Here is a 57671-nt window from a genome sequence, read left to right as displayed (position 1 = left end):
GGGTGTAATCGCTGTAGCTGCTTTCCACGCCCAGCGTGTCACGTGCCCAGTTGATTTCTTCTTCCAGCGGGCTGCATACGGCTGCCAATCTCGCACGCGGGACGTTGCGCGCCAGGTTTTCCGCGTAGCGCCGGCCCAGCCGCCCTAGCCCAGCCAGGCCAATGGTAAGAATTTTCTGATTCATGCGGGAACTCGATGAGATATGTCAATGAAGAGCAGGCAAGCGCGCCCGCGATTTTTGATCGTCATGCAAAGGCACCCGTCGTGGGAACGCTCGATGCGCAACCGCGAGGAATCACCCTCCGGGATTCCTCGCTTCCTGATACCCGCTCACACGCTTATATGGAGCAGTCCAGCGCCTTGCCTTCCTTCCATGAGCGCGTGGCCAGCTCGGCCAATTCCAGCGACTTGATGCCATCGGCAATCGTGGTGCGCACCGGTGTGCCGTTGCTCAGGGCGTCGAAGAAATGCGCGATCTCCAGCGCATATGCATCGCGGTAGCGCTCGAGAAAAAAGTGCTCGGGTTTGTCGGTGCTGATCGACTGCTCACCCCATGCCACCACCTGGGTCGGACGCACGTTGCCGGCCTGCAGCAAGCCCTTGCTGCCCAGTACTTCGAAGCGCTGGTCGTAGCCGTAGGCGGCCCGGCGTGACGTGTTGATCTGGCACAGACCGCCGCTTCTGGTGCGGATGGTGACGGTGGCCTGCGTGATATCGCCGGCCGCAGCTACTTCGGGAAAGCCCAGGCTTCCACCAGTGGCATACACGCTTACCGCCTCACCACCGAGAATCCAGCGGAAGATGTCGAAGTCGTGGATCAGCATGTCCTTGAACACGCCACCGGAGCGCTCGATGTAGGACACCGGCGGTGGTGCCGGATCGCGGCTGGTGATCACCAACATCTCGGCATCACCGATTTCGCCGGCTTCCAGGCGCGCTTTCAGCGCAGCAAACGTCGGATCGAAGCGGCGCTGGAAACCGACCATGCAGACTACGCCGGCTTTCTTTACCGCAGTTTCGCACTCACGCGCGCGCTGCACATCGAGATCGACCGGCTTCTCGCAGAAGATCGCCTTGCCGGCGGCCGCAGAGCGCAGGATCAAGTCGGCATGCGTGTCGGTGCTGGAACCGATCACCACGGCGCCGATGGCTGGATCACTCAACGCCTCTTCCACCGACACCACCTTGGCGCCTAGTTCGGCGGCCAGCGCGTCGGCCGATGGCGCATGCGTGTCGACCACGTATTTCAGTTTTGCCTGCGGGTGACGCTTCACGTTGGCGGCATGGATCTTGCCGATACGGCCGGCACCAAAAACGGCTACTTCAATCATCGTATTCTCCAGGGGGTGTGGTTTCTTCAACAGTCAGTTCAAGCTTGTAAGCCAGCGCGACAAACAGCGCCTGGCACAGGCAAATGGTGCTCGTCAGCGCGCGAAAGGCGAAGGCACTCCCCTCGCGAACTTTGAGCAATACGCTGGCGTGGCGGGCCAGTGGCCCCATGCCGCTTTCGGTAATCGCCAGCACCTTCGCCTTGTGCTGGCTGGCTATGCGCGCGCAGTAGAGCGTTTCTTTTCCATAGGGAGGAAAGCTGATGGCGATCAGCACATCGTTCTTGCCAATGCTGCGCATCTGCTCGCGATACATGCCTCCCAGACCGTTCACCAGCAACACGCGCTTGTGCGTGTGCTGCAAGGCATAAGCGATATAGCTGGCGATGGAAAAAGCACGGCGCACGGCGACCACGTAAATGGTATCGGCCTTGACCAGCAGATCCACCGCGTCCTCGAAGCTTTTCGCGTCAAACTCGCCGGCCAGATCGTCGAGCCCTGCCCGGCTGGCATCGATGAAACGCAGTGCCATCTGCGCCGGCTCCATCTGTTCGGGCCCATCCTCGATCACCCGGCGAATGCGCTGCTGGTAGCTGCGTGCCGGTGCGACTTGCGCCGTGTGTTCGCTGCGGAACACGGCCTGCATCTCGCTGTAACCGGAAAAATCGAAGCGCTGCGCAAAGCGCACCACCGCCGACGCATGCACACCGGCCCCTTCGGCGACCTCGTTGACACGCTGAAGCATGATGTTGGCGCGCTGTTCCTCGACATAACGCGCCACGTTCTGCTGCTGCCGCGGCAAGGCATCGAACTGCTCGGCAATTCGTTGCATCAGCTGTTCGACACCGCTGCTCTTGGTCATGCGTTCGGGTCCATTCGTTACGGCGGTTTGGTCACTGCAAATGTGACGGAGAGGCGCATGTTATGCATCGAATGGAATATTTATTCCAGTTTTTTTTATTGTGCAATGCAAATTGCAAATTGAAAAAAGTGGGTCCATCCTCGTCCCAGCTTCGAAACGCCCAGCCTGTCAACAGGCATGGCCCGATCTGAACCGAGCCGGCAAAACCCGGCCCAAGCGACTGGAGAGTGGCATGCAACTTCGGAAAATTTCCCTCTGCCTGGCAACCCTGCTGGCCGGTATGACCTTGACGCCAGCACTGCTGGCCGCCGACGGTCCACACGCAAATGAACGCTATGTCATGGTCAGCCACGGCGCCGATTCCGATTCCTGGTGGAACACCATCAAGAACTCGGTGAAACAGGCTGGTGAAGACTTCGGTGTACAGGTCGACTACCGCAATCCGCCCAACGGCGACCTGGCGGATATGGCGCGTCTGCTGGAACAGGCAGCCGCACGCAATTACGACGGCGTCGCGTATGACATTGCCGACTATGACGTGCTGTCCAAGCCCGCTGCAAAAATCACTGCCAAGGGCATCCCGACAGTTACCTTCAACTCCGGCACCATCGAAGAAAGCAAAAAGCTCGGTGCGATCATGCATATCGGTCAGCCGGAATACGCGGCAGGCAAAGCCGCCGGCGATCGCGCCAAGGCGCTGGGCATCAAGTCCTTCGTCTGCGTGAACCACTACGCCACCAACCAGGCCTCGTTCCAGCGCTGCAAGGGCTTTGCCGACGCCATCGGTGCCGACTTCAAGAGCTCGATGATCGACAGCGGCATGGACCCCACCGTGGTCAACAGCAAGGTCACGGCCTACCTGCGCAACCATCCGAAGACCCAGGCCATTCTCGCGTTGGGCCCGAACGCTGCCGAGCCAACCGTGCAGGCGCTGAAGCAGATGCATCTGAACGGCAAAATCTATTTTGGCACGTTCGATCTGTCGCCCGGCATCATCAACGCGATCAAGGATGGCACGATCAATTTCGCGATCGATCAGCAGCCGTACCTGCAGGGCTATATGTCGATCGCCGCCGTGGTTATCGCGCATGAAGACAAGACGACGGACAAGGACAAGATCATCGCCACGCTGAAGGCCAATCCGAAGTTCCAGATGCGCCTGAAGGAATATGGCCTGGTGCCGGTCTACAACGCCGACGGCGTCAGCTCAGGCCCGGCCTTTGTGACCAAGGACAACGTGGCCACGGTCGAGAAATACGCCGGCCAGTACCGCTAAAGCGCGTTGACCGACCGATCGTCTTGCAGCGATCGGTCGGTCAACGGCCAACACACCATCCCTCGCGCAAGCGCCGGAGATTTCATGAGTACCACGACTTCCGATATGGCCATGACCCTCGCCAAAACCCTTCCGTCGAACGCCACGCTGAAGCAGCCGAACACCACCCCACCCGGCGCAAACCCCGCTACGCCGAGTGATGAGCGCGTGCGGCGCATCTCACCATGGCGTGCACTGCTGAATCGTCCCGAGCTGGGATCGATCGCAGCCACCATTCTCGTCTTCGTGTTCTTCGGTGTGTTCGCCGGCGACTCGGGCATGTTCAACCTCGACGGCATCATGAACTGGTCGCAGGTGGCCGCTTACCTGGGCATCATCGCTGTCGGTGCCTGCATGCTGATGATTGCCGGCGAGTTCGATCTGTCGCTGGGCTCGATGATCGGCTTTGCCGGCATGATGCTGGCCGTGCCATCGATGTTTTTCGGCTGGCCCATGTGGCTGGCCGTGCTCTTTGCCTTCGGTGGATGCATGGCGCTGGGCTGGTTGAACGGCTACCTGGTGATGCGTACCAAGCTGCCCAGCTTTATTGTCACGCTCGCCTTCATGTTTATTTTGCGCGGACTCACCATCGTGCTGTCGACCCAGTTTGCCGGCAGCACCATTGTCAGCGGCGTAGGCGACAAGATCGCGCAGGACCCGGTGACCCATGCGCTGTTTCAGGGCACCACGCTGCAGGGGCTGTTTGCCTGGCTGGCACAGGTTGGTGTGATCGACAAACTGCCTAGCGGGGAACCCGTCGTCGCGGGCCTACCCAAGGTGCTGCTCTGGTGGGCGCTGGTGGCCTGCTCCGCTGGGTTCATATTGTCCAAGACACGTTTCGGCAACTGGATCTTCACCGTCGGTGGTGATGCCAACGCGGCCAAGAATGTCGGCGTGCCGGTGCGTCGGGTCAAGATCAGCCTGTTCGTGTTCACCGCCTTCTGCGCCTGCCTGTTTGCGGTACTGCAGGTTTCCGATGTCGGTTCCGCCGCGTCGGATCGCGGCCTGCAGAAAGAGTTCGAGGCGATCATCGCCGCAGTCATCGGCGGCGCCCTGCTTACCGGCGGCTACGGTTCGATTCTCGGCGCCTGCTTCGGCGCATTGATCTTCGGCGTGGTGCAGATCGGCATTTCCTACACCAACGTCAACTCTGATTGGTATCGCGTGGTGCTCGGCGCGATGCTTCTGCTCGCGGTGCTGTTCAACCATTACATCCGCTCGCGCGCAACGACCGGCAAGTGAGGATCGACTGATGGACACTCAAGTGAAAACTCCAAACAGCAGCGACGACTACATCCTGCAGATGGAAGGCGTCAGCAAATTCTTCGGCACGGTGATCTCGCTCAAGAACGTAACGCTGCGCCTTCGTCGTGGCGAAGTACATTGCCTGCTCGGCGACAATGGTGCAGGCAAGTCGACGCTGATCAAGACACTGGCCGGGGTACATAAACCCAGCGAAGGCCGCTATCTGGTCGAAGGCAACGAGGTCAGTTTCAAGTCGCCGCGTGAGGCGCTGGATTGCGGCATCGCCACGGTATACCAGGATCTGGCGCTGGTGCCGCTGATGAGCGTGGCACGCAATTTTTTTGCCGGTCGCGAACCGACCAAGAAACTGTTCGGCATGATCCCCGTGCTCGACATGCAGCTCGCCGCCAGTACCGCGGTCGACAAGCTGGCCGAGATGGGCATCCACGTGCGCTCGCCGCATCAGCCGGTGGGCACGATGTCAGGTGGGGAACGGCAATGTCTGGCGATCGCCCGCGCGATCCATTTTGGCGCGAAGGTCTTGATTCTCGATGAGCCGACCGCAGCGCTGGGTGTCAAGCAAAGCTGCAACGTGCTCAAGCTGGTGCACAAGGCGCGCGAGCGCGGCATCTCGGTGATCTTCATCACCCATAACGTGCATCACGCATACCCGATCGGTGACAGCTTCACCCTGCTCAATCGCGGACAGTCGATGGGCACCTTCGCCAAGAGCGACATCAGCAAGGAGGAAGTGCTCGACATGATGGCAGGCGGCACCGAGATCCAGAGCCTGGTCGACGAGCTTGAGGGCCGTCAGGCCGCCTGAGTAGTTCAAGTAGCACCGCCCTTCCCCCATTGCCACGTCGAGTTTTTGCACCATGACTGAACACTGCTACGATTTGATTTGCCTGGGCCGACTCGCTGTCGATCTCTATGCCCAACAGCACGGCGCGCGTCTGGAGGATGCCTCCAGCTTTGCCAAATATCTTGGCGGCTCTTCCGGCAACGCCGCCTTCGGTGCGGCGCGACTCGGGCTTCGCTCGGCGATGCTGACGCGCGTGGGCAATGACCACATGGGGCGGTTTCTCACCGAGACCTTGAGCAAGGAAGGCTGCGACACCAGCCATGTTGTCGTGGACCCGGCCCGACTGACCGGTATGGTGCTGCTCGGTATCAAGGACCGCGAAACCTTCCCGTTGATTTTCTATCGCGAAAACTGCGCCGACATGGCATTGTCGGTGGACGATATCGACGAGAACTTCATTGCCTCGAGCAAGGCGCTGGCAATTACCGGCACGCACCTTTCCACGTCCGGCACGCTGGCTGCCAGCCGCAAGGCGCTGAGCTTCGCGCGCAAGCACAACGTGCGTACCGTGCTGGATATCGACTATCGCCCGGTGTTATGGGGGCTGACCAGTCGCGGCGATGGCGAAACCCGTTTCATTGCAGATGACGGCGTCACTGCGCACCTGCAGGGTGAACTCAGTCAGTTCGACCTGATCGTCGGTACCGAGGAGGAATTCCACATCGCCGGCGGCAGCAAGGATTTGATTACGGCATTGAAAGCTGTACGCGCGGTGAGCAACGCAGCGCTCGTGGTGAAACGCGGTGCGCAGGGCTGCAGCGTGATCGAGGCAGCCATTCCTTCAGCTATTGACGACGCACCGACTTACAACGGAGCGCAGGTCGACGTACTCAACGTACTCGGAGCCGGGGATGCTTTTATCGCCGGTTTTCTTTCGGGCTGGTTGCGCGATGAGTCGATCGAACGCTGCTGCGCCTATGCCAATGCCTGCGGTGCGATCGTTGTGTCCCGTCACGGTTGCGCGCCAGCGATGCCGAGCCGAGCCGAACTCGACTATTTTCTAGCTCACGCCGAACGCCTGCAGCAGCCGGATCGCGATGAACAACTCGCCCACCTGCATCGCGTCAGCGTGGCACGACCGCACTGGGACGATTTGCACATTTTTGCGTTCGATCACCGCAGCCAGCTGTTTGAGCTGGCGAACGAGTCGAGCACCGACGAGTCACGCATCCCCAAACTGAAACAGTTGTTGGTGCAGGCTGTGGCGCGCACCGAGAAAAATCTGGGACTGACCCAGCGCATCGGTTTGCTGTGCGACGGCCGCTATGGCCAGGATGCACTCAATGACGCCACCGGCCGCGGCTGGTGGATTGGCCGCCCGGTTGAACTGCCTGGTTCGCTGCCGCTTGAATTCGAGGCTGGCCGCGCGCTGGGCAGTGAACTGATCCAGTGGCCGGTCGAACAGGTGGTCAAGTGCCTGGTGCCGTTCGATCCCGATGGCACGCCGGAACAGCGGTTGGAGCAGGAAACCCAGCTGCACGCGCTTTATGCGGCCACCCGTGCCAGCGGCCATGAACTGCTGCTGGAAGTGATTCCGCCAGCCAATCCCGCTGTGCAGGTGAGCCAGGGTGAGCGTGTGCTGCGTTCGCTCAAGCGCATCTACAACCTTGGTATCCGCCCCGAGTGGTGGAAGCTGGCGCCACTGCCGGCGCAGGACTGGGCGGCGCTCGATGCGCTGATCGCCGAACGCGATCCACACTGCCGCGGCGTATTGCTGCTTGGCCTCAACGCGCCGTTTGCCGAACTTGCCGCCGGCTTTGCCGCCGCCGCACACAGCCACAGTTGCCGTGGCTTTGCTGTGGGCCGCAGCATTTTTGTGGAGCCGGCACGTGCCTGGCTGCGCGGTGACATTGATGATGCTGCGCTGATCGAACGGGCAAGCAACAACTTTGCCGAACTGGCAGCGTTGTGGCGACAGTCTCGGGGAGAACGTGCGATATCCACATCTTCGGTTGAAAAGGCACATGGGGTGGAGGCCACCGCATGAGTGACACCGTTCGACTGACCATGGCGCAGGCGCTCGTACGCTATCTCGCCGCGCAACAGGTACGCGATGACGATGGCCAGATCGTATCGTTGTTCGGCGGTGTGTTCGCGATCTTTGGCCACGGTAACGTCGCTGGGCTTGGCGAGGCACTCCATCAGCAGCGCGAGATCCTGCCAACGTATCGCGCGCACAACGAACAAGGCATGGCCAATGCCGCCATCGCCTTTGCCAAGGCGCACATGCGCCGCCGCATGATGGCGGTCACCAGCTCGATCGGACCGGGCGCCACCAATCTGGTGACGTCGGCCGCGTTGGCTCACGTCAATCGGCTCCCTGTTTTATTGCTGCCCGGCGACATCTTTGTGTCGCGCGCACCCGACCCGGTTCTGCAGCAGCTGGAAGATTTCTCCGATGGCACGGTCAGCGTCAACGACTGCCTGCGTCCGGTATCGCGCTATTTCGATCGCATCGTGAAGCCCGAGCAACTGCTCACCGCGTTGCCGCGTGCCCTGCGCGTACTGACCGATCCAGCTCTGTGCGGTCCGGTGACGCTGGCGCTGCCGCAGGACGTGCAGACCGAAGCCTACGACTGGCCGGAAAGTTTTTTCGCACCGCGCATCCATGCATTCCGCGCGTTGCCCGCAGCACCCGACGAAATTGCCGCTGCGGCAGCTGCCCTCCGTGCGGCCAAGCGTCCCGTGCTCATCGCCGGCGGAGGTGTGCTCTATAGCAAGGCCAGCGCGTCATTGCTGAGCTTCGCCGAAAGCCACGGCGTCCCGGTCGCCGAGACGCAGGCCGGCAAGGGCGCGCTGGCCTGGGATCATCCGCTGCAGCTGGGGCCGGCAGGCGTATGCGGTTCCACCGCAGCCAATGCTTTGCTGGCCAATGCCGACGTCGTGCTCGCCGTAGGCACGCGGCTGCAGGATTTCACCACCGGCTCCAACGCGCTGTTTGCTGGTGCCCACATCATCACGCTCAACGTCAACGGCTACGACACGCTCAAGGGTGGCGGGTTGGAAATCCTTGCCGATGCGCGGCTTGGCCTAGATGGGCTTTCCAGCGCATTGAATGGCTGGCGTACCGACAGCCAGTGGAACGGCAACGCCAAGCATGAAGCCGACGGCTGGCGCGATATCGTCAGCACCATCACCGAACAGCGCGAGTTGCCGGATGGCACTCTCCCCTACGACGGTGAAATCATCGGTGCCGTGCAGCGCTCGCATCCGCAGTCGATGCAGAACGACATCGTGGTCTGCGCGGCGGGCACGCTGCCGGCGGAGCTTGAAAAACTCTGGCGCACGACAACTCCTGGCGGCTATCACATGGAGTACGGCTACTCCTGCATGGGCTATGAGATTGCCGGCGGTCTGGGCGTAAAGATGGCCAAACCCGACCACGAGGTCATCGTGATGCTGGGCGATGGCAGCTATCTGATGCTGAATGCCGAAATCGCCACCTCGGTGATGCTGGGCATGAAGCTAATCATCGTGGTGCTCGATAACCGTGGCTACGGCTGCATCAATCGTTTGCAGCAGGCCTGTGGCGGAGCACCGTTCAACAATATGTGGGACGACTGCCTGCAAGGCGAAGAAGGTGCACCTGCCATCGACTTTGCCGCCCACGCACGTGCGATGGGTGCCGAGGCCGAGCACGTCGGCAGCATCGCCGAACTTGAGCAGGCGTTGACGCGAGCCCGTGCAGCCAAGCGGACTTATCTGATCTCGATCAATACCGACCACCGCCGCACCACCGAACAAGGTGGCACCTGGTGGGAAGTAGCAGTACCTGAAGTATCAACGCGCACGGCGGTACTCGATGCACGCCACGATTACGAACTAGCCAAACAACAACAGCGGTCTCATGCCGCGCAAGCAAAATTAGAGCAGGTGAAATCCGATGTCTGAGATTCTGGAAGTAAAGATCGGTATCAATCCGATCAGCTGGAGCAACGACGACCTGCCCTCGCTGGGCGGTGAAATACCGCTATCCACGGCCTTGAGCGAAGGCCGCGAGATCGGCTACCAGGGCTTCGAACTGGGCAACAAGTTTCCCAAGGACCCCGCTGCGCTACGCGAGCTGATGGCCGGCTATCAGTTGGACGTAGTCTCCGGCTGGTACTCCGGCCGTCTGGCCACGCGATCGGTGGAGGAAGAAATTGCCGCCGTGGAATCGCATCTCAACCTGCTCGCCGAGAATGGCTGCAAGGTGATGGTCTACGGCGAGGTCGCCAACGCGATCCAGGGCGAGCGCAAGGTGCCGCTATACAAGCGTCCGCATTTTGACGATGACGCGTTCAAGCGCTACGGTGAGCGGCTCACTGCGTTCGGCAAACACTTGCTGACGCGCGGTGTGCGACTGGGCTATCACCATCACATGGGCGCCTATGTTGAATCGCCGGACGATATCGATCGCGTGATGGCTTACACCGGCGAGGACGTTGGCCTGCTGTTCGACTCCGGCCATGCGTATTTCGGCGGTGGTGATCCATTGACCATTCTGGGCAAGCACATCGGCCGCGTCTGTCACGTTCACTGCAAGGACGTGCGCCCGGCGATCATCCGTCATGCGCGTAATCGTCAGTGGAGTTTTCTGGACTCCGTGTTAAACGGCGTATTCACCGTACCGGGTGATGGCGCCATCGATTTCGCCGGCATCATCGAGCTGCTGCGCAAAAATCATTACAAGGGTTGGCTGATCGTCGAGGCCGAGCAAGACCCTGCCGTCGCCCCAAGCTACGCCTACGCCAGTCTGGGTTATCGCACGCTGCGCGGACTGGTTGACGGCGTCCGCACGAAGGAGGCCGCATGAGCCTGCTGGTCAAATCGACCCCGAATGGTCGCGCTATCGTCAAGGTCACACCGGAATCAGCCGGATGGAAGCATGTCGGTTTCGAAGGCGTGCGACTCGCTGCAGGCGAATCGCTGAATCTCGATTTGCCATTCGACCGCGAAGGCTGCCTGGTCGTGCTTACTGGCCGCATCGACGTTTCCGTAGGTGAAGAGAACTGGAAGAATCTGGGCGGCCGCGCCAGCGTATTCGACGATCGCTCGACCGATGCGGTCTACGCGCCGCCCGGTTCGACGTTTGTGATTCATGCGCACGACGCTGCCGAGCTTGCCCTTGCGAGTGCGCCGGCAACGGGAAAGCATCCAGCACGATTGATCCCTGCGGCAAGCATGAAACGCATGGTTCGCGGCCAGGGCAGCAACACCCGCTACGTGTGCGACGTGCTGCCTGAAACCGAACCGGCCGAATCGCTGCTGGTGGTCGAGGTAGTGACACCAGCCGCCAACTCATCCAGCTATCCACCGCACAAGCACGACACCGATAACCTGCCGGTGGAAAGCTCGCTGGAGGAAACCTATTACCACCGGATCGATCCGCCACAAGGTTTTGCCTTTCAGCGCGTCTACACCGATGAACGCGATCTCGATGAATCGATGGCCGTAGGCGATCACGACGTGGTGATGGTGCCACGCGGCTACCACCCGGTGGTGATGCCGCACGGTTACCGCGGCTATTACCTCAATGTAATGGCTGGCCCGCATCGCGAGTGGCATTTCAAGAATGATCCGGCGCACGACTGGCTGATGCCGCGCTGATTGTTTTGCAACAAGCCAGACCGTCTTGATCCAACAACGCTTTTCATGGAACCACCCACTATGTCTGCCCAACTCTCCCCCTCCCCTGCTCCCATCCATATCGGCCACTACATCAGCGGCCGTCATCAGGCTGGCAAAGGTTCGACCGTCCCGAGCTACAACCCGGCCAGCGGTGAAGTGATCGGTGCTGTGGCGCTGGCCGATACCCATGAAGTGGATGTCGCCGTGCAGTCTGCATTGGCCGCCTTTCCCTCGTGGTCGCAGACGCCGCCGCTGAGGCGCGCACGCGTGATGTTCCGCTTCAAGGAGCTGATCGAGCGTGACATGGACAAACTCGCCGCTGCGATCACCCGTGAACACGGCAAGGTGATGTCCGATGCCAAAGGTGAGCTGGTGCGCGGCTTGGAGGTGGTGGAATACGCCTGCGGCATTCCCGAACTGCTCAAGGGCGACTACACCGAGCAGATCGCCAACGGCATCGACGCGTGGACCATGCGCCAGGCGCTCGGCGTATGTGCCGGCATCACACCATTCAACTTCCCTGCCATGGTGCCGATGTGGATGTTCCCGATGGCCATCGCCTGCGGCAACACCTTCGTGCTCAAGCCGTCCGAGCGCGATCCTTCTACGGCACTGTTGCTCGCTGCGCTGCTTACCGAAGCCGGTCTGCCCGATGGCGTATTCAATGTCGTGCAGGGTGACAAGGGCGCCGTCGACGCGCTGCTTGATCACAAGGATATTCGAGCCATCAGTTTCGTTGGCTCGACGCCCATCGCCGAATACATCTATGCGCGTGGCACTTCCAACGGCAAGCGCGTGCAGGCACTCGGCGGCGCCAAGAACCACATGATCGTAATGCCCGATGCGGACATGGATAAAACCGTTGATGCACTGATGGGCGCCGGTTATGGCGCCGCCGGCGAACGCTGCATGGCTATTTCTGTGGCGGTTGCCGTTGGTGAAACGACAGCCAATACGCTGGTTGAAAAATTGGCGCCCAAGGTGCGTGCATTGCGCATCGGCGACGGCATGGACGAGACGATCGAGATGGGTCCCGTCGTGACCAGCCAGCATCGCGACAAGATCACCGGTTATATCGATGACGGTGAAGCGGCTGGTGCGGAATTGGTGGTTGATGGTCGCGGCCATCGCGTCGCTGGCTGCGAGCAGGGTTTCTTTCTCGGCGGAACGCTGTTCGATCACGTCACGTCATCGATGCGCATTTACAAGGAAGAGATATTTGGTCCCGTGCTGTGCGTGGTCCGCGTACCCGATTTCGCCAGCGCGCTGGCGCTGGTCGATCAGCATGAATACGGCAACGGCACAGCGATCTTCACCCGTGATGGCCACGTCGCACGCGAATTTGCGCATCGAGTACAGGTCGGCATGATTGGCATCAACGTACCTATTCCTGTACCGATGGCGTTTCACAGTTTCGGTGGCTGGAAAAAGAGCTTGATGGGCGATCACCATGCGCATGGCCCCGAGGCAGTGCGCTTCTACACGCGTCAGAAGGCGGTGACGCAGCGCTGGTTGGCAGATAAAGAGATTGCTGGCGCCGAATTTGCCATGCCGACGCATTGAGTCGTGATTGCTGCGCATGGTGGCGGTTATTTTTCCTGCAACGCAACATGAAAAAACACAATAGGCATCACGTACTTGCTCATTGAGCGCAGTGATTATTCGTTCGAAAATGCCGGTAACAAAAAAATAATAAACATTAAAAGTGACAGGCGAATTTTCACTTTTGTCTGTTGAAAAATTCACAACGCAACAACGCAACAAATCGCTTCACCATTCGGCATATCACCATTGGGAGAGATGGCATCATGGCTTCAACACTACGCAAAAAACCGCTCGCTTGGGCAGTAGCATTCGCTGGCCTGGGTCTGGCCATGGGTCTCGTCGCTCCGCAGGCGCGCGCGGCTGATGATCTCACCACCAGCCCTTATCTTTTCGGTGACTGGAATGGCGAGCGAACTCGTCTCGCCGATGAAGGCATTACCTTCGATCTCGGCTACGGTGGTGAAGCGGCGCATAACTTTACCGGCGGCGACGCCCACCTGACCCGTTACACGGACCAGTGGAAAGGTGGCGTGGCGCTGGATCTGGACAAGCTGTGGGGCTGGCACGGCGCCACCTTCCGCATGATGATCACCGATCGTAACGGTCGCAACCTCGGCGCCGACGCCGATATCGGCAACAACCAGCTGATCCAGGAAGTCTATGGTCGCGGTCAGACCTGGCACCTGACCGAATTCTCACTGGAACAGAAATTCTTCGACGGCGCGCTGGTAGTGAAGGCCGGTCGTCTGCCAGTCGGTTCAGATTTCGCCGCTTTCTCCTGCGACTTCCAGAACCTTACCTTCTGCGGCGCACAGCCGGGCAATATTGTCGGTAATTACTGGGTCAACTGGCCGACCAGCCAGTGGGCCGTCAACATCAAGCTCAATACCACCAAAGAAACCTACGTAATGTTGGGTGCGTATCAGGTCAATCCGAACTACGTGAATAACCAGTACGCCGAGAGCAAGGGCCTGATTCCGGACTTCCCCGGCGGCACCACCGGCGCCCTGATTCCATTGGAATTCGGCTGGGCACCGACCGCCGACGGCCTGCCGGGCAGTTACAAGTTCGGTGTCTGGTACAACACATCGAAGGGCTCGGACCTCTATTACGACATCAACCACGATCCGGCTGGCGAAACAGGCCTGCCGGCGCTGCAACGTGATGGCGAGTACGGCGCTTACATCAACTTCATCCAGCAGGTCAGCGGTGACGCGGGCGGCACTGGCACGTCGATCTTCCTCAACGTATCGCAGGCGGATCGCAATACGGCAGCTACCGATCGCCAGATTTCGCTGGGCATGGAATACAAGGGTCCGTTTGCACGTGCCAATGACATGATCGGCTTCGCGGTGGGCGCCACGAATGCCAACAGTCGCTATGCCGATTACATCAAAGAGAACAATGCCCGCACGGGAGAGGACGTCATTGTCGGCGACGGCAACGAATACGTCACCGAGTTGTTCTACAGCTGGTCGCCGATTCCATCGGTCTACCTGCGCCCCAACCTGCAGTACATCCTGCATCCGGGTGGCACCAGCGAGAACAGCAACGCGTTCGTGCTCGGCCTGAAGATGGGCTTCACGTTCTGATTTCATCGTTCGACGGTGTTATTGAGTCGGCACCAAAGAAAAAGCATCCCGGCCTGTGCCGGGATGCTTTTTTACGGCCAACCATTTATCGCTGAACTGGCATACGTTTTTGTCGACGACAAGCATGCGCGCCATTTGATATCGTCAATCCAGAATCATCCTGGATTCCTTCGACTTAACACGTCTTTATTTATGCTAATTCTTTTTTTGCTTCGCGGCGGCTACGGTTTCCTATGACACGCATCGTTGTTGTCGGCAGCATCAACATGGATTTGGTCACGCTGGCGCCGCGCTTTCCGGCACCAGGCGAAACCTTGACGGCTGATCACTTTCTCACCGTACACGGCGGCAAAGGTGCCAATCAGGCCGTGGCAGCCGCTCGACTCGGTGCTCAGGTGGCACTCATCGGGGCACTCGGTGATGATGCGTTCGGTGGCCAACTACGGCTAGGGCTCACGGATGAAGGCATCGATCTGGAACACGTCCGTTCGATCGACAACTGCGCCAGTGGCACCGCGTCCATCACTGTGGCGCAGGGCGACAACCATATCCTCGTGGTACCTGCTGCCAATGCCAGAGTTACACCCGAGCAAGTCGAGCACGCGAAATCGCTGATCGAACGCGCCGATGCGGTGCTGGTGCAGATGGAAATTCCTCTTGAGACAGTGGAAGCCACCGTACGACTCGGTCATCAGCTTGGCGTGCCGGTGATCCTCAACCCCGCTCCCGCTCAACCATTGTCACCCGAGTGGCTGAAGCTCGCCCGCTACGTCACACCCAACCAGCATGAACTGGCGACGCTGCTAGACGCCGATTCGAGCGAAGATTTTCGTGCGCTGATGCGGCGCGCCCCTTGCCCCGTCGTGCTGACGCGCGGCGATGAAGGTGCCTGGTATAGCGAAGACGGTGAACCGATGCATCAGCGCGGGTTTCATGTCGACGTGGTCGACACCACGGGCGCTGGCGACACCTTCAATGCGGCGTTGGCTGTTTTTCTGCACGAAGGTCTGGCCATCGCGGTGAAAAAGGCTTGCGCCGCAGCTGCGCTGTCCGTGTCACGGCTCGGCGCACAAGGCGGTATGCCGCGATTGTACGAGGTCGAAGCACTATTGGAACAGCAGCCATGAGGCGATCGGGACTTCTGCACGCCGAACTCAACCGGCTGATTGCCGCGATGGGCCATACCGACACCCTGGTCATTGCCGATGTCGGCCTGCCCGTTCCTCCGGGCGTACCTTGCATCGATCTGGCCGTGCTGCCGGGCATACCAAGCTTTGCGCAGGTATTCGGCGCCATCCACGCAGAGCTTGCCGTGGAAGCGGTGACGTTTGCCAGTGAAATCCATCAGCACAACCCCGCGCTGGTGCGCTTGAGTGACCAACTGAAAAGCGAAGGCACGACGGTGGACGAAACCAGCCACGAATCGTTCAAGCAGCGCTGTGCGCAGGCGCGGGCGGTAGTGCGTACCGGCGAAACCGCACCGTATGCCAATGTCATCCTGCATGCAGGTGTCACGTTTTGAATTCGCCCGTCCCCAGCCCTGCCATCAGTACGCCTCTCGTCACCATGCGCGGCATCCGCAAAGCTTTCGGTCCGGTCAAGGTGCTGGAAGGCGTTGACTTCGAGCTGCTGCCTGGCGAAGTGCATGCGCTGATGGGCGAGAATGGCGCTGGAAAATCCACACTGATGAAAGTACTCACCGGTGTGCACAAGGCAGACGCCGGCGAGATCGAAGTAGATGGCCAAACGGTATCGATGGGTTCGACCACGGATGCCGAGAAACACGGTATCGCGATCATCCATCAGGAACTCAACCTGATTCCCCATCTGAGCGTGACCGAGAATCTTTTTCTGGGTCGCGAGCTGAACACCTTCGGCTTGCTGCATCGGCGCGCGATGCGCCAGCGTGCGCGCGAATGGTTGGCCCACGTAGGCATGCAGTCGATCGATCCCGACCTTCCTGTAGCGCGACTCTCGGTCGGCCAGCAGCAGATGATCGAGATCGCCAAGGCGCTGGGCCAGAACGCTCGCGTGCTGATCATGGACGAGCCGACCGCTGCGCTCAGCGAACGCGAAACCGATACGCTGTTCGCCTTGATCCGCGAGCTGCGCAGCAAGGGCACCGGCATCGTCTATGTATCGCATCGCATGGAGGAGATCTTCGTGCTGTGCGATCGCATTTCGGTGCTGCGCGATGGTCATTTCGTCGGCAGTCGCCCAATCCCAGGCCTGAGCCTGGATGAGGTCGTGCAGATGATGGTCGGCCGCAGCCTCGAGGCACGATTTCCCACCCGTGAAGTCACGCCTGGCGAGATCCTGCTCAAGGTCGAACAACTCGGCGACAAGCATGTGCATGACATCAGCTTCGATCTGCGCGCCGGTGAGGTGCTTGGAGTTGCCGGATTGATGGGGGCGGGTCGCACCGAGTTGGCCCGGTTGCTGTTCGGTCTGGACAAGGCGACTCATGGCCGCGTGTTGCTGGACGGCCAGCCCATTCATACCCGCACACCAGTACAGGCGATTCACGCCGGCCTCGGTTTTGTCACCGAGGATCGCAAAGCCCAGGGACTGGTGCTGGATCTCAGCTTGCGCGAAAACATCAGTCTGCCGCGCGTTCCATCGCGTGCCGGCATCATTGATCGCGCGACGGAAAAGCGACAGACCCAGGGCCTGATCGAACAGCTGAAAATCCGCACCCGCGACATGGAGTTGCCGGTGCGAGCGCTATCCGGCGGCAATCAGCAGAAAGTGGTGCTGGCCAAATGGCTGGCACTGAAACCACGCGTGCTGATTCTCGACGAGCCGACCCGTGGCGTGGATGTCGGCGGCAAGGCCGAGATTTACCAGATCATCAATCAGCTGGTGAAGAACGGCGTGGCGATCCTGATGATCTCCTCCGAGCTGCCCGAGGTACTGGCGATGAGCGATCGCATCCTGGTCATGCATGAGGGGCATGCCACCGCCCTGCTTGATGCCGCCACGGCCACCCAGGAAACCGTAATGCTCGCCGCCACCGGCGGCCATTGAACATGATGAGTACGAATGTAATGACCAACAGATTTTCTTTTGGCAACGGCGCTGCGCTGTTGCAACGACTGGGTTCGGTGATCGGCCTGCTATTGCTGCTGATCGCACTCAGCGTACTCAGCCCCGACTTTCTCAATGCCGGCAATCTGCTCACCGTGCTGCGCCAGGTATCGATCAATGCGTTGATCGCCTTCGGCATGACTTTCGTGATCCTCGCCGGCGGCATCGATTTGTCGGTCGGCGCGATCCTCGCCTTTACCGGCGCGATCACCGCCGGTGTGATGGCGTCCGGCCACGGCATGCTACTGGCTATTGGCGTCGGCCTGGGCCTTGGTCTGCTACTGGGCGTGATCAACGGCGTGCTGGTCTCGTGGGGACGCGTGGCGCCCTTCATCGCCACGCTGGGCACGATGACCTTGCTGCGTGGTCTGACGCTTTCATATACGCAAGGCCAGCCGATTGGCGTGTCCAACAACAGCTTTGCATTGCTCGGCGATGGCTATATCGCGCATCTGATTCCCAACCCGGTGGTGTGGATGTTCGGCGTGTTTCTGCTCTGCGCGTTCCTGCTGCGCGGCACCGTATTCGGCCGTCACGTGTTTGCACTGGGCGGTAACGAAGAAGCTGCGCGGCTGTCTGGCGTACGTATCAACGCGATGAAGCTGGGTGTGTATGGCCTGTCGGGCCTGCTTTCCGCATTCGCCGGGATCGTGCTCACCTCGCGCCTCTACTCGGCACAGGCCACCGCCGGCAGCGGTTACGAACTGGATGCCATCGCCGCCGTGGTGCTTGGCGGCACAAGCCTGGCCGGCGGACGCGGATGGCTGTTCGGTACGCTGGTCGGCGCACTGCTGATCGGCTTCTTGAACAACGGCCTCAACCTGCTTGGCGTGTCGTCCTTCTACCAGCAGGTGGTCAAGGGTGCGGTGATTCTTGTCGCCGTATTGCTGGATCGTCGCAAGTAAATTTTCAACGACGGCCAGCGTTTTCCGCGGCCGTCGCTTTTCCATCGATCGTTTCTCGAACATCCATCGGAGCACATCACATGCGTAAATTCGAATTACTCGCTGTCTCGGCCCTCACCCTTCTCGCCGCTGCCTGCAGCCAGCAAGGTCCGGCGGATTCTTCGGCTCCGTCAGCGGCTTCCAGCAGCGCCCCGGCTGCCGCCGCCGGCAAGACGATCGGCCTCGCCCTCTCGACCCAGAACAATCCGTTCTTCGTGGCACTGAAAGACGGCGCGCAGAAAGAAGCTGCAGTAGACGGCTACACCCTGACCGTCGTCGACGCGCAGGATGATCCGGCCAAGCAGATCTCCAGCGTCGAGGACCTGATCCAGAAAAAGGTATCGGTGATCCTGCTTAACCCAACCGACTCCTCAGCCCTCGCCGGTGCAGTCAAAGAGGCCAACAACGCGCACATCCCGGTGATCACACTGGATCGCTCCGTCGACAGCGGCCAAGTCGTCACCCACATTGCCTCGGACAACGTGGCGGGCGGTGACGATGCGGCCAAGTTCCTGATCAAGGCACTCGACAACAAGGGCAATGTGATCGAACTGCAAGGCGTACCCGGCACCTCCGCCGCGCGTGACCGCGGCGAGGGCTTCGACGACGGGATCAAAGGCTCTGGTCTGAAGATCATCGCCCAGCAGCCGGCCAACTTCGATCGTGCACAAGGCCTAAGCGTCACTGAAAACCTGCTGCAGGCTCACCCCGATGTGCAGGCGATCTTTGCGCAAAATGACGAGATGGCGCTTGGCGCCGTGCGTGCGCTCGACGGTGCCAAGCGCGCCAACGTACTCGTTGTCGGCTTCGACGGCACGCCTGATGGTATCCAGGCCGTCAAAGACGGCAAGATCGCCGCCATCGTCGCGCAACAGCCACAGCTGATCGGTCAGCTCGGCGTCAAGAGCGCCAAGAGCGTAATCGACGGTCAGACGGTTGAAGCGAAAATCTCGGTACCACTGAAGTTGGTCACCAAGGACAATGCGCAGTAAGCAATAGCGCGTTCTCCCCCACACGAATACGGCGGACCTTGCGGTCCGCCGTATTCGTGTGGGGGCAGTTGCCTATGGCACCATGCCGAAAATAAAACGGCGCGCCATGAAATGACACGCCGTTCTTTTATTGATCCCATTCGCCCAGCTGATGGACTAACCGCGGTTGGAGCCTGACAGCACATCCACCCAAACGGCCAGCACTAGGATGCTGCCTTTAACGATCATCTGCCAGAAGGTGTCGACGTCCATCATCGACATGCCGTTGTCGAGACTGGCCATGACCAGCGCACCGATCAACGCGCCGTGCACGGTGCCGGAGCCGCCGCGCATCGAAGTGCCGCCAATGAAACAGGCGGCGATGGCATCGAGTTCGCCACTGGTGCCGGCCGAGGGTGAGCCCGCGGCGAGGCGCGCGGTATTGATGACGCCAGCGAAGGCGCACATCACACCCATCATGGCGAACACAGCCAGCTTGACCCGTGCCACGTTGACGCCTGACAAGCGCGTCGCTTCCATATTGCCGCCGACCGCATAGATGTGTCGGCCGAACACGGTCTGGGTGGAAATATACGAGAAGATACCGAGCAAGCCCAGCAGGATCATCACCGGCACCGGCACACCGCCGGCATCGTTGAGCATGCGCAACGAACCGATGATCACCGCACCGATGACCACCAGCTTGACAACATCCATCCACACCGGCATCTGCTTCAATTCGAGCTTGTTGCGACGGCGACGGCGCATCACTGTGATGGCCAGCAGCAATAGAAAAATCACGCCACCCAGCACGCGCGACAGGCCAATCGGTACCAGGCCCTGTCCCAGATAAATCAGGTCATCCGGCACCGGCGCAATCGTGGCGCTGTGGGTAATGCCCAGCAGGATGCCGCGAAATGCCAGCATGCCGCCCAGACCAACGATGAAGGAAGGCACGCGCAGCTTGGTGACCCAGAAACCGTTGAATAGGCCTATGCCAAGGCCCACCACCAGCGCGGCGGCGATGGCCGCTGGCGTGCCCCAGTGCATGTTGACGGTGAGTATCGCCACCACGCCGCCAAGCAGTCCCGACAGCGAGCCTACCGACAGATCGATTTCACCGGAGATGATGATGAAGACCATGCCGCAGGCGAGCATGCCGGTGATCGACATCTGCCGCAGCAGGTTCGCGACATTGCGCGGCGTAATGAAGTCGCCGTCTGTGCCGATGTGGAAGAAAATCCAGATCGCGGCTACCGCCAGCAGCAGCGCGATGATTTTGTAGCGTACGAAAAACTGCTGCACTTGCTGAGCTTGCATATCTGGTTCCCAAAGAGGCCGAAAGGTCTGCCTCGCAAAAATCGGATGGAGTAGTTTGATCGAAAGCCGGTCTTGATTGAAACCCGGTAAATCAGGCTGCTTGCGGCTTCGCGTCGATCGCCGCGGCCAGCACACGTTCCTGGGTCAGATCCTTGTTGACGAAATCACCGCGCAAATGACCCTCGCCGATCACCAGCACACGATCGCTGACACCCAACACTTCACTCAGCTCGGACGACACCATGATGATCGACACCCCCTTGGCGGCCAACTCGAACATCAGCTGGTAGATGTCGTATTTCGAGCCGACGTCGACACCGCGCGTGGGCTCGTCGAGAATCAGCACCTTGGGCGCCGGCAGCAGCATCTTGGTCAGCACCGCTTTCTGCTGGTTGCCGCCGGAGAGGCCCGCAATCGCCAGCGCGGGGCTGGCGGTCTTTACGCGCAGGCGCTTGATCTCGCGGTCGACCGTGGCCAGTTCGGCATTCTTGTCGATATGACCGCCATGCGAATAATGCTGCAGCGTTGCCAGCGTGATGTTGTCGCCGACACCGAGCATCGGCACGATGCCCTGACGCTTGCGGTCTTCCGGCACCAGCGACAGGCCGGCGCGAATCGCCTGCTCGGGTGTCTTCACCTTGATCGGCTTGCCGTCCATGAAGAGCTCGGCAGTCGACTTGCCGGCATAGGCTCCGAAGATCGCCGATACCAGCTCGGTGCGACCGGCGCCGACCAGTCCGGCAACACCGAGGATCTCACCCTTGCGCAATTCGAACGACACATCGTCAACGCGCTTGCGACTGGTATTGGTGATATCCCAACAGGTGACGTGCCGCGCCTCGAAGATCACCTCACCGATGGCATGTTCGCTGCGCGGATAGAGATTCTTGATCTCGCGACCGACCATCATGGCGATGATGCCATCAGTATTCAGTTCGGCCATCGGCTTGGTTGCGACATGCTCGCCGTCGCGAATCACGGTGACGGTGTCGCATACCTTGGCGACCTCTTCCAGCTTGTGTGAGATGTAGACGCAGGCCACACCCTCACGCTTGAGGTCCTCGATAATGGACAGCAGCACGTCGATCTCGCTGGAGGTCAGTGATGAGGAGGGCTCGTCCAGAATCAGCAGGCGCGCGTTCTTGGCCAGTGCCTTGGCGATTTCGAACAATTGCTGATAGCCGCCACCGTAGTTCATCACCGGCGCGGCGACGTTGACGCCCTTCAGTTTCAGACGCGCCAACAACGCGTCGGCCTGGCGATACATGGCGTCATAATCCATGCGCCCGCCGGGCTTGGTAATTTCGTTGCCCAGGAAAATATTTTCGGCAACCGATAGCTGCGGCACCAGCATCAGCTCCTGATGGATGATGACGATGCCAGCCTTCTCGCTGTCGCGTACCGAATAGGCCTTCAGCGGCTGGCCTTCCCACAGGATTTCGCCTTCGAAACTGCCATAGGGATACACACCGGACAGCACCTTCATCAAGGTGGATTTGCCTGCGCCGTTCTCGCCACACAGGCCAACACACTCACCAGGTCGCACCGCCAGACTCACGCCGTTGAGCGCCCGCACGCCAGAGAATTCCTTGACGATATTGCGCATCTCGAACAGATATTCACTCACACGCCCACTCCACTGCTTCCACACAAACTGCCGCGAGAGTCGCGGCGTTGATCACTACATAAACCATTGAAACACAAGAGGCGCACCGATGACCGATGCGCCTTCTGCGCGCACTTCAATTAATTACCGTAAACCTGCGCATGCGTGTAGAAACCGTCCTTGATCACCAAGTCGACATTCTGCTTGGTCAGCAGGGTTGGCGTCAGCAACTCGGTGTTGACGTCCTTGGTGCCGTTATTCATCTTGTCGGTGAATTTGGGCGCAACACCCCTAACCAGATCAACCGACAGCTGTGCAGCCTGCGAGGCGAGGTTGTTCAGCGGCTTGTATACCGTCATGGTCTGGGTGCCCGCGATAACGCGTTTCACGCCGGCGAGATCCGCATCCTGTCCGGATATCGCCACTTTACCTGCCAGTTTCTGCGCAGCGAGTGCCTGGATCGCACCACCGGCCGTACCGTCGTTGGAAGCCACGATGGCCTGAATATTGTTGTGGTTGGCGGTCAGCGCATCCTCAGTGATTTTCAGCGCGTTGGTCGGATCCCATTCCGGCGTCCATTGCTGACCGACGATCTTGATATCGCCCTTTGCCACCAGCGGCTGCAGCACCTTCAACTGGCCATCACGAAAAACCTTGGCGTTGTTGTCGGTGGCCGAGCCGCCGAGCAGGAAATAATTGCCTTTGGGAACCGCGTTGACCACCGCCTGCGCCTGCATCTCACCCACCCTCTCGTTGTCGAACGAAATATAGGCATCGACATCGGCATTCAGGATCAGGCGATCATAAGCCACCACTTTGATACCAGCGCGCTTGGCTTCGGCAATGACGTTGCCGAGGACTTTGCCGTTGAACGGCACGATCACCAGCACGTCGACGTTGCGCGAGATCAGGTTCTCGATCTGCGCAATCTGGCGCTCTTCACTGGCATCGGCAGACTGTACGTAGACCTTCGCCCCCAGCTTGGTAGCCGCGGCGGTGAAATAGTCACGGTCGCGCGTCCAGCGCTCGACGCGCAAATCGTCGATTGAAAAGCCAATAACCGGTTTTTCCTTGCTGGCATGCGCAGGCATGGCCGCGAAGCCACCGGCCAGAGCAACGGCAGCGGAAAGTGTAAGAGTGCGGAGCGTTTTATTTTTCATGAAATTCCCCATGCAAGTGACGTGCGTCTTTAGTGGACAGAATCAGCGCCAACTTCGGCACCAGTGAAAAGTGGCTGCAACTGCGGATACAACTTTCCGAACAACGGATACCTTTGTTCGCGATAAAACGCATGACGCGACGCAACAGGATCGAATCGCGAAATCAAGGGTGGTGACGGGCAAACGTCGGCCAGAACGGCGCCCTGCTCTGCCGCCAGATGGGCGAGCCGGGCGGCGCCCAGCGCAGGGCCCACGTCACCGCCCACACGCTGTTGCAGCGGCTTGCCGAGAATGTCGGCGAGCATCTGTATCCAGTAGGCACTGCGCGAACCGCCGCCGATCACCGTAATGTCGTCGGATCTCAGTCCGGCGGCCTCGACCGCAAGCAAACCATCGAGCAAACCGAAACCCACGCCTTCCAGCGTGGCATTGGCCAGATCGGCGCGCTGTGTGTCACTGCTCAAACCAACGAATGCGCCGCGCGCATGACTGTCATTGTGCGGCGTGCGTTCACCGCTGAGGTAGGGCAGAAACCAGGGGCTTTTGGCATGGATTCCGTTCGACGCCTCGGCATCGCCAAGCAACCCCGGTACACCCTCGTAAGCGACCAGTCGTGCGGTGAAATCCAGACAGCTGGCGGCGTTGAGCATGACGCTCATCAGATGCCATGTATTCGGTAAAGCGTGGCAAAAGCTGTGAACGGCCTGTTCGGGTCGCGACAAAAAACCATCGGAAACAGCAAAGAACACGCCCGAGGTTCCCAGCGACAGCATCGCCTGCCCTGGCTTGACGATACCTACGCCGACCGCACCGGCGGCGTTGTCGCCACCACCTGCTGCGACCGGCACGCGGGGAACGCCCCAGCGTTCGGCCAATTCCGCACGAAGTTGCCCGGTGACTTGATTCCCTTCATGTAGCGATGGCATTTGTGAACGATCAAGCCCGCAAGCGCGCAGCATTTCATCGTTCCAGGCACGCTTGCCGACGTCGAGCCACAGCGTGCCAGCGGCATCAGACATATCGCTGGCATAGTCGCCGGTGAGTTTCAGCCGCAGATAATCCTTCGGCAGCAACACCTTGGCGATGCGCTCGAAAATTTGAGGCTCATGCTTGCGTATCCAGAGCAATTTCGGCGCGGTGAAACCCGGCATCGCGAGATTGCCGGTGATCGCGCGGAAGTTCGGTACCTGCTCCAGTTCCGTGCATTCGAGATCGCAGCGGCCGTCGTTCCACAGGATCGCCGGTCGCAGCACCTCATCGTTTGCATCAAGCAATGTGGCGCCGTGCATCTGGCCGGAAAGGCCGATGCCGGCGATCTCATTGGCAGCGATGCCGTGCTTTTTCGCATCGGCAAGCAGCGCATCCACCGATGCCAGCGTGGCCTGCCACCATGCCGCGGGATCCTGCTCGGACCAACCCGGCTGCGGATGCGACAAGATCAACGCGGTGGATGCGCTGGCACGCACCTCACCCTTGCGGTCGAGCAGCACCGCCTTGACTGACGACGTGCCCAGATCGATACCGATGAACATGGGCCGCGTTACTCCGGCGACCTTGCCGACATCAGCAAACGATCAACCGTAGACATAGCGATTCACCAGATTCTCCAGCGCTTCCTGCTGGCCTGACACATGTTGCGGCTGCAGATTTCGTTTGGCCGCTTCGGCGGCCAAAGCCTCCAGCGTGAAGTTGCCGGTGAGCACCTGTTGACCGAACTCGCCATCCCAGCCCGCGTAGCGTGCAGCCTTCATCGTCGCCAAGGTGTCGCGCTCGATCATCTTGGCAGCCCGTTCCAGCGCCAGCGCCAGTACGTCGATCGCACCGATATGGCCATGGAACAGATCGGCCGGATCGCTGCTCTGGCGGCGCACCTTGGTATCGAAGTTGAAGCCACCGTTGACGAAGCCACCGGCGCGAAGAATCTCGTAAACCACCAGGGTCATCTCTTCGACGCTGTTGGGGAACTGGTCGGTGTCCCAGCCATTCTGCATGTCGCCACGATTGGCGTCGATGCTGCCGAACACGCCCAATGCGATCGACGTGGCAACCTCGTGCTGGAACGAATGGCCGGCCAGCGTCGCGTGGTTGGCCTCGAGGTTGACCTTCACCTCATGCTCCAACCCGAAGTCCTTGAGGAAGCCATACACCGTGGCGGTGTCATAGTCGTACTGGTGCTTGGTCGGCTCCTGCGGCTTGGGCTCGATCAGGATGGTGCCGTTGAAACCGATCTTGTGTTTGTGCTCGATCACCATCTGGAAGAAACGACCCAGCTGCGCACGCTCGCGTTTCAGATCGGTGTTGAGCAGCGTGTCATAACCTTCGCGACCGCCCCACAGCACGTAGTTGGCACCGCCGAGACGCTTGGTCGCGCCCATCGCGTGGAACACCTGCGTGGCGGCATAGGCAAACACTTCCGGCTGAGGATTGCTAGCCGCGCCTGCGGCATAGCGCGGATGGCTGAACACGTTGGCCGTGCCCCACAACAGCTTCATGCCGGTCTGCGCCTGCTTGGCTTCCAGCACGTCGACCATCGCGGCAAAGTTGTTGGCGTACTCGGTCAGGTTGCTGCCTTCCGGCGCCACGTCAGTGTCGTGGAAGGTGTAGAACGGAATGCCTAGGCGACTGAAAAAATCGAAGGCGGCATCAGCCTTCGCTTTTGCCTGCTGCATCGGATCGCCGGGCTTGTGCCACGGCCGATCAAAAGTGCCCGCACCGAATACATCACTGCCCGGCCAAACAAAGGTATGCCAGTAGCAGGCGGCCAGACGCAGGTGCTCAGCCATGCTCTTGCCGAGAATCTGGCGCTTGGCATCGTAGTGATGAAAGGCCAGTGGATTGTCACCATTGGCACCTTCGTAGCTGATCGGTGCAATGTGGTCGAAATAAGACATGGGAAACTCCACTAAATGCTGCATTGAGATCGGGTTGACAGAGATCCGGTCAGCAGATCCCAGTAATCCTCGAATGCTGCACAGTCCTTACCCTTGCAGGCAATTGCGAAATTTGTTGTGGCGATGATCATTTTCGCTGTGGCAATGCGGCATGCTAGCGGGCTTGGCGCGTGATAGCGTCTACACTTGCCGAGTGATCAACGCTTCGCGGCGAGGCTTCTGGCAGCGCGAAATTCTGACCCATTCGCCATACCGTACCGGACTATCGAAACGCCTATGGCACTCTCCCCGCCACCGCATCGCATCGCGCTGCTGTTCAACGCAAATAAAGGCTATGACCGTGAGGTGATCGCGGGCATCGGCCAATACCTCAACTCGACCCGGGTCGAGTGGGATCTCTATCTGGAAGAGGATTTCCGCAGCCGCGTACAGGGCATCGAACGCTGGCACGGTGACGGCATCATCGCCGACTTTGATGACCCGCAGGTGGTCGAGGCATTGAGCAAATCTGCCCTGCCCGTGGTGGCTGTCGGTGGTTCGTATGCGAATGCTGCGCGGTATCCCGAACACATTCCCTACATCGCTACCGACAACGCCAAACTCGTGCAGCTGGGTTATCGCCATCTGATCGATCAGGGCCTTTCCAGCTTTGCGTACTACGGCTTGCCGCCAGCGCCAGGCAATGCATGGGCCGCCGAACGCGAAGCCGCCTACGCCCAGCAACTGCTGACGGACGAGCTGCCGATAACGATTTTTCGCGGCCAACCGACCAGCGCCGGCGGCTGGGATAATGCGTCCGAGCAGCTGGTCGAATGGCTGCAGGAATTACCCAAACCGATCGGCATTCTCTGCGTCACTGATGCGCGCGCGCGCCAGTTGGTGCAGGCTTGCCAATTGGCGAAAATTTCCGTGCCCGAACAGGTGGCAGTCGTCGGCATCGACAACGATCCGCTGACCCAAATGCTGACGCGCATACCGCTGACGTCAGTGATGCAAGGCACCGAGGAAATGGGCCGCACGGCGGCACATCTGCTGCATCAGATGCTGCGTGGCGCCGACCATTCACAGACCCGTATTATCGTGCCGCCGGTTGGTATCAACGTGCAATCGTCGAGTCGGCATCAGCCACTGCGCAGTCCACTGGTGATGCGCGCTCGCCACTACATTCGCCAGTACGGCTGCCTCGGCGTCAAGACCGAACAGGTAGCCGATTATGTCGGCGTATCGCGCACTGCACTCGAAGAACACTTTCGCCGCGAGCTGAAACAGACCGTGCATCAGGCGCTGCTGCAGCACAAGCTGGAACACGCTGGCGAGCTGCTGATCAGTTCACCGCTGCCGCTGGCCGATATCGCCGTGCGTTGCGGTTTCACCTCGCTGCAATACATGTACGCGGTGTTCCGCCGCGAATACAACCTCACTCCCAAACAGTTTCAGGCGCAGCACCGCGGCGCCGAAATCACCGACTCCACCGGCAACTCCGCATGACTTCCCTGACGTATCCAAATACGGCCCTCGCTCCCCATGCCGTGCGCTGGGGCACGCTGGCCGATGGCCGCAAGGTGCATCGCTGGACATTGCGCAACGCGCAGGACATGCGCGTCGATATCAGCGACCTCGGCGGCAGCCTGTTGAGCTGGCACACGCCGGATCGTCACGGCCGCATTGAAGGCGTGGTGCTTGGCCACGCCGATCCGCTCGCTTACGCGGAAGGGCTTGGGTATCTCGGCGCCCTGATCGGTCGTTGGGCCAACCGCATCCGCAACGGCAGCTTCGAACTGGACGGCGTCACGTATCGACTCGACCGCAACAATAACGGCCACCACTTGCACGGTGGCCACGAAGGGTTTCATCAAGCCGTCTGGCAAGTCGATACGGATGGCGACAGCCTGCTGCTGACCCTGCACTCACCCGATGGCGAAGGCGGTTTCCCCGGCAATCTTGATGTGCAGGTTCGTTACACACTACACGACGACGGCACACTGAATCTCGACTATCAGGCGCGCAGTGATCAGCCCACACCGATCAACCTCACCGCACATCCGTACTTCAATCTTGGCAGTGCGCGTGGTGATATACGCGATCATCTGCTGTGGATCGATGCTGAAGATTTTCTGGCCGTCGATGCCGGGTTGATTCCTGCCGGCCAGGAAAGCGTGGCTGGGAGTGCCTTCGACTTTCGTCATTCCGCACCACTGGGTTCACGCCTCATCTGGCCGCACCCGCAGTTGTCCGTCGCCGGTGGTTTCGATCACTGCTACTGCTTGGGCGAATCGCACGGCCAGCCACGCAAGGTCGCGCAGGTAATCGATCCGGCCAGCGGTCGCCGACTTACGGTAACCACGGATCAGCCGGGCCTACAGCTTTACACTGGTCAATATCTGGCTGCGTCACCCAAGCGCAGCGGCGGCTTTTACCAAGCTTTCGACGGTTTATGTCTGGAGGCACAGGCATTTCCCGACCAGATCAATAGCGCCACTGCCGAACGTGCCGTGCTGCGCCCCGGCACCGTGTATCGCCAGCACACCGCATACCAGTTGGACGCGGTTTAACCACCGCTGGTGACGACAGCGATCGGAACTTTCAGCCGCTCGATTCATCGCGACGTTTATCGATACAGCGAACAAGTGCCAGCAAAAGCGCCAATGCCGGCAGCAATACCGAAAGGTTGCCGAGTTTGGCAGTGGCCAACCCGCCTGCGCAGGCGCCCATGGCAAAGCTCGAGCAGACCATCATGAAAATGCGCGACTGATGCAGTGCCACCGCGTCGCGCGGCGGAAAAATTCCGGCAAACAATAATTCGGCGGTTCGGCGCAGGTTGCCTGTCGTCATCACCGAACTGTATGGCGATCCTTCGACCTTGGCGAAGCTGGTACTTTGCAGTGCGGCCACAAAGGCCACGCCAAGCACGATGGGAATATCCGGAAAATTGCGTGGCAACGCGGCCACCACCAGCAGAAAGACGATTTCAATCGAAAGACTTAATAGCGCCGAGCGCTGCCGGGCGCTGCGCGACTCGTGCGCGCGCAGTCGAAAGGCCACGAATACACCCACAAAAAACGCGACGATCGGCGGCACATGACGCAGCGATTTATCCCACTGACCCGACGCCGCGTAAATACCGAGAAGCACTACATTGCCGCTTTGCGCATTAGCAAATACGCCGCCGTGACCGAGCCAGGTAAATGCATCCAGAAAGCCGCCCGCCCCACTCAGCAGCATCGCTACGCCGATGGTTTCCCCGGGGTTCAAAACCGCCGCACCACGGCGGGCTCTGAGCTTGCGAACAAGTGCCTGGATCGAGGTCTTCACGGTAATGGCTCACTGATGCGGCGCGAAATAAAAGCTAATGAAACAAGACTGACACATCAAATACGTGACGCTCAACGCCGAGGCTTTTTTGCGCCGGATTGGCGCATGATCAAATGCAAGGCAGGCACAGCGGCGTCTTTCTCTGCAACTATCGGAAGCGATACTTGGGAGCGGGCAATGTCCATTGCGCCATTAGTGCGGACCACCCCGTTAAAATTCGATCACTTGTTTCCTTTCAGCATCATCATTTTGTGATTTGGCCCTTATGACTGATACCACTGCTATCGATCATTTTCCGTTTCTTGGCGAAGGCTCCGAAACGGCTGGCTTGATTCGCGCGTTCGACTGGAGCAAAACCCCGCTGGGCAAAATCGAGCACTGGCCCGAGTCGCTGAAGATGGCAACGGCGCTGATCCTGCGCTGTGATTTGCCGATGACTCTCATGTGGGGTAAACAGGGTTACCTGATCTACAACGATGCCTACAGCAAGATCGCCAGCACCCGGCATCCTGCGTTACTGGGCAAGACCGTGCGCGATGGCTGGCCGGAAGTGGCTGACTTCACCGCGAATGCGATGGAGCAAGTGCTGACCGGCATCAACCTTACTTACCGCAACCAGCACATGGTGCTGATGCACCCCGACGAACCGGCGGATCTGTGGCTCGACATTCTTTACAGCCCAGTGGTCGGCGCCGATGGGGTACCGGCCGGCGTACTGGCACTGATCAGGGATACCACCCAGCAGTTTCAGGCTGAACAGCGCCTTCGCATTGCGCAGGAAGCCGGCGGTGTGGGTACGTTCGAGTGGTATCCGGAAGCCGGTCGTCTGGAAGTTTCCGATCAGTACCGGCGGGTATGGGGCGTGGGTCCGAACGAAGACGTCACTGATACGTTATTGATCAGCCTGGTGCATCCCGATGACCGTCATGCGATAGGCCCGAACCGCCTGGATTTGCCCAACCCACTCAGCTATTCCGAATTCCGACGCGTCGATCCGAAAACCGGCGAGATCCGCTGGATTGCGCGTCGGGGTGAAACGCTGGTGCTGGATGGGTCGGATCGACTGCATTACATCGGTATCGCGATGGATATTACCGACCGCAAAAAAGCCGAAGAGGCCGTGGTCGAGAGCGAAGTCCGTTGGCGCAACCTGTTCGAGGAAATGCAGGAGGGGTTTTTTGTCGGCGAGGCTGTGCGCGATGCTGCCGGACGTATGGTCGATTTCCTCATCACCGAACTCAACCCCGCCTTTGAAAAACAGTCCGGGCTGAATATCCGGTCTTCCATGGGTCAATCCATCCGTGCACTTGTTCCCAACCTTCCCGAATCGGTGATCGACGCCTACGCGCTGGTGCTTGAGTCGGGCGAATCCACCCAGATGGAAGTCCATATACCCACTTTGGAAAATCGCTGGTTCGAAGCGCGTGCGCGCAAGGTGGATGATCAGCGCTTCGCTGTGCTATTTGTGGAAATCTCCGAACGTAAAGCCGCCGAAGATGCCATGCGTGAGAGTGAAATTCACTTCCGCACGCTCGCCCAGTCGATGCCCAATCACGTCTGGACCACGTCCGACGATGGCAAGATTGAATGGTTCAACGATCGCGTCTATGCCTACGCAGGGGTTGAGTGGGGTTCACTGGAGGGTGAAGACTGGTTCCGCATCGTTCACCCGGAAGACGTCAATCCGACGATGCAGGCCATGCTCAAGGCACGCACCACAGGCGAGAACTACCAGACTGAACTACGGCTGCGTCGCCACGATGGGATGTACCGCTGGCACCTCGCGCGCGCCGTTCCCATCACCAATCGCGATGGCGAAATCGAGCGCTGGATTGGCAGCAGCACCGACATCGATGATCAGAAGGTGGCGGAAGCGGCGCTTGGCAATCTTGCCGCCACGCTGGAAGAGCGCGTCATCGAGCGCACGGCCGAATTGATCAAGACCCAAGACGCGCTGCGCCAGAGCCAGAAAATGGAATCGATCGGCAACCTCACCGGTGGCATCGCGCACGACTTCAATAATCTTCTGCAGGTCGTCAGCGGCAATCTGCAGTTGCTGAGCAACGATGTAGCCGGTAACGATCGCGCTGAGCGCTGCGTGCAGAATGCGATGGCTGGCGTAACGCGCGGTTCTAAGCTCGCCTCGCAGTTGCTGGCGTTTGGACGACGCCAACCACTGGCGCCGAAGGTCGTCAACGTCGCCCGCTTTATTCGCGATCTCGATGATCTGCTGCGGCGATCATTGGGCGAAGGCATCGAGCTGGAAACGGTGATTGCGGACGGACTCTGGAACACTCTGATTGATCCGGGCAATGTTGAAAACGCACTGCTGAATCTCGCACTCAACGCGCGCGATGCGATGGATGGCCAAGGACGTCTGACTATCGAAGCGGGAAACGCATCACTCGATGAAGCCTACTCGTACCAGCATTCTGAAGCCGGCCCCGGCCAGTACGTGATGATTGCGGTCAGCGACACCGGCTGCGGCATGACATCTGACATCGTCGAAAAAGTCTTCGAACCTTTCTTCACTACCAAGCCGGAGGGCCGCGGTACCGGTCTGGGCCTGTCGATGGTATACGGCTTCGTGAAGCAGTCCGGTGGCCACGTCAAGATATATAGCGAACCGGATCATGGCACCGCGATCAAGATGTATCTGCCGCGTTCGACGCAGCCGGAGGATCGGGGCATCGACCAGGAATCCGGCCCGATCACCGGCGGCCAGGAAACGATTCTGGTGGCCGAGGACGATGAGGCAGTACGCGATACCGTGGTTGCGTTGCTGGATGAGCTTGGCTATCGCGTGCTGAAGGCGAAGGATGCCGAAAGCGCGCTTACCATCATCGATAGCGGCGTCACCATCGATCTGCTGTTTACCGACGTGGTGATGCCGGGCGAGCTGAAGAGCCCTGAGCTGGCGCGCCAGATACGCCACCGCCTGCCGCATCTGGCGATACTTTTCACCTCGGGTTATGCGGAAAATTCCATCGTGCACGGTGGCCGCCTGGACGAGGGCGTCGAGCTGCTGAGCAAGCCCTACACGCACGAAGCTTTGGCGCGAAAGCTTCGCCAGGTACTGGACAGCCAGCAGAAGCGCAACGCGGCGTCGGCGCCTGGCTCGCCACACCCGGGAAATACTGCCACTCGCAGATTGCAGCCACAGGTCGCCCGGCCGCTACAGATTCTGCTATGCGAGGATGATGAATTGATTCGCATGAGCGTTACCGAGATGCTTGAGTCCCGCGGTCATAGCGTGCTGGAAGCCGATAATGCCGCCCAGGCTGTTCGGATTCATGGCGAGCAGCGCGTCGATTTGCTGCTGACGGATATCGGCTTGCCGGATGCTTCGGGTATCGAACTGGTACATCGGCTGAGGGCGCTATCGCCCAACCTGCCTGTGTTGTTCGCTACGGGACGCCTGGATATCGGTGACATCCAGAAAGATTCGCGCACGGCATCCATACTCAAACCCTACGGAGCAGATGCGCTGCTTGGTGCCATCGACGCCTTGTCAGTATCTGGCTAGTCGATCCGCTGGCGGCCCGCCGTGCCTGGCGAAACTCAGCGACCGAAGATGATTTCCTTGCCTTCGTGATCGCGGTCCCAGCCACGCAGTTGATCGCGGATATGCGCTATCCGCTGACGACCGAGCGCGTTGCGCTCCTCGTCCAGCACATGGCCATCGAGCAGCTCGGCCAGGCGCTGCGCGGTCGGCAGCATCGCATCCCATGCATCCAGCGCGGACAGCGGACCCGGCAAGGTCATGAAGAAACTCACGCCTGGCGTACGCAGTGCATCGAGTCGGCCCAGATCAAAATTGCCCGGCTTGAGCATATTGGCCACGCTGAAGATCGGACCAAGCTCACGCTTGCCATCAAGCAGCCGGTGGTAGATGCCCATATCACCGAACTCGAGGCCGGCCTTTTCAGCAGCCACAACCATGTTTGGCCCGTTGAAATGCTCACCTTCGCGTGCCACCACGAACAAGGTAACGATGCGTTCGACCGCCAGCTGCGCCGGACGTCGGCCAAGGTCGGAGCGGGGCGGGATTTTCGGCGTCGGTGCTGCTACGGGTGGTGCCGATACCGGTTCCGGCGCAGCCGCTTCAGGCTGCGTCACGGCATGCTTCGCTTCATCGGGAGTGCTGGGTGCGCGCAGCGCATCGACAATCGAGGCCGCGTGCCCCACCAGCCGCGATGCCGGCTTGACGCTTGGGCGCTCGCCCGACAACGTGGCGCCCAGACGCTCCAGTTCCTCGCGCATGCCGACATCCAGCTCGCCCTGCTTCGGCTTGATCGGGGTATTGAAGGCGTCGTCATAGGACGAGTCGCGCGCACTGAACGAGAGCTCGTTACCGTCGGCGTCATCGCCAAGCGTGGGTTCGCGTCGTTCGCCGGCGTGCGGCGTCGGCATCACGCGTCGCTTGCCCTGCTCCTTCTTCGGCTGACCGAACAGCCAGATCAGGGCCAGTACGATGATGCCGACGATCAGCAGCGGAATGCCGACAGCGGGGTTCCAGGCAAAGGCGAGCACGGGTTGCATGGTCATCAGGATGTCCTCAGGCAGCGCCTGCGAGTTTAGCTGCTTCCGCGAGATCCACCTGCACCAGTCGCGACACGCCCGGCTCCCGCATAGTCACGCCGCAAAGCTGGGTGGCGGCTTCCATGGTGGCCTTGTTGTGGCTGATGAAGATGAATTGCACTTTTTCGCTCATCTCGCGCACCAGGCTGGAGAAGCGACCCACGTTGGCTTCGTCCAGCGGCGCGTCGACCTCGTCCAACAGGCAGAACGGTGCCGGGTTGAGGCCGAAGATGGCAAACACCAGCGCAACCGCTGTCAGTGCTTTCTCGCCACCTGACAGCAGGGTGATATTGGAGACGCGCTTGCCCGGTGGCCGCGCCATGATCGCCACGCCAGTATTAAGCAGGTCGTCGCCGGTCAGCTCCAGATAGGCGTGCCCGCCGCCGAACAGCCGCGGGAACAGCTCCTGCACGCCGGCATTGACCTTGTCGAAGGTTTCCTTGAAGCGCTGGCGGGTCTCGCGATCGATCTTCTTGATCGCACCTTCCAGCGTCTCCATCGCGCTGACCAGGTCGGCGAGCTGGTTATCAAGATAGGTCTTGCGCTCGCTCTGTTCGGCGTGTTCCTGGATGGCGGCGAGGTTGACTGGTTCCAGCCGCACGATCTTCTGGCCCAGTTCGCTGAGCTGCTGGCGCCACTGATTCGCGTCGATGTCGTCGGCCAGTTCGGCCAGCAGCGTTTCCAGTTCAAGGCCGGATTCACGGATCGCTTCGGCCAGTTGCTCAGCGCGCATCTGCAACGCCTGCGCAGCAAGGCGCTTCTGCGACAGACCTTCGCGCAATGCGCTCAGCCCGTGCTCGGCGCGTTGACGCTCCTGTTGGAGACGGCGGAACTCGCTATCGCAATCTTCAAGCGCACGGCGGGCTTCCACCAGTTGCTTGTCGACCAGCAGGCGCTGATCGAGGTAGGTCTGACGCTCGGCTTCGAGCTCCGCGATCGGGTCGGAACCAGCCGCCAGCTGTTCGATGATGTCGGCACGACGCGAGGCAATCTGCGCCAGCTGCGTGTCCATGCGGCCCAACGATTGCTCCAGCGAGGCCAGCGCCGAACGGCGCGATTCCAGGCCCAGGGCAAGCGCGTGCGACTGGTCAGCCGCCTCGCGCGCATTCATACGAGCTTCCTCACGCGCTTCGAGCAGCGTGCGCCGCTCGTTCTCCAGCTCACGCCGCTGGTCTTCCAGATCGCCCATCAGGCCGACAGATTCATCCAGTCGTGCGCGCGCCTCGCGGGTCTGGCCCTGCAATTCGTCGATCTGGTTGGCCAGGTCGTTCAGTTCGTCGTTGACCTTGGCGGCGCGAGCCCGGGCAGTTTCCAGCTTGCCGCGATGGCTCTGCAGCTGACCGGCCAGCTCCGACTGCTTGCGATGCGCGTTGTACAGCTCACGCTGGGCGTCGTCACGGGCGCGCTCGACCTCGAATTTGCCGGTGCGCAATGTTTCCAGCCGTTCGCCGTCTTCCTCAAGCTGCGCTTCGAGTGTGGCGATCTGTTCGGTCAGCAGGCGCAATTCGCGCTCGCGTGCCAGCACGCCGACCTGATTACCTTGTGCGCGACGCACGCGCACCCATTGCGGCGCCAACCAGTCGCCATCGCGGGTGATGATGGATTGATATGGGCTCAGCGTAGCAACGCGCCGGCTGGCCTCTTCCAGCGTTTCGGCCGTCTGCACGCTGGCCAACAACTGCAATGCAGCAGCTGGACCACGCACCCGAGCGGCCAACGTATCGATCGTGCCCTGCCCGCCATCGACAGAAGCAAGAAGCGCGATATCGGCCTCACCGAGGCTGCCAAATTCCGAGACCAGACCGAGCGGGCTGTCGACCAGTACACCATCAAGCAAGCCAGCGAGCACGGTTTCGACGGCGGACTCCCAACCCGCATCGACCTGCAGCGCTTCGCCCAATCGACGCGACTTGTTCAATCCCAAGCGAGCCAGCCATCCACTGGCGGCACTTTCTTCCTGCCCCAGCGCCGCATGCTGTAGCGCTTCGAGCGAGGCGTGGCGACCGCGGGCCGATTGCAGCTGCTGCCGTGCTTCATTGAGGCTCGACTGCACCTGGCGCTCTTCGTCGAGCACCTTTTCGTGGCTGAGCTTGTGCTGATCGAGCAGACTGCCTAGCGTTTCGACGCGTTCGCGCTGGGTGTCATGATCGGCATGCAACTGCTCGCCGGCCACATCGAGAGCGGCAACATCGGTCGCCTTCTGCTCGGCTTCCAGCGCTTCGCGGCGCTTGGAAAGATCGATGCCCTGCCGGTCCAGATAATTGAGCTTGGTCCGCTCGACTTCGGCCGCCCGGCTGGACTCACCGGCATGGCGCGTGTGGCTGTCCCAGCGCTGCTGCCAGTCGGCCAGCTTGGTTTCTGTATCACGCTGGGCTTCGGCGGTATCGTCCTGCAGCTGCTGTAGCGCTTCGAGTTTCGGTTCGCCTTCGGCCAGTGCGGTGCGCAGGGTTTCGACCTGTGCACGATCGGTGCTGATATGTGTGGCCAGCTCGTCATGCTCGCGCTCGGCATCGACATGCGCGCGCTGCAGACGATCGGCTGTTTCACGACTGTAGCGAACCTGCTGCTCGACGCGGGCGATCTCGGCGCCGACCTTGTAGACCTCGGCCTGGACGCTGTTCAGATGTTCGCTGGCGCCAGTGTGGCGCTCGCGCACGGTTTCCAGCTGCGCTTCGATCTGGCGCTGGCCGGCGAGCTGCTTTTCGATTTCGGTTTCGGCGGCCGATAGATCAGCACCTTCGCCATCGTGCTGACTTTTCAGGCCACGGTATTCCAGCGCACGTAGCTCGGCTTCCTTACGCGTCTGCTCTTCCTTCAGCGCCTTCCAGCGCTCGGCCGCGCGGGCCTGGCGGTTGAGGTGATCGAGTTGCTTGTCGACCTCGTCGCGCACGTCACGCACACGATCGAGATTTTCGCGGGTGGCCTTGATGCGGCTCTCGGTTTCCTTGCGGCGCTCCTTGTACTTGGAGATGCCGGCGGCCTCTTCCAGATGCGTGCGTAGTTCTTCCGGATGCGCTTCGATGATCTGGCTGATCATGCCCTGCTCGATGATCGAGTAGCTGCGCGGACCAAGGCCCGTGCCAAGGAACAGATCGGTGATATCGCGGCGGCGGCAGCGTGTGCCGTTCAAGTAGTAAGCGGACTGCCCATCGCGGGTGACCTGACGTTTTACCGAGATCTCTGCGTACTGGCCGTACTCGCCCTGGACCGAGCCATCGCTGTTGTCGAAGATCAGTTCGACCGTCGCCTGACCGACCGGCTTGCGCGTGTTGGAGCCGGAGAAGATCACGTCGGTCAGCGAATCGCCACGCAGACGGCTGGCTGCACTCTCGCCCATCACCCAGCGGATCGCGTCGATGATATTGGATTTGCCGCAGCCGTTCGGACCAACCACACCGATCATGTTGCTCGGCAGGTGCAGGGTGGTCGGGTCCACGAAGGACTTGAAACCGGCGAGTTTGATCGTGCTCAGGCGCATACGGGACTTCGGTCAACAGATCGTGACAGTATAAGGCACGGCAGATTTCCCACATTCCAGGACCGGAAAGTGCCTGAGCGGGTTGCCGGAACCCGGCGACCCCGCCTCAGCCCCTGCCTGGTGACGGATTGTTCCGCTCAAGCCGTTCCACGTGGCCATCGTCGCGAATGCGATAGCGGACTGGGGCATCTACGTCGAAGCGGCTGTCCGGAACGAACAGCGGCACCAGCATCCGGGTATCGCGGACAAGGCCGAACACCGACAGGTAACCAGGTACTGCGCTGTTTTCGAAGACGGGAGCCGGCTGGTGGAGGCGCGATAGGTCGTGCCGCAAATGCGCCATGTACGCATGGGTCGCCCGGTAATACGACAGCATCGAACCTGACGAGCGCTGCCCCGCGTGCCACAGGTTCACCACATTCAAGGATGCGTAGCACAGCAGCACAAGACTGGCGAGCAGTCGCAGCTGGGACTTTTCCTGCGGTGAGGGGCAATTGGCCAGCACGCGCATCGTCCACAGGCCGCCAAAGATCACCAGCAGGTGCAGCTCTTCGTAGTAGTAACGGTACTGGTGCAAGATCATGTCGCCCAAAATCGTGCCGCGATCGGACAGCGCCAGCGGCAGGAAATCCGTGCCAGCAACGACCAGCATGGCCAGTATCAGCTTCCAGCCGTCGCGTACCCTCCACACCGTCCAGCCAGCCAGCAACAGGTAAAGCGCAGCGATCAGGACTAGCCGCACTGAAAGGCCGTGCCTGGGAACGTCCCAGTCACCTTCAACGCCGAGCCCGGTCACCGACGAGGCCAGCATCTTCAGGAACCCGCATTCGCTGCTGAAGGCTCGCTGCGCCAGTTCGACCTGAACGCCTGCGGGGGTCAGGCTATTTAGATGTGCGCGCAGGGCGGTATCGGGCAGCGCCCCGATCAGCTGGTGGAATTCCTCTTGCAGATGGGACTGATGGGTGGCCAGATAGACGAGGACATAACCGGCAGACAGCGCCAACAGAATCAACGGTGGCCAGACCTTGCGCAACAGTGGCCTGAAAAAGTCGCGTGGGTGTAGCAGCAGACCGAAAGCCAGCATGTGCAGTGGGATGAGCACAGCCTTCTCGTAGAAGCACAACGCGCCGAGATAGGCCAACCCGAGCCACACCAGCTGGCGCCGGCCACCCTGGCGCAACCAGACCAGGTAGTAGTGGATCGCGCATAGATCCAGGAACACGTATGGGGCGCGATGCTGCGCGTGTGCCCACCAAATCAGCCCGAACACCACCAGATTGGAACAGCAGTAGATCGCCAGCCACAGTGGCTGGCCACTGCCAATCCGCATGAAACCGAGAATGCGGTACAGATAGGTCGCCGAACCCAACTGAAAAAGCATCAGCAGGCCGACGGCGAACACGAAGCTCATCGGCGCGATCGAATAGGACAGCCAGGTCAGCAGCCGGTGTCCCGGCACAAAATGCACGTTGGTCGACATCAGCAGGAACTGCCAGAAACTCGACGTCCGCATCTGCAGGAAATTCTTGAGGTCCTCGTTGTCGAAGTCGCTGCGGGCAACGACGTACCAGGCATAGAAGGCGATGAAGCAGCACATCGCCAGCCACGCGAGCCAGCGAACCTGCCTGGAGGATGGCTGCCACCATGCCGGCGCAAGTGCGGCCGGCGGATTCATGTGCGCAATACCCGGGCAGCTAACTCCTGCATGGGACCAGCTGTGAGCGACACGGCATGCGATCACTCCGATGGCGCACGGGCGTCGATTGACAACGCGTGGATGCCGTTGTCCATCAACCCACCGAGCGCTGCATAGACCGTGCGATGGCGCTTCAGCGGTAGCATGCCAGCGAACGCGGCACTGACGATGCGTACGTGGTAGTGGCCCTTGCCCGCGTTCGCATGGCCGGCGTGCTTGTGGCCTTCGTCGAACACCTCCAGCACGACGGGAAGCAACGCCTCCGCAAGCCGCCGGCGGATCTCTTCGACCACGGCCGCGCTCACGGCAGCGTCTTGCGGAATGGCTTGACCGTCACGCGAGCATAGACGCCAGCAGCCACGTAGGGATCGGCTCCTGCCCAAGCTTCTGCTTCGTCCTGCGATGGGAACTCGGCGACGATCAGACTGCCGGTGAAGCCTGCCGGGCCGGGGTTCTCCGACTCGATCGCCGGAAACGGGCCTGCCAGTAGCATGCGGCCTTGGTCCTGCAGAGCGTTGAGGCGGTCGAGATGCGCCGGGCGTACGGCCAAGCGCTGCTCCAGCGAGCCGGGATGATCTTCCGCGATGATCGCGTACCACATGATGGACAGACTCGCGTAGCAGGTAGAATCTGCAGATTCTAGATGAAATCGCCCCGGCGTAAGCCCATCGGCCGACCTTGCATGAAGGAATTGCTTGAACATGACCGATGATCGGCACGATCGGCTGAGCGAGTGCGAATCGCTGCGCGGCATCGCCATCACCCTGGTTTTCTTCTACCACTTCCTCGGCTCACTGCGCGGTTATGCGCCTAACCCGCACGCTCATTTCGCCACGGCCCTGCTGTTCGGCGGCAGCACGGGGGTGGATCTGTTTTTCGTCCTGAGCGGCTTTCTGTTGTCGCTGCCTTTTTTTCGCGGAAGCCCGCTTGCGCTCGGGCAGTTTTTCGGGAATCGCGCACTGCGCATCCTGCCTATGTACTACCTCTTGGTGTTGGCCGGCGCGGCCTGGAGTGGAGACTGGCAGACAGCACTGCATGCGGCCGTGTTCCGGGGCATCGGCCTCGCTGCGATGGGCTCGTTCGGCATCGTCTGGTGGAGCCTGGTCGTCGAAGTCCAGTTCTACCTGGCATTGCCAATCCTGGTCTGGCTGGCCCGCCAGCGGTGGGGGCGCATGGTGCTCGTGGCCGCGCTGGCGTGCCTTTGCTTCTGCTATCTGAAAATCGCCTCACCGGCGGCAACTGGGTTCTGGAGCGCCCAGCGCAACTCTCTGCTGGGCCGCTGGCCTCAATTTGCTGTGGGCATCGCGGCGGCTTGGCTGCACCACCGCCACGGCGCCGCGTTGCGCGGCATGGACGGGAAGAAGCGCCTCTGGCTGGGCACACTCGCCGCACTTGGTTCGCTGGTGCTGCTCGATGCAATCACGCTTCGCGGCCTGCGCCTGTTCGGCGTATGGCAGTTCGTGCACTGGTACAAGCATTACCTGTACCTGTCGATCCTATGGGCGGTATTCCTGATCGCAGTAATTGACCTGCAACCGGCTTTCCGCAAGTTGGTAGTCAATCCGCTGCTGCATCGGATCGGTCTGTGGTCGTATTCGATCTATCTATGGCACGCCGTGTTTATCGTTATGCTCGTGCTGCGACTGAACATTCAGCCGTCCGATGCACAGCTGGCCGAGTATCTGCCCAACTTCATGCTGTTCATCTACATGGCCGGCGCCACGTTGCTGGTTTCGGCGACGACCTATCAACTGGTCGAGAAGCCGTTCCTGCGGCTGAAGCGCAGCAGGTTCCTGCTGATTGGCCAGGTACGCGAGGACGCTATGTAACGCAGCGCATGGCCGCCGTGCGGGAGCATGTCTCCGAACCGGCGCGCATCGCGGTGCCGTAGAGACGCACGGCGATGGCTCTGGGAATGGCGTTCAGGCCTCTGGGCGCATGTACGGGAACAGCAACACATCGCGGATGGATGCGGATCCGGTCAGTAGCATCACCAATCGATCGATGCCGATGCCCAGGCCGCCGGTGGGCGGCAGGCCAACTTCGAGCGCGCGAATGTAGTCGGCGTCGAAGTGCATGGCTTCATCGTCGCCGGAATCCTTGGCGTCGACCTGCGCTTGGAAGCGTGCGGCCTGATCCTCCGGATCGTTCAACTCCGAAAAACCGTTCGCCAGCTCCTTGCCGTTGACGAACAACTCGAAGCGGTCGGTGATGCCCTTGTCGGTGTCGCTCTCGCGCGCCAGCGGCGACACCTCGACCGGGTGATCGGTGATGAAGGTCGGCTGGATCAGCGTGTGCTCGACGGTCTTCTCGAAAATCTCCAGCAGCAGCTTGCCCCAGCCGTAACCGGGCTTCACCTGCACGTGCAGCCGCTTCGCGTGCGCTGCCATCGCTTCGCGATCGCGCAGCTCTTCACGCTTGATCTCGGGATTGTTCTCCAGCACCGCGTCTTCCATGCGCCAGCGGCGGAACGCCGGGCCGACGTCGATCTCGGCGCCGTCCCAGGTCAGGTGAGTGGTACCGAGCACGCTCTGCGCGGTATCGCGGATCACCGACTCGGTGATATCCATGATCTCGTGGTACGTGGCGTACGCCTGGTACAGCTCCAGCATGGTGAACTCGGGATTGTGCCGGGTCGACACGCCCTCGTTGCGGAAGTTGCGATTGATCTCGTAGACGCGGTCGAAGCCACCGACCACCAGCCGCTTTAGATAAAGCTCCGGCGCCACGCGCAGATACAGATCCATATCCAATGCGTTGTGATGCGTGATGAACGGCTTCGCCGTGGCGCCGCCGGGAATCACGTGCATCATCGGCGTCTCGACTTCCATGAAGCGACGCGGCGCAGCCTCCAGCCAATGGCGCATGAAACCGATGATCTTTGAGCGCGTCACGAAGGTGCGTCGCGCTTCTTCGGTGACGATCAGATCGACGTAACGCTGGCGATAGCGCTGTTCCACGTCGGCCAAGCCATGAAACTTGTCCGGCAACGGACGCAGGCTCTTGGTCAGTAGGCGGATGCTGTCGGCACGCACGGACAGCTCGCCGGTCTTGGTGCGCATCAGCACGCCTTCGGCGCCGATGATGTCACCGACGTCCCAACCCTTGAACGCTTCGTAGGTCTCGCCCACCGTGCCCTGGTGGATGAACAGCTGGATGCGGCCAGTATAATCCTGCAGCTGCACGAAGCTGACCTTGCCCTGCACGCGCTTGAGCACGATGCGGCCAGCTACCTTCACCCGCCGCGCCGCCGCCTCGATCACTTCGGCCGTCTGAACGTCCTTGTCGGCAAACTCGGTCTGCAGATCGCCAGCAAAGCTGTCGATCTTGAAATCGTTCGGGAACGCAATGCCCTGCCCGCGCAGCGCTGTCAGTTTCTCGCGACGCTCGGCGATCAGCTTGTTTTCGTCGATGGGTGGGGTGTCAGTCGGTTCACTCATGGGGATTCCCTTGCTGCCGGCGCGCACGCCGAGCGGCGGACGTTTCTCTAGTTTATGGTTGGGTTGCAAACAAATGGGGAGCTTTTCATCAGAACGACATCGCCCGTCAATCGCCCTTGTGAAACACGTGCTTGACCGCATGCCTGGTCGCATTCCAGCCGTCGCGCGCTCCATGACCGATACCGATTCCGGCCTCTTTCGCACCATGCCCGACCGATGTGGCCACGTGCCTGGTGGCGTGTCCGATATCGCGAGCGCCATTGCCAATGCCTTTCCCGGCGGCCTTCGCATCATGCTTGATATCCTGGCCTGTGGTGCCCTGCTGTGCGTTTGCCGCATGGTTGAATGTCGCAAACGCCGCGCTGGCGATAAGGATTCCCCAGATCTTCTTGTTGTTCATGCTCGGGCTCCTTGGTGATGATCGGGCCGATTCAACAGATCAGTACTTACGCATCGCTGCGTTTCGAACCCGCTTCAAGGCCGGATTTCAGGCTGGCCTCGATAAATTCGTCCAGATCGCCGTCCAGTACCTTCTGCGTATCGGTGCGTTCGATGCCGGTGCGCAGATCCTTGATGCGACTCTGATCGAGCACATAGTTGCGAATCTGGCTGCCCCAGCCGATGTCGGACTTGGTGGCTTCCAGTGCATCGCGTTCGACGTTGCGCTTCTGCACTTCCAGCTCGTACAGCTTGGCAGCCAACATCTTCATCGCCGTGGCGCGGTTGGCATGCTGACTGCGGCCGGTCTGGCAGGCAACTACCGTATTGGTCGGGATATGCGTGATACGCACGGCCGACTCGGTCTTGTTGACGTGCTGGCCGCCGGCGCCGGATGAGCGATAGACGTCGGTACGCAAATCGGCCGGGTTAATGTCGATATCGATGTCGTCATCGACTTCGGGCGACACGAACACCGAGGTGAAGCTGGTGTGGCGGCGATTGTCCGAATCGAACGGCGACTTGCGCACCAGACGGTGGACGCCGATCTCTGTTTTCAGCCAGCCGTAGGCGTAATCGCCCTCCACGCGAAACGTGGCGGACTTGATGCCGGCGACGTCGCCGCCGGAAACTTCCATCAATTCGGTCTGCCAGCCGCGCGATTCGCACCAGCGCAGGTACATGCGCAGCAGCATCTCGGCCCAGTCCTGCGCCTCGGTGCCACCAGCGCCGGCCTGGATGTCGACGAACGCGTTGGTCGAGTCCATCTTGCCGGAGAACATGCGCTGGAATTCCAGCTTGCTGATCTGTCCGTCGAGCCGGGTGACGTCGGTTACCACAGACTGCGCGGTTTCCTCGTCGTTGTCGGCTATCGCCATCTGCAGCAGTTCGTTGCCGTCAGTGAGGCCGGCCGTCAAGGTGTCGATGCCGCTGACGATGGTATCGAGCCGGGCACGCTCGCGGCCCAGCTCCTGTGCGCGTGCCGGATCGTCCCACACAGTGGGGCTTTCCAGCTCGCGGGTTACTTCTTCGAGACGCTCACGCTTGGTGGCGTAGTCAAAGATACCCCCGAAGCGACTCGACGCGGCCGCTGAGGTCCGCAATCTGCGCAAGTATGGGATTGGTCTCGATCATGGCTAACGGGTCGTTGGTAAACAGCCTGCAATCTTAGCAGAGCGAGGCCTGACGCCACAGGTCGTGACCAGCCGCCCCGCCCTACGCAACGGCACTTCAGGCCAACGCATCGCTATGAACCCCGCGCACTGCTCGACCGGATGGATCCGCTGCGTTGGCAAAGGCCGGGTCCCATGCCAGCGCGGCCGGTGACGAACAGGCGATCGACTTGCCGCCGGGCACCGTGGCCGCGCAGGCTTCACCAGGAAAGTGCTGCTCGAAGATGCGGCGATAGTAATAGGCCTCCTTGGTCGCTGGCGTGTTGAACGGATAACGCGCTGCGGCAGCGGCAAATTCGCGATCACTGACAGCCTGCTCGGCCTGAGCCTTTAGCCCGTCGATCCAGCCGTAGCCGACGCCATCGCTGAACTGCTCTTTCTGGCGCCACAGGATTTTTTCCGGCAGCGCGCCTTCAAACGCTTCGCGCAGCACTGATTTCTCGATCTTGCGTTTGCTGTCGCCGGTCTTGTTAACCATCTTGTGTTTCGCGTCCATGCCCATCGCCACATCGATGAATTCCAGGTCGAGAAACGGTACCCGCGCCTCGACGCCCCAGGCCATCATCGCTTTGTTGGCACGCAGGCAATCGTAGCTATGCAGTGCGTCGATCTTGCGCACGGTTTCCTCATGGAACGCTTCGGCCGACGGTGCCTTGTGGAAATACAGATAGCCGCCGAACAACTCGTCCGAGCCCTCGCCAGACAGCACCATCTTCACGCCCATCGCCTTGATGCGACGCGCCAGCAGATACATCGGCGTGGCGGCACGGATGGTGGTGACGTCATACGTTTCGATATGGCGAATCACCTCGGGCAGCGCGTCCAACCCTTCCCAGAAGGTGTAGACGAAACCGTGATGCACGGTGCCCAACGCATCGGCGGCGATCTGCGCTGCGGCCAGATCGGGCGAGCCGTCCAGGCCGATCGCGAACGAATGCAGCCGCGGCCACCAGGCCTCAGTGCGATCCTCGTCCTCAATGCGCTCGCGGGCAAAACGGGCGGCGCACGCAGCGACTAGCGACGAATCAAGGCCACCGGACAGCAGCACGCCATAAGGCACATCGGTCATCAGCTGACGATGTACAGCCTGCTCAAAAGCGAGCTTCAGATCGGCCGGTTCCACCGATGCTCCCTGCGTATGCGCATAGTCGCGCCATGGTTTGACGTAGTACTGGCGCAGCTCACCACTGACACTGTCGTAGATATGGCCGGGCGGAAACACTGTGACATCGGCGCACAGCCCGACCAGCGATTTCATCTCAGAGGCCACGCACAGGCGGCCATGCGTATCGTGCCCCCAATACAGCGGACACACACCGATCGGGTCGCGGGCAATCAGGTAGCGCTGCGCTTCACCGTCCCACAGCGCGAACGCGAAGATGCCGTTGAGCTTGTTGACGAAATCCTCGTCGCCATCGCGGTACATTGCGTTGATGACTTCGCAATCGGAACCGGTGGTGAAATCGTAATCGCTACCGGCACGCAGTTCGCGATGGTTGTAGATCTCGCCGTTCACCGCGAGCGCCAGCGCGCCGTCGCGCGAGCGCAGCGGCTGCGCACCACTGGCCGGATCAACAATGGCGAGGCGCTCGTGTACCAGGATCGCGCCCACGTCGACAAACACGCCGCTCCAGTCCGGCCCGCGATGGCGCTGCCGTTGCGAGAGTTCCAAAGCCTGGCGACGCAACTGTGCCAGATCATCACCCGGCTGCAGATCGAACATTCCAAAAATCGAGCACATCGCACTTCCCCTTTGCTTGTCTGAATAGTCTTTACTAATTACAAACCGGGATGCCCGGCGATTTATTCCTGCGTTTCGGCATAAGGCCATCCATGGTGCTGGCCGGAAATTGCTCCTGCATTTCCGGCATTCACGCCTTCCATGGCGCTCAAATTGCTCTTGCATTTCCGGCATACCGGCCATCCATGGCCATAAACGAAGAAGGCCCGCACTGGGCGGGCCTTCTTCGCGTGTCTTTCGTTGAATCCGAACTACGCGAAGGCCCGCCAACGGTTGGCGTTATTATTCGCGCGATTATTGTTGTTACCCGCGAGTACAACCGTCTGTGCGGCGAGCACATCGGCGGTCAAGAAGCTGGCGGTCATTGAAGTCATGGCCTGACTAAAACAGATACAGCGCTTCGGCGCAAGCCCATCGATACATTGATTGCGTTGCTGCCTTGCTTACTCACCCCGTGGCAGCTCACTGATCCAGCTTCTGGCCTCGGCGAGTTGAGCATTGCCGAACAGCCGGAATTCTGCCGGAACGGCAAAGCCCATCGCCGTCGCCGTCATGCGCAGCCACGGCACGTCAGTGACCAGCGCCACGCGATCCCAACCGCTGAGATGACGCATGCCGAGCTTGGCGTCGTCCCACATGGCGCCGGGATCGAAACCAGTGAAGTCCTCGCCAATGTGATAGATCAGCCGCAATTTGCGATTCAACGCGAACGCCGCCTCGACATCAGGAACAATCACGCGTTCATAGTCGGCGGCCGTGACCTGGCCAATGGCGCGAAAGCCCAGCGTGCCGGCGGGCAGTCCTTGCATCTGTTCGATCATCACGTGCTCCTCGGATAAGTGCCTGCAACGAATCTATCAGCAGCCGGGATCAATCGGCGTGAACGGCGCAGCCTGATCCAATCACTTCGATCATATCGCTTCGATATGTCGCAACAGCAGTCGCGGCGCTTCGCGCCCCTGCCAGTCATTGATGGTGAGTTCGTAGACGGCGCGCAACCGCGTCGGCGGTGGTGTGCCGTGATACGCGTTGAACATCACCGCGTCATGCATGGCGCCATCTCGGGGATCGCGCAACTGCAGGCGCAGATGACGCTCGCCCATCAGCTTCCAGCTTTGGCATTCGAAGGCGTTGTCGAATAGCGGCTCGGGAAATGCTTGTCCCCAGGGACCGGCCTGCCGCAGCTGCCGGGCCAGGTTCAGTGATGCCGCGCCGACAGGCAGTTCGCCATCGGTATGCAGCACGGCCTGCAGCTGATCGGCATCGATCAGCTCGCGCGCAATCGCGTCGAACGCCTCAGCAAAACGCGGGTAGTCGCTCGTTTTGAGACTCAGGCCCGCCGCCATCGCATGGCCACCGAAGCGTTCGATCAAGCCTGGGTGACGTGCATCGATGGCCGCCAGCGCATCGCGGATATGAAAACCGGAAATCGAGCGCGCTGAGCCACGCAACTCGTCGGTATTGTCTTCGCTGGCCGGCGCAAAAGCGATGACAGGACGATGCAATCGGTCCTTCAGTTTGGAAGCCACCAGCCCCACCACACCAGCATGCCAGGACGGTTCGAACAACGTTACGCCGACCGCATCGGTATGCGCAGCGCCAGCCGCCATCAGTTCGGCCTCAGCCACCATCGATGCCTGCAGGTCGCGGCGTTCCATGTTGATCGCGCTCAGCTGTTCGGCATAGCGATACGCCTGCCCTACATCGTCGGTAAGCAGGCACTCGATGCCGAGGCGCATATCTTCCAGCCGACCGGCTGCATTCAAGCGTGGGCCAACGACATAACCCAGATCACTGGCGCAAAGCGTGGCGATGCTGCGCTTGCCCGACTCGATCAGCGCTGTAATGCCGGCGCAGCCGCGACCGCTGCGAATACGCTTGAGCCCCGCCTCGATCAGCACGCGGTTATTGAAATCCAGCGGCACCAGATCAGCCACCGTGCCCAGCGCGACCAGATCGAGCAGCACCGAAAGATCGGGGCGTTGACCGTTTTGGTGATCAGCGCCAACGCTGGGATACATCCGCGCACGCAGAGCGAGCAACAAGTAAAACATCACACCCACGCCAGCCAATGCTTTGCTGGGAAAGGTTTTATTCAAGCGCGCGTCGTGCGCGCAAACATCACAAGGCGGGCTTCCATGCCCGCATTTTTCAACGTAAACCAGATTCGGATTGACCATCGCATCGGCGGCGGGCAACTGCTCGCCGGGTAAATGGTGATCGGTGACGATGACCTTGATACCGCGTGCTCTGGCCGCCGCCACGCCAGCCACGCTGGCCACGCCGTTGTCGACGGTGACGATCAGCTGCGGTGTCGGCTGCATCGATTCGACCAGCGCCGCACTGAGCCCGTAGCCGTGGATGAAACGATGCGGCACCGCATAACTCACCCGCTTCGCGCCCAGCAGTCGCAGCCCGCGCACGGCGACCGCCGTGCCGGTGGCACCGTCGCAATCGTAGTCACCGGCAATCACGATGGTCCAGTCGTCGCGGATCGCCTCGATCAGAATCTCGATCGCCTGCGCCATGCCACCCAATGTTTGTGGCGACAGCATGCGCGCCAGTCGGTGTTCCACTTGATCCGGTGTCAACACGCCACGCGCCGCATAAACCTGTTGCAGCACGGCGTGCACGGAATCAGGCCAACCGCTGGGCTTTCCCAGGGCGGTGCGACGGCGCAGCTGCGGCACGGTCAACGCCCTACCCTCCGCCACACGCGCCAGCGATGCCATGGCTCGCTCTGCCAGCGTTCGGCGCTGGCGAAATGTAGTCGAACCGATTGTCGACGAAGCAGCAAATCAAGAACCGGCAGCCACTCCGACTCGATTTTGCTGATCGGCAAATCCTGCAAATCAATCAGCCATCCATTCGATACGACAGCGACGTTTTGTGGTGTTCGCGGAAGAACCTTGAGCCCAGCCTGTACAGCCAGTGCTGCGAGCAGCAAGTCGTCACTGATCACGCCATTCAACTCGCTAGCCAGCGGCGATGGCAAAGAACCACTACCCCACAGCCAAACGCTGTTGACTGGTGCGAGCCCGCGTGCGCGACGATTGGTATTCAACGGATGCTGATGCAGCAGCACCTGGATGTCGTTGAGCAGCATGCGCCAGCGACGACCTTCAACACCCTGCGGCAAGTGCTGCGAAAGATCTTCGCCCAGCGCCTGCTCCGGCGCGGCAAAATTTGGCAGCGGCGTGTTCCATGGCAGACGCACATGCCAGCGATCGGGCGTGGTGATTTTCAGTTCAAGGCCAGCGTCATCAAATGCGGGTCGCAGCACTTCAGCAAACGCCAGCGCTTCGTCCATCGTCAGCTGTAGCTGCCCACAGGCAAGCAGCCTTACGCCATTCATCTCGGGCTGTACCCAGGCCGGATCGGCGGACAGCCAAGTATATGCACCAGTATCGTGTGCAATGTAATCACGGGTTGTAGCAGCAGCGGCCAACGCGCTATCGGCGCCGACAAAGTAATCGCCCAGGCCGGCCAGATAGCCGGCGCGTCCATCGGTGAGTCGATCGGCGCGAACCAGCAAATCACGCAGCGCAGAGCCAGAGCTAACCGGCGGCAGCGCCGGTAACCACACATGTACCGTTGGCTCCGGCTTCGCTGTCATGCCCGCACCTCAAGCTTCCAACTGCTCGTGGATTTCCAGCCACTCGGTTTCCAGCGCTTCCTTTTCCTTGCGCAATTCGGTCTGTCGCTGGCCCAGACGCATCATTTCGCCGGTCGGGCCGTTATACGTGGCCGGATCGGCCAACGTAGTTTCCAGCGTTGCCAGTTCAGCGTCGATAGCGGCGGTGCGCGATTCGATCTTTTTCACACGCTGCCGCGAAACTTTTTCGTTCTCACGCTGAGCCGCATGATTGCGCTTACGCTCTTCCGGCGATTCGATCTTGATCACCGGCGCTTCCGGCTTGGCTGCCGCGCCAGCCTTGGCCGCCTTCTTGTTGGCTGAGCCGCGCGAGCGCAGCCACTTCGCATAATCGTCCAGGTCGCCGTCGAAGCCTTCCACCACACCGTCAGCTACGCGCCAGAAGCTGTCACAGACCAGACCAAGCAAATGGCGATCGTGCGACACCAACACCAGTGCGCCGTCGAAGTCGGACAACGCGTCGGCCAGTGCCTCGCGCATGTCTAGATCGAGATGGTTGGTCGGTTCGTCGAGCAGCAGCAGGTTGGGCTTGTCCCACGCGATCAGGGCCAGCGCCAAACGCGCACGCTCGCCGCCGGAGAAACCGTCCACCGACTCGAACGCGCGATCGCCTGCAAAATTCCAGGTGCCGAGGAAATCGCGCATCACCTGGGTCGCCACGCCCGGCGCCTTGTCCATCAGATGTTCCAGCGGACTGGCGCCTTCGCGCAGGCTCTCGACGGTGTGCTGGGCGAAGTAGCCGATCTTCAGGTCCTTGTGCGCCTTACGCTCGCCGCTGAACGGATCGAGTTCACCGACCAACGTCTTCACCAGGGTCGATTTACCCGCACCGTTCGGGCCGAGCAGACCGATGCGGTCACCCGCTTCCAGGCTGAAGCGCACGTTGTCCAGGATGATGTTGTCCGGACCGCCCTTCTCGTCGGGATAGCCGGTGACGATCTCCTCCAACTGCAGCATCGAATCCGGCAAACGATCGGGTTTGGCGAACTGAAAATGGAAAGAGCGATCCGCACGTACTGCCTCGGTACCCGCCAGTTTCTCCAACCGTTTCATGCGCGACTGCGCCTGCTTGGCCTTGCTGGCCTTCGCCTTGAAGCGATCGACGAAGGATTGCAGGTGCGCGCGCTCGGCCTGCTCGCGCTCGTGGGTGATCTGCTGCTGCCGTAACTGCTCTGCACGCAGACGCTCGAAGGCGCTGTAGTTGCCGGTGTACATCTTCGCCTTGCCATCGTGCAGATGCATGGTGTGGGTAATCACACCATCGAGGAATTCACGATCGTGCGAAATGATCAGCAAGGTGCCCTGATAGCGGCGCAGCCACTCTTCCAGCCACAGCACTGCATCCAGATCGAGATGGTTGGTGGGCTCGTCGAGCAGCAGCAGCTCCGACGGCGCCATCAGTGCCCGCGCCAGATTGAGCCGCACGCGCCAGCCACCCGAGAACTCCTGTACCGCGCGCTCATGGGTTTCCGGCGGAAAGCCCAGGCCGTGCAACAGCTTGCCGGCACGAGCACGGCCGTCATAACCGTGCAGTTCCTCTATACGCTGATGCGCACGCGCCATCGCCTCGGTATCGCCGCTTTCGGCGGCGTCACTCTCTTCCTGCAGCACGGCAGCAAGCTCTTCATCGCCGCCCAATACATAGTCGATGGCGGCGTCGGGCAGCGCTGGGGTTTCCTGCGCCACCGAGGCCAGCCGCAGCTTGGCCGGGATATCCAACTGGCCGGCATCGCCGTCCAGCTTGCCCTGCAAAGCCGCGAACAGGCTGGATTTGCCGCAGCCATTACGGCCGATCACGCCCAGGCGCCAGCCGGTCTGGATCACCAGATCGATATCGGAAAGCAGCAAACGGCTGCCGCGGCGCAAGGCAAAGTGTCGAAAAGCAATCATGGTGTCGCTGGTGTCCGAATCGGGCAGGCTGTGACCCGCAGCCGCCCATGATAGCGGGGATCAAGGTATTCTCGCCCAATCGGAGTGCTGCGCCGAGGTGAGAGGGAATGCCGATCCGGTCGCAATCGCACCACATCGACATGGCGTAACTTACAAATATGTTTGCCACAAGTGGCGTCGTCGATACTGTGCTTGCCAGCATCTAGCGTGGCATCACGGGTTTTGCTACAACATGTTTCATAGAGTCTTGGTTTCATAGAGTCTTGCGTGCATAAAATCTTGCTTGTGCGTACACAGCCTTAGTTAGGGATAGGGGGAGCCATGGTCAAGTTCATCCGCCGTTTGCCGGTCATCATCGTGCTGGCAGCTATCGGCAGTTTCGCTGCCTCGTCAGGTGTCAGCGCTGCTCCACAGACGCAGACGCACGGCGACAACCTGCTGGTGCATCGCGTGCAGCAGGAAAACGGCATGAACCTGCCTAGCCGCGGCATGAGCATGGCGCAGGTTGAAAAGGCCTACGGCGCGCCGCAGAGCAAGCTGTCGCCACGCGGCGGTGATAGCAGCAAGCATCCGGTGATCAACCGTTGGGACTACGCCAACTTCATCGTGTATTTCGAGCGCAGCCACGTCATCCACTCGGTGCTGAACACGCCGGCGGGCAATAACACCAACCCCGCTGCCGTCAACTGAACAGCGTCAATTGATTGGGACCTCCAGGGACGCGGCCTGTGGCGACACAGGCCGCGTTTTTATGTGGCTGTAAAATCCCCGTCGTACAATGGAAGGCTATTGCTCTCCATCTACGCTTGAGAATTCTTCGCATGACCGACCACACCTTGCGCCTGCCGGCGGAATGGGAGCCGCAGTCCGCGGTGCTGATCGCCTGGCCACACGCTGGCACTGATTGGGCCGAACGCCTGGACAGCGTTGAAACGACCTATACCGCGCTGGCGGCAGCCGTCACCCGCTTCCAGCCGCTGATCATCGTGGTGCCCGATGCGGACCTGCACGCGCATGTCGAAACACTGCTGCGCGAGCATGGCGTTGACCGGACGCGCGTGCGCTTTGTCGAACTGCCTTACGACGACACCTGGCTGCGTGATTCCGGCCCGATCACCCTGAGTGCGGGCGACGACAGCTATCAGCTCACCGATTTCCGCTTTACCGGCTGGGGTGGCAAGTTCAGTTCGACGCAGGACGACGCCCTCGTCGCCGGGCTGGTCGAGGCCGGCGTGTTTGGCAAAGCAACGCATCGACGTATCGACTGGGCGCTGGAAGGCGGTGCGATCGAGAGCGATGGCGAAGGTACCGTGCTCACTACCTGGCGCTGCCTGGTGCAGCGCCACCCCGAGCAGTCGCGCGAGGAAATGAGCGCGATATTGAGCGACGGCCTGCACGCCGAGCGTGTGCTATGGCTAGATTACGGCTACCTCGAAGGCGATGACACCGACGCGCACATCGACACCTTGGCCCGCTTCGCGCCAGGCGCGCGCATCGTGTTCCAGGCCTGCAACGATGCCATCGATCCTCATCACGACGAACTTCAACGCATGGCCGACGAACTGACCGCCTTGCGCACCAGCGATGGCCGTCCGTATCAGCTCTATCCGCTGCCGTGGGCGCAACCGATTCTTGATGAAGGCCGCCGGCTCGCTGCGTCTTACGCCAATTACCTGATCGTCAACGGTGCCGTGCTGGTACCGGCCTACGGCGACCCGGCCGATGATGAAGCCGCCCGCATCATCGGCTCAGCCCATCCCGGTCGCGAGATCGTGCAGGTGCCCTGCCGCCCGCTGATTTGGCAGAACGGCAGCCTGCACTGCATCACCATGCAGTTGCCTTCCGGCCTGGCCTGAGAGCCTGTTCACGCTCTCCACGTAGTCCGCGGGGAGAACATGAACAGGCTCTGGGATTTTCCGCATCGGCTAAACTTGACGGCTAGCCACTCAAAAAGCTGTTGCCCGAGGATTGAGCCCATGACCCGCAAGACCCTGAAGGTCGCCCTGCTGCAGGAAACCCATCGCGGCAACCGCGATGCGAATCTCGATGCGATTGAAGCAGGTTTGCGCGAGGCGGCGACAGCAGGCGTCGAACTGGTGTTGCTGCAGGAGCTGCACAACGGGCCGTATTTCTGCCAGCGCGAATCGGTGGATGAATTCGACCAGGCCGAAACCATTCCCGGTCCCGGCACCGAGCGGATCGGTCAGCTGGCGGCGGAACTGAAGCTGGTCGTCGTAGCTTCGCTGTTCGAGAAGCGCGCCACCGGCCTGTATCACAACACGGCCGTGGTGTTCGATCGCTCGGCAGTGATCGCAGGCAAGTACCGCAAGATGCATATCCCGGACGATCCAGCCTTCTACGAAAAATTCTATTTCACGCCCGGTGATCTCGGCTTCGAACCGATCAATACCTCGGTCGGTCGGCTCGGTGTGCTGGTGTGCTGGGACCAGTGGTACCCCGAAGCCGCGCGCCTGATGGCGCTGGCCGGTGCCGATCTGCTGCTCTACCCCACGGCGATAGGCTGGGACCCCAACGATGACCAAGCGGAGAAGGATCGCCAGCGCGATGCTTGGATCACCGTGCAGCGTGGCCATGCCGTCGCCAACGGCCTGCCTCTGTTGGCGTGCAATCGCACCGGTCACGAATCCGATCCCTCGGGCGTGGGTGCAGGCATCACCTTCTGGGGCAGCAGCTTTGTCGCCGGCCCGCAAGGCGAGTTCCTGGCACAGGCCGAAACCGAAGGTCGCGCGCTGCTGGTCGCCGATATCGACCTGGCCCGCAGCGAACACGTGCGGCGCATCTGGCCGTTCCTGCGCGACCGCCGTATCGATGCGTATGACGATCTGCTCAAGCGCTTCCGTGACTGAAGCGACGCATCGGCGTCGCTTGTTCCCTGCCGCCGTCATCCCCATGACTGCCCTAATCCCACGACTGGCACGCTGATCGCATGAGTTTTCCCGAAACCAGCTCTCCCGAAACCGGCAGCGCTCTATTGCCAGCGCTGCAAGGCCAGCCGATCGAACGCGTGCAGCGCGATGGCGTGGAATACGTGGTGCTGGGCACCGCGCACGTATCAAAAGTCAGTGTGGACGCCGTCGATGCGCTGCTGGCAAACGAGCACTTCGACGCCGTCGCCATCGAACTATGCGACAGCCGCGCGCAAAGCATGCGCGATCCGGAAGCGTTCAAGCAGATGGACCTGTTCAAGGTGATCCGCCAGGGCAAGGCCGGCATGGTCGCCGCCAGCCTGGTGCTGTCCACCTTCCAGAAGCGTCTGGCCGACCAGTCCGGCATCCAGCCAGGCGCCGAAATGAAGGCCGCGATGGACGGCGCCGATAAACGTGCACTGCCGCTGTGGCTGGTCGATCGCGAAGTCGGCACCACGCTGAAACGCGCGTGGCACAGCGTTGGTTTCTGGCAACGCTTCGGCTTGCTCGGCGGCCTGCTCGCCAGCGTGTTCGAGCGCGAGGCGATCGAACAGGAAGAAATCGAAAAGCTGAAACAGGGCGACCTGCTGGAAAGTGCCTTCAGTGAATTCGCCAGCGAATCCAAGCCGCTTTATCAAAGCCTGATCGGCGAACGCGACGCCTTCATGGCCGCACGCCTGCGCGAAGAAGCTGCGCGCACTGCCACCGCCGAACCACGTCGCGTATTGGTCGTCATCGGCGCAGGCCATCTCAAAGGTTTGACCGGATTGCTGCGCGAGCAGCAGGACGACCCCGCGACCATCGTCGCCAATCTCGCCAGCACGCCGCCGAAGGCTCGCTGGCCGAAATGGGTGGCCTTGATTCTGGTGTTGGCCGTGTTCGCCGCCATCGGCTATGCGTTCCATCGCAACACAGCCCTGGGCGCGCAGGCCCTACGCGATTGGGTGCTCTACACCGCAGGTTTCTCCGCGCTCGGTGCCCTGATCGCCGGTGGTCACCCGCTGAGCATCCTCGCCGCGTTCATCGCCGGGCCGATCAAACCGTTTCGGCCTGGCATCCCATCCGGCGGTATCAGCGCCATGGCCGAAGCCTGGGTACGCCGCCCGCGCGTGGTCGACTTCGACACCTTGCGCGACGATATCGGCCACTGGAGCGGCTGGTGGAAAAACCGTGTTGCCCGCACCCTGCTGAATTTCTTTCTGGTCAGCATGGGTACCATCATCGGCGAATACACCGCCGGCATCCATATCTTCAAGAGCCTGCTCTGAGGGTTTGTATTGATCGAGTAACGCGCGGCTGATCGCTTCACGCGTGTTACGATTCGCACCGCCTGCAGCCTCTGGCGCGGCGGCGCAGCTACATCAGCCCGGATGGCGAAACTGGTAGACGCAAGGGACTTAAAATCCCTCGACCTCACGGTCTTGCGGGTTCGATCCCCGCTCTGGGCACCATGTTGTAGTGTCAGCAAGTTTCACTGGGTGTCAAAACACTTTAAAACCCGCCATTTAGGCGGGTTTTTCTTTGCGAGTTTGTCTCAACTCGTGTCAGGTGATGTCAGGGAAGCGCACGATATTTGGCGGTACTTTTGACGGTATCTGTGTAAGATATTGACGTATTAACTTACGGATACCGTCATGCTGACCGATGTTGCCATACGCAAGGCCAAGCCGGCCGCCAAACCATTGAAACTGTCCGATGGCCGCGGCATGTATTTGCTGTTGAAGCCAGATGGGGGGCGCTATTGGCGCATGGACTATCGGCACGCCGGTAAACGCAAGACGCTAGCGCTTGGCGTATATCCCGAGGTCTCGCTCTTCGATGCGCGTTTACGTCGAGAAGATGCCCGCCAAGTGCTGGCAAATGGTCTAGATCCCGGGACTGTGCGCAAAGATGCCAAACAGGCGAGGTGTGAAGTTGCGCGTGCGAGTGATGAGACATTCGAAGCTATTAGCCGCGATTGGATGAAGCCGTACGCCAAACCATTAAGCGAAAGGGACTGGTTCCGTCTACACGCGCCTGGGACTTTCTGGCCATTGCTCTCTCTGTACTGGTCGCCGACGGCGCAGCCCTACGCAGCGAAAGTCCGGACGGATGGACGCGCGAGCTCGATTTGACAATCGCCGTGCTGGACCCCGTGTTCTGGCAAGGACAGGCTGAGAACATCATCGAGGCTTTGGCATATCTCACTACTGATCGCTGGTCCCTACATTTCATAGCTGGCGGCGAGACTGTTCCCACCCCGAGGAAGCCGAGAACTCCAGGGGAAGATGCCATCATCCTTCTTTCCGGAGGTCTCGACAGCCTCATCGGCGCTATAGATATTGCTGCAAACGGGCGGAAGGTGCTGGCGGTTAGCAAAGTCGTACGGGGAGATGGGGTCAAGCAAGTTCACTTCGCTCAGCAACTTAAACTCGATCATCTTCCACTCAATGACAACGCCAGAACGCCGAGGAAGGCCGAAGACTCACAAAGGGCTCGGTCTCTAATTTTCATCGCCTTCGGTACCCTACGGAACATACGACCAACGTCTCGCATTAGTCGTTCCAATGCCTTGTGTGCAACTGCTGGATGTATCCAGACCGGTGGATGAATTTGCAGAGACCAACCAAGGATCGAAAGTGCATGTTCAGCCCACGATGCACCAAAAGTAGCTGCCGCATTTTTGTATGTTTTTACGCGTGATATGGCGTCACGACAGTTGTGTGCCGGCGACATAGATTTGCCAGCTCAAGTAATGTGAGACGCCTGTAGGCTCGGCTATGAGGCCTTATTTACGGACGAAATACGAACATGCTCATCGCAAATGAGCGATGACTGTTGGAACTAGCAGCGAGCACTCGCCCGATGCGCGTCTTTCAATCGCACGAAAAGAGGTCGCCCCAAATGCGACCTCTTTTCGTGCGACCGACGTCTCCCCGGTATTGAGTAGCACGAGGCTTTAGAGTCCGATCCCATAACGCAAGGAGATCGGACGTGAAGAAGCGTTTTTCAGAAGAACAG

General features: G+C 60.6%; 46 protein-coding genes and 1 tRNA gene (1 of these 47 running past the window's edge). 25 read left to right on the top strand and 22 right to left on the bottom strand.

Going from position 1 to position 57671, the window contains the following annotated elements:
• The 3 genes from HDE79_RS18550 to HDE79_RS18540 all read right to left on the bottom strand — a co-directional run.
• Nucleotides 1-184 carry the beginning of a Gfo/Idh/MocA family oxidoreductase gene (locus HDE79_RS18550; protein WP_184604233.1) on the bottom strand. 839 nt of this gene lie to the left of the window's left edge, so only the first 184 of its 1023 coding nucleotides appear in the window; it begins with the start codon at nucleotides 182-184; the stop codon falls past the left edge of the window.
• Between the two features lie 154 nt (nucleotides 185-338).
• The gene (gene iolG, locus HDE79_RS18545) at nucleotides 339-1331 is read right to left on the bottom strand and encodes an inositol 2-dehydrogenase (protein WP_184604232.1); all 993 of its coding nucleotides are present in this window, start codon (nucleotides 1329-1331) and stop codon (nucleotides 339-341) included.
• Nucleotides 1324-2190 carry a MurR/RpiR family transcriptional regulator gene (locus HDE79_RS18540; protein ID WP_221437680.1) on the bottom strand — a complete coding sequence of 289 codons (867 nt, stop codon included), beginning with the start codon at nucleotides 2188-2190 and terminating at the stop codon, nucleotides 1324-1326. Before HDE79_RS18540 ends, iolG begins: the two co-directional genes overlap by 8 nt.
• Before the next feature lie 232 nt (nucleotides 2191-2422).
• Here HDE79_RS18540 and HDE79_RS18535 point away from each other — a divergent pair, with 232 nt between their 5' ends.
• The 14 genes from HDE79_RS18535 to rbsB all read left to right on the top strand — a co-directional run bounded on the left by HDE79_RS18535 (nucleotide 2423) and on the right by rbsB (nucleotide 19385).
• Entirely contained in the window at nucleotides 2423-3466 is a 1044-nt protein-coding gene (locus tag HDE79_RS18535) for a sugar ABC transporter substrate-binding protein (RefSeq protein WP_184604230.1), read from the top strand.
• A gap of 84 nt (nucleotides 3467-3550) precedes the next feature.
• Nucleotides 3551-4747 (top strand): ABC transporter permease, encoded by a 1197-nt coding sequence (locus HDE79_RS18530; protein WP_221440249.1) that lies wholly within the window; start codon nucleotides 3551-3553, stop codon nucleotides 4745-4747.
• Between the two features lie 22 nt (nucleotides 4748-4769).
• Nucleotides 4770-5576 (top strand): ATP-binding cassette domain-containing protein, encoded by an 807-nt coding sequence (locus HDE79_RS18525; RefSeq protein WP_221440248.1) that lies wholly within the window; start codon nucleotides 4770-4772, stop codon nucleotides 5574-5576.
• A gap of 52 nt (nucleotides 5577-5628) precedes the next feature.
• Entirely contained in the window at nucleotides 5629-7602 is a 1974-nt protein-coding gene (gene iolC, locus HDE79_RS18520) for a 5-dehydro-2-deoxygluconokinase (RefSeq protein WP_184604227.1), read from the top strand.
• On the top strand, nucleotides 7599-9506 hold the full coding sequence (gene iolD, locus HDE79_RS18515) for a 3D-(3,5/4)-trihydroxycyclohexane-1,2-dione acylhydrolase (decyclizing) (protein WP_184604225.1): 1908 nt from the start codon (nucleotides 7599-7601) through the stop codon (nucleotides 9504-9506). The genes iolC and iolD overlap by 4 nt, the downstream gene beginning before the upstream one ends.
• Entirely contained in the window at nucleotides 9499-10410 is a 912-nt protein-coding gene (gene iolE / locus HDE79_RS18510) for a myo-inosose-2 dehydratase (protein WP_184604223.1), read from the top strand. The genes iolD and iolE overlap by 8 nt, the downstream gene beginning before the upstream one ends.
• Nucleotides 10407-11204: a 5-deoxy-glucuronate isomerase gene (iolB, locus tag HDE79_RS18505; protein WP_184604221.1), complete on the top strand. Its 798-nt coding sequence runs from the start codon at nucleotides 10407-10409 to the stop codon at nucleotides 11202-11204. Before iolE ends, iolB begins: the two co-directional genes overlap by 4 nt.
• 60 nt (nucleotides 11205-11264) lie before the next feature.
• A complete protein-coding gene (locus HDE79_RS18500) occupies nucleotides 11265-12788 on the top strand; it encodes a CoA-acylating methylmalonate-semialdehyde dehydrogenase (RefSeq protein WP_184604220.1) in 1524 nt (507 codons plus the stop codon).
• A gap of 245 nt (nucleotides 12789-13033) precedes the next feature.
• On the top strand, nucleotides 13034-14362 hold the full coding sequence (locus HDE79_RS18495; RefSeq protein ID WP_184604218.1) for a carbohydrate porin: 1329 nt from the start codon (nucleotides 13034-13036) through the stop codon (nucleotides 14360-14362).
• Between the two features lie 233 nt (nucleotides 14363-14595).
• Entirely contained in the window at nucleotides 14596-15489 is an 894-nt protein-coding gene (gene rbsK, locus HDE79_RS18490) for a ribokinase (RefSeq protein WP_184604216.1), read from the top strand.
• Nucleotides 15486-15884, top strand: a complete 399-nt coding sequence (rbsD, locus tag HDE79_RS18485; protein WP_184604214.1) for a D-ribose pyranase — start codon at nucleotides 15486-15488, stop codon at nucleotides 15882-15884. Before rbsK ends, rbsD begins: the two co-directional genes overlap by 4 nt.
• Nucleotides 15881-17389, top strand: coding sequence for a sugar ABC transporter ATP-binding protein (locus tag HDE79_RS18480; protein ID WP_255488503.1), 1509 nt, complete (start codon nucleotides 15881-15883; stop codon nucleotides 17387-17389). Before rbsD ends, HDE79_RS18480 begins: the two co-directional genes overlap by 4 nt.
• 20 nt (nucleotides 17390-17409) lie before the next feature.
• Nucleotides 17410-18354: a ribose ABC transporter permease gene (locus tag HDE79_RS18475; protein WP_184604205.1), complete on the top strand. Its 945-nt coding sequence runs from the start codon at nucleotides 17410-17412 to the stop codon at nucleotides 18352-18354.
• Between the two features lie 80 nt (nucleotides 18355-18434).
• Complete coding sequence (rbsB, locus tag HDE79_RS18470) at nucleotides 18435-19385, top strand: ribose ABC transporter substrate-binding protein RbsB (protein WP_184604203.1); 951 nt, start codon at nucleotides 18435-18437, stop codon at nucleotides 19383-19385.
• A gap of 156 nt (nucleotides 19386-19541) precedes the next feature.
• On the opposite strand, the gene HDE79_RS18465 is transcribed toward rbsB, so the two are convergent.
• The 5 genes from HDE79_RS18465 to xylA form a co-directional block, all read right to left on the bottom strand.
• Nucleotides 19542-20684: a sugar ABC transporter permease gene (locus HDE79_RS18465; protein WP_184604201.1), complete on the bottom strand. Its 1143-nt coding sequence runs from the start codon at nucleotides 20682-20684 to the stop codon at nucleotides 19542-19544.
• 91 nt (nucleotides 20685-20775) lie between these two features.
• Nucleotides 20776-22311, bottom strand: a complete 1536-nt coding sequence (locus HDE79_RS18460; protein WP_184604199.1) for a xylose ABC transporter ATP-binding protein — start codon at nucleotides 22309-22311, stop codon at nucleotides 20776-20778.
• 119 nt (nucleotides 22312-22430) lie between these two features.
• On the bottom strand, nucleotides 22431-23450 hold the full coding sequence (xylF, locus tag HDE79_RS18455) for a D-xylose ABC transporter substrate-binding protein (RefSeq protein WP_184604197.1): 1020 nt from the start codon (nucleotides 23448-23450) through the stop codon (nucleotides 22431-22433).
• Between the two features lie 29 nt (nucleotides 23451-23479).
• Nucleotides 23480-24982, bottom strand: a complete 1503-nt coding sequence (xylB, locus tag HDE79_RS18450; protein ID WP_184604195.1) for a xylulokinase — start codon at nucleotides 24980-24982, stop codon at nucleotides 23480-23482.
• Between the two features lie 42 nt (nucleotides 24983-25024).
• On the bottom strand, nucleotides 25025-26341 hold the full coding sequence (gene xylA / locus HDE79_RS18445) for a xylose isomerase (protein WP_184604193.1): 1317 nt from the start codon (nucleotides 26339-26341) through the stop codon (nucleotides 25025-25027).
• A 276-nt stretch (nucleotides 26342-26617) separates the two neighbouring features.
• On the opposite strand from xylA, the gene HDE79_RS18440 reads away from it, so the two are divergent.
• The gene (locus HDE79_RS18440; protein ID WP_184604192.1) at nucleotides 26618-27829 is read left to right on the top strand and encodes a DNA-binding transcriptional regulator; all 1212 of its coding nucleotides are present in this window, start codon (nucleotides 26618-26620) and stop codon (nucleotides 27827-27829) included.
• Complete coding sequence (locus HDE79_RS18435) at nucleotides 27826-28893, top strand: aldose epimerase family protein (RefSeq protein WP_184604190.1); 1068 nt, start codon at nucleotides 27826-27828, stop codon at nucleotides 28891-28893. The genes HDE79_RS18440 and HDE79_RS18435 overlap by 4 nt, the downstream gene beginning before the upstream one ends.
• A gap of 31 nt (nucleotides 28894-28924) precedes the next feature.
• Here HDE79_RS18435 and HDE79_RS18430 read toward each other — a convergent pair whose 3' ends face one another.
• The gene (locus HDE79_RS18430; protein ID WP_184604188.1) at nucleotides 28925-29653 is read right to left on the bottom strand and encodes a YoaK family protein; all 729 of its coding nucleotides are present in this window, start codon (nucleotides 29651-29653) and stop codon (nucleotides 28925-28927) included.
• Between the two features lie 265 nt (nucleotides 29654-29918).
• Here HDE79_RS18430 and HDE79_RS18425 point away from each other — a divergent pair, with 265 nt between their 5' ends.
• Nucleotides 29919-33179: a PAS domain S-box protein gene (locus HDE79_RS18425; protein ID WP_184604186.1), complete on the top strand. Its 3261-nt coding sequence runs from the start codon at nucleotides 29919-29921 to the stop codon at nucleotides 33177-33179.
• Nucleotides 33180-33214: 35 nt separating this feature from the next.
• On the opposite strand, the gene zipA is transcribed toward HDE79_RS18425, so the two are convergent.
• The 5 genes from zipA to HDE79_RS18400 form a co-directional block, all read right to left on the bottom strand.
• Nucleotides 33215-34201 carry a cell division protein ZipA gene (gene zipA, locus HDE79_RS18420; protein WP_184604185.1) on the bottom strand — a complete coding sequence of 329 codons (987 nt, stop codon included), beginning with the start codon at nucleotides 34199-34201 and terminating at the stop codon, nucleotides 33215-33217.
• Nucleotides 34202-34211: 10 nt separating this feature from the next.
• The gene (gene smc, locus HDE79_RS18415; RefSeq protein WP_184604183.1) at nucleotides 34212-37712 is read right to left on the bottom strand and encodes a chromosome segregation protein SMC; all 3501 of its coding nucleotides are present in this window, start codon (nucleotides 37710-37712) and stop codon (nucleotides 34212-34214) included.
• 106 nt (nucleotides 37713-37818) lie between these two features.
• On the bottom strand, nucleotides 37819-39387 hold the full coding sequence (locus HDE79_RS18410; RefSeq protein WP_184604181.1) for a hypothetical protein: 1569 nt from the start codon (nucleotides 39385-39387) through the stop codon (nucleotides 37819-37821).
• 62 nt (nucleotides 39388-39449) lie between these two features.
• Nucleotides 39450-39713: a BolA family protein gene (locus HDE79_RS22105; protein ID WP_184604179.1), complete on the bottom strand. Its 264-nt coding sequence runs from the start codon at nucleotides 39711-39713 to the stop codon at nucleotides 39450-39452.
• Nucleotides 39710-40009: a YciI family protein gene (locus tag HDE79_RS18400; protein ID WP_184604177.1), complete on the bottom strand. Its 300-nt coding sequence runs from the start codon at nucleotides 40007-40009 to the stop codon at nucleotides 39710-39712. The genes HDE79_RS22105 and HDE79_RS18400 overlap by 4 nt, the downstream gene beginning before the upstream one ends.
• Nucleotides 40010-40109: 100 nt before the next feature.
• Here HDE79_RS18400 and HDE79_RS18395 point away from each other — a divergent pair, with 100 nt between their 5' ends.
• The gene (locus HDE79_RS18395; protein WP_184604176.1) at nucleotides 40110-41237 is read left to right on the top strand and encodes an acyltransferase; all 1128 of its coding nucleotides are present in this window, start codon (nucleotides 40110-40112) and stop codon (nucleotides 41235-41237) included.
• Between the two features lie 93 nt (nucleotides 41238-41330).
• Here HDE79_RS18395 and lysS read toward each other — a convergent pair whose 3' ends face one another.
• The 4 genes from lysS to asnB form a co-directional block, all read right to left on the bottom strand.
• A complete protein-coding gene (gene lysS, locus HDE79_RS18390; RefSeq protein WP_184604174.1) occupies nucleotides 41331-42848 on the bottom strand; it encodes a lysine--tRNA ligase in 1518 nt (505 codons plus the stop codon).
• A gap of 106 nt (nucleotides 42849-42954) precedes the next feature.
• Nucleotides 42955-43248, bottom strand: a complete 294-nt coding sequence (locus tag HDE79_RS18385) for a hypothetical protein (RefSeq protein WP_184604173.1) — start codon at nucleotides 43246-43248, stop codon at nucleotides 42955-42957.
• A 46-nt stretch (nucleotides 43249-43294) separates the two neighbouring features.
• A protein-coding gene (gene prfB, locus HDE79_RS18380; protein WP_184604171.1) for a peptide chain release factor 2 occupies nucleotides 43295-44420 on the bottom strand; the annotation gives its coding sequence in 2 pieces (ribosomal slippage) (nucleotides 43295-44344 and nucleotides 44346-44420; 1125 coding nt in all).
• A 96-nt stretch (nucleotides 44421-44516) separates the two neighbouring features.
• A complete protein-coding gene (asnB, locus tag HDE79_RS18375; protein ID WP_184604169.1) occupies nucleotides 44517-46199 on the bottom strand; it encodes an asparagine synthase B in 1683 nt (560 codons plus the stop codon).
• A 50-nt stretch (nucleotides 46200-46249) separates the two neighbouring features.
• Here asnB and HDE79_RS18370 point away from each other — a divergent pair, with 50 nt between their 5' ends.
• Complete coding sequence (locus HDE79_RS18370) at nucleotides 46250-46567, top strand: hypothetical protein (protein ID WP_184604167.1); 318 nt, start codon at nucleotides 46250-46252, stop codon at nucleotides 46565-46567.
• 75 nt (nucleotides 46568-46642) lie between these two features.
• On the opposite strand, the gene HDE79_RS18365 is transcribed toward HDE79_RS18370, so the two are convergent.
• The 4 genes from HDE79_RS18365 to HDE79_RS18350 form a co-directional block, all read right to left on the bottom strand.
• Entirely contained in the window at nucleotides 46643-47020 is a 378-nt protein-coding gene (locus HDE79_RS18365; protein WP_184604165.1) for an STAS/SEC14 domain-containing protein, read from the bottom strand.
• A 90-nt stretch (nucleotides 47021-47110) separates the two neighbouring features.
• Nucleotides 47111-48931, bottom strand: a complete 1821-nt coding sequence (gene recJ, locus HDE79_RS18360) for a single-stranded-DNA-specific exonuclease RecJ (protein ID WP_184604163.1) — start codon at nucleotides 48929-48931, stop codon at nucleotides 47111-47113.
• Complete coding sequence (locus tag HDE79_RS18355; protein WP_184604162.1) at nucleotides 48892-49815, bottom strand: phosphoglycerate mutase; 924 nt, start codon at nucleotides 49813-49815, stop codon at nucleotides 48892-48894. The genes recJ and HDE79_RS18355 overlap by 40 nt, the downstream gene beginning before the upstream one ends.
• A gap of 9 nt (nucleotides 49816-49824) precedes the next feature.
• Nucleotides 49825-51744, bottom strand: coding sequence for an ATP-binding cassette domain-containing protein (locus HDE79_RS18350; protein ID WP_184604161.1), 1920 nt, complete (start codon nucleotides 51742-51744; stop codon nucleotides 49825-49827).
• 321 nt (nucleotides 51745-52065) lie between these two features.
• On the opposite strand from HDE79_RS18350, the gene HDE79_RS18345 reads away from it, so the two are divergent.
• From HDE79_RS18345 to HDE79_RS18320, 6 genes are all read left to right on the top strand, one after another.
• Nucleotides 52066-52434: a hypothetical protein gene (locus HDE79_RS18345; protein ID WP_184604160.1), complete on the top strand. Its 369-nt coding sequence runs from the start codon at nucleotides 52066-52068 to the stop codon at nucleotides 52432-52434.
• 131 nt (nucleotides 52435-52565) lie between these two features.
• On the top strand, nucleotides 52566-53600 hold the full coding sequence (locus tag HDE79_RS18340; protein ID WP_184604159.1) for an agmatine deiminase family protein: 1035 nt from the start codon (nucleotides 52566-52568) through the stop codon (nucleotides 53598-53600).
• A gap of 120 nt (nucleotides 53601-53720) precedes the next feature.
• Entirely contained in the window at nucleotides 53721-54611 is an 891-nt protein-coding gene (locus HDE79_RS18335; RefSeq protein WP_184604157.1) for a carbon-nitrogen hydrolase, read from the top strand.
• 80 nt (nucleotides 54612-54691) lie between these two features.
• Nucleotides 54692-55939, top strand: a complete 1248-nt coding sequence (locus HDE79_RS18330; RefSeq protein ID WP_184604155.1) for a TraB/GumN family protein — start codon at nucleotides 54692-54694, stop codon at nucleotides 55937-55939.
• 96 nt (nucleotides 55940-56035) lie between these two features.
• Nucleotides 56036-56122: transfer RNA gene (locus HDE79_RS18325), tRNA-Leu, on the top strand.
• Nucleotides 56123-56305: 183 nt separating this feature from the next.
• Nucleotides 56306-56785 (top strand): Arm DNA-binding domain-containing protein, encoded by a 480-nt coding sequence (locus tag HDE79_RS18320; RefSeq protein WP_184604154.1) that lies wholly within the window; start codon nucleotides 56306-56308, stop codon nucleotides 56783-56785.
• The last annotated feature ends 886 nt before the right edge of the window (nucleotides 56786-57671 follow it).

Origin of the sequence: Rhodanobacter sp. MP1X3 (assembly GCF_014207165.1) — a bacterium.
Lineage (GTDB): Bacteria > Pseudomonadota > Gammaproteobacteria > Xanthomonadales > Rhodanobacteraceae > Rhodanobacter.
This window is presented reverse-complemented; position numbering and strand designations above follow the sequence as displayed.

What these genes read in the sequence shown, in the direction of transcription:
- HDE79_RS18345 (WP_184604160.1), top strand. Translation starts at nt 52,066, where the DNA reads ATGGTCAAGTTCATCCGCCGTTTGCCGGTCATCATCGTGCTGGCAGCT.
- HDE79_RS18320 (WP_184604154.1), top strand. Translation starts at nt 56,306, where the DNA reads ATGCTGACCGATGTTGCCATACGCAAGGCCAAGCCGGCCGCCAAACCA.
- HDE79_RS18350 (WP_184604161.1), bottom strand. Translation starts at nt 51,744, where the DNA reads ATGATTGCTTTTCGACACTTTGCCTTGCGCCGCGGCAGCCGTTTGCTG.
- asnB (WP_184604169.1), bottom strand. Translation starts at nt 46,199, where the DNA reads ATGTGCTCGATTTTTGGAATGTTCGATCTGCAGCCGGGTGATGATCTG.
- smc (WP_184604183.1), bottom strand. Translation starts at nt 37,712, where the DNA reads ATGCGCCTGAGCACGATCAAACTCGCCGGTTTCAAGTCCTTCGTGGAC.
- HDE79_RS18370 (WP_184604167.1), top strand. Translation starts at nt 46,250, where the DNA reads ATGCCCGGCGATTTATTCCTGCGTTTCGGCATAAGGCCATCCATGGTG.
- HDE79_RS18395 (WP_184604176.1), top strand. Translation starts at nt 40,110, where the DNA reads ATGACCGATGATCGGCACGATCGGCTGAGCGAGTGCGAATCGCTGCGC.
- HDE79_RS18400 (WP_184604177.1), bottom strand. Translation starts at nt 40,009, where the DNA reads ATGTGGTACGCGATCATCGCGGAAGATCATCCCGGCTCGCTGGAGCAG.
- HDE79_RS18475 (WP_184604205.1), top strand. Translation starts at nt 17,410, where the DNA reads ATGACCAACAGATTTTCTTTTGGCAACGGCGCTGCGCTGTTGCAACGA.
- xylB (WP_184604195.1), bottom strand. Translation starts at nt 24,982, where the DNA reads ATGTTCATCGGTATCGATCTGGGCACGTCGTCAGTCAAGGCGGTGCTG.
- rbsD (WP_184604214.1), top strand. Translation starts at nt 15,486, where the DNA reads ATGAGGCGATCGGGACTTCTGCACGCCGAACTCAACCGGCTGATTGCC.
- HDE79_RS18530 (WP_221440249.1), top strand. Translation starts at nt 3,551, where the DNA reads ATGAGTACCACGACTTCCGATATGGCCATGACCCTCGCCAAAACCCTT.
- HDE79_RS18495 (WP_184604218.1), top strand. Translation starts at nt 13,034, where the DNA reads ATGGCTTCAACACTACGCAAAAAACCGCTCGCTTGGGCAGTAGCATTC.
- recJ (WP_184604163.1), bottom strand. Translation starts at nt 48,931, where the DNA reads ATGGCATCGCTGGCGCGTGTGGCGGAGGGTAGGGCGTTGACCGTGCCG.
- HDE79_RS18535 (WP_184604230.1), top strand. Translation starts at nt 2,423, where the DNA reads ATGCAACTTCGGAAAATTTCCCTCTGCCTGGCAACCCTGCTGGCCGGT.
- lysS (WP_184604174.1), bottom strand. Translation starts at nt 42,848, where the DNA reads ATGAGTGAACCGACTGACACCCCACCCATCGACGAAAACAAGCTGATC.
- HDE79_RS18540 (WP_221437680.1), bottom strand. Translation starts at nt 2,190, where the DNA reads ATGACCAAGAGCAGCGGTGTCGAACAGCTGATGCAACGAATTGCCGAG.
- HDE79_RS18355 (WP_184604162.1), bottom strand. Translation starts at nt 49,815, where the DNA reads ATGACAGCGAAGCCGGAGCCAACGGTACATGTGTGGTTACCGGCGCTG.
- iolD (WP_184604225.1), top strand. Translation starts at nt 7,599, where the DNA reads ATGAGTGACACCGTTCGACTGACCATGGCGCAGGCGCTCGTACGCTAT.
- HDE79_RS18500 (WP_184604220.1), top strand. Translation starts at nt 11,265, where the DNA reads ATGTCTGCCCAACTCTCCCCCTCCCCTGCTCCCATCCATATCGGCCAC.
- HDE79_RS18385 (WP_184604173.1), bottom strand. Translation starts at nt 43,248, where the DNA reads ATGAACAACAAGAAGATCTGGGGAATCCTTATCGCCAGCGCGGCGTTT.
- iolE (WP_184604223.1), top strand. Translation starts at nt 9,499, where the DNA reads ATGTCTGAGATTCTGGAAGTAAAGATCGGTATCAATCCGATCAGCTGG.
- HDE79_RS18365 (WP_184604165.1), bottom strand. Translation starts at nt 47,020, where the DNA reads ATGATCGAACAGATGCAAGGACTGCCCGCCGGCACGCTGGGCTTTCGC.
- HDE79_RS18330 (WP_184604155.1), top strand. Translation starts at nt 54,692, where the DNA reads ATGAGTTTTCCCGAAACCAGCTCTCCCGAAACCGGCAGCGCTCTATTG.
- xylF (WP_184604197.1), bottom strand. Translation starts at nt 23,450, where the DNA reads ATGAAAAATAAAACGCTCCGCACTCTTACACTTTCCGCTGCCGTTGCT.
- iolC (WP_184604227.1), top strand. Translation starts at nt 5,629, where the DNA reads ATGACTGAACACTGCTACGATTTGATTTGCCTGGGCCGACTCGCTGTC.
- HDE79_RS18465 (WP_184604201.1), bottom strand. Translation starts at nt 20,684, where the DNA reads ATGCAAGCTCAGCAAGTGCAGCAGTTTTTCGTACGCTACAAAATCATC.
- HDE79_RS18410 (WP_184604181.1), bottom strand. Translation starts at nt 39,387, where the DNA reads ATGAATCCGCCGGCCGCACTTGCGCCGGCATGGTGGCAGCCATCCTCC.
- HDE79_RS18440 (WP_184604192.1), top strand. Translation starts at nt 26,618, where the DNA reads ATGGCACTCTCCCCGCCACCGCATCGCATCGCGCTGCTGTTCAACGCA.
- HDE79_RS18425 (WP_184604186.1), top strand. Translation starts at nt 29,919, where the DNA reads ATGACTGATACCACTGCTATCGATCATTTTCCGTTTCTTGGCGAAGGC.
- rbsB (WP_184604203.1), top strand. Translation starts at nt 18,435, where the DNA reads ATGCGTAAATTCGAATTACTCGCTGTCTCGGCCCTCACCCTTCTCGCC.
- HDE79_RS18340 (WP_184604159.1), top strand. Translation starts at nt 52,566, where the DNA reads ATGACCGACCACACCTTGCGCCTGCCGGCGGAATGGGAGCCGCAGTCC.
- HDE79_RS18435 (WP_184604190.1), top strand. Translation starts at nt 27,826, where the DNA reads ATGACTTCCCTGACGTATCCAAATACGGCCCTCGCTCCCCATGCCGTG.
- zipA (WP_184604185.1), bottom strand. Translation starts at nt 34,201, where the DNA reads ATGACCATGCAACCCGTGCTCGCCTTTGCCTGGAACCCCGCTGTCGGC.
- xylA (WP_184604193.1), bottom strand. Translation starts at nt 26,341, where the DNA reads ATGTCTTATTTCGACCACATTGCACCGATCAGCTACGAAGGTGCCAAT.
- iolB (WP_184604221.1), top strand. Translation starts at nt 10,407, where the DNA reads ATGAGCCTGCTGGTCAAATCGACCCCGAATGGTCGCGCTATCGTCAAG.
- iolG (WP_184604232.1), bottom strand. Translation starts at nt 1,331, where the DNA reads ATGATTGAAGTAGCCGTTTTTGGTGCCGGCCGTATCGGCAAGATCCAT.
- HDE79_RS18335 (WP_184604157.1), top strand. Translation starts at nt 53,721, where the DNA reads ATGACCCGCAAGACCCTGAAGGTCGCCCTGCTGCAGGAAACCCATCGC.
- rbsK (WP_184604216.1), top strand. Translation starts at nt 14,596, where the DNA reads ATGACACGCATCGTTGTTGTCGGCAGCATCAACATGGATTTGGTCACG.